At 37.7% G+C, this 54375-nt stretch carries 44 protein-coding genes and 3 tRNA genes; 27 read left to right on the forward strand and 20 right to left on the reverse strand.

Translation table 11 applies throughout. The features are described from left to right. The 3 genes from dnaX to lysS form a co-directional block, all read right to left on the reverse strand. Positions 1–1179: DNA polymerase III subunit gamma/tau (dnaX, locus tag ACZBKJ_RS08575; RefSeq protein ID WP_463200622.1), on the reverse strand; the 1179-nt coding region annotated here is incomplete at its 3' end. A 28-nt stretch (positions 1180–1207) separates the two neighbouring features. Further along, positions 1208–2695 carry a cation:proton antiporter gene (locus ACZBKJ_RS08580; protein ID WP_463200624.1) on the reverse strand — a complete coding sequence of 496 codons (1488 nt, stop codon included), beginning with the start codon at positions 2693–2695 and terminating at the stop codon, positions 1208–1210. A gap of 124 nt (positions 2696–2819) precedes the next feature. Beyond that, positions 2820–4337, reverse strand: coding sequence for a lysine--tRNA ligase (lysS, locus tag ACZBKJ_RS08585; RefSeq protein WP_463200625.1), 1518 nt, complete (start codon positions 4335–4337; stop codon positions 2820–2822). Between the two features lie 308 nt (positions 4338–4645). Between lysS and ACZBKJ_RS08590 the strand changes: the two genes are divergently transcribed. Beyond that, on the forward strand, positions 4646–5929 hold the full coding sequence (locus tag ACZBKJ_RS08590) for an NRAMP family divalent metal transporter (protein WP_463200627.1): 1284 nt from the start codon (positions 4646–4648) through the stop codon (positions 5927–5929). A 53-nt stretch (positions 5930–5982) separates the two neighbouring features. Here ACZBKJ_RS08590 and prfA read toward each other — a convergent pair whose 3' ends face one another. Next, positions 5983–7062: a peptide chain release factor 1 gene (prfA, locus tag ACZBKJ_RS08595; RefSeq protein WP_463200628.1), complete on the reverse strand. Its 1080-nt coding sequence runs from the start codon at positions 7060–7062 to the stop codon at positions 5983–5985. A gap of 304 nt (positions 7063–7366) precedes the next feature. Between prfA and pnuC the strand changes: the two genes are divergently transcribed. Next, positions 7367–8068 carry a nicotinamide riboside transporter PnuC gene (gene pnuC / locus ACZBKJ_RS08600; RefSeq protein ID WP_463200629.1) on the forward strand — a complete coding sequence of 234 codons (702 nt, stop codon included), beginning with the start codon at positions 7367–7369 and terminating at the stop codon, positions 8066–8068. Next, the gene (locus ACZBKJ_RS08605; RefSeq protein WP_463200631.1) at positions 8028–8579 is read left to right on the forward strand and encodes an AAA family ATPase; all 552 of its coding nucleotides are present in this window, start codon (positions 8028–8030) and stop codon (positions 8577–8579) included. Before pnuC ends, ACZBKJ_RS08605 begins: the two co-directional genes overlap by 41 nt. A gap of 104 nt (positions 8580–8683) precedes the next feature. Here the strand turns inward: ACZBKJ_RS08605 and ACZBKJ_RS08610 are convergent, their stop codons facing one another. Together ACZBKJ_RS08610 and hrpA are read right to left on the reverse strand one after the other, a co-directional pair. Next, positions 8684–9829, reverse strand: a complete 1146-nt coding sequence (locus ACZBKJ_RS08610) for a beta-ketoacyl-ACP synthase III (RefSeq protein ID WP_463200632.1) — start codon at positions 9827–9829, stop codon at positions 8684–8686. A 97-nt stretch (positions 9830–9926) separates the two neighbouring features. Beyond that, complete coding sequence (gene hrpA, locus ACZBKJ_RS08615; RefSeq protein ID WP_463200633.1) at positions 9927–14078, reverse strand: ATP-dependent RNA helicase HrpA; 4152 nt, start codon at positions 14076–14078, stop codon at positions 9927–9929. A gap of 276 nt (positions 14079–14354) precedes the next feature. On the opposite strand from hrpA, the gene tolQ reads away from it, so the two are divergent. The 5 genes from tolQ (at position 14355) to ACZBKJ_RS08640 (ending at position 18079) form a co-directional block, all read left to right on the forward strand. Next, positions 14355–15038, forward strand: a complete 684-nt coding sequence (gene tolQ / locus ACZBKJ_RS08620; protein ID WP_463200635.1) for a protein TolQ — start codon at positions 14355–14357, stop codon at positions 15036–15038. Beyond that, positions 15035–15490, forward strand: a complete 456-nt coding sequence (tolR, locus tag ACZBKJ_RS08625) for a protein TolR (protein ID WP_463200636.1) — start codon at positions 15035–15037, stop codon at positions 15488–15490. Before tolQ ends, tolR begins: the two co-directional genes overlap by 4 nt. A 13-nt stretch (positions 15491–15503) precedes the next feature. Next, positions 15504–16388 carry a cell envelope integrity TolA family protein gene (locus ACZBKJ_RS08630; RefSeq protein WP_463200637.1) on the forward strand — a complete coding sequence of 295 codons (885 nt, stop codon included), beginning with the start codon at positions 15504–15506 and terminating at the stop codon, positions 16386–16388. Positions 16389–16429: 41 nt separating this feature from the next. Further along, positions 16430–17725, forward strand: a complete 1296-nt coding sequence (locus ACZBKJ_RS08635; protein ID WP_463200639.1) for a translocation protein TolB — start codon at positions 16430–16432, stop codon at positions 17723–17725. A 102-nt stretch (positions 17726–17827) separates the two neighbouring features. Further along, positions 17828–18079 carry a hypothetical protein gene (locus ACZBKJ_RS08640; RefSeq protein WP_463200640.1) on the forward strand — a complete coding sequence of 84 codons (252 nt, stop codon included), beginning with the start codon at positions 17828–17830 and terminating at the stop codon, positions 18077–18079. Here the strand turns inward: ACZBKJ_RS08640 and ACZBKJ_RS08645 are convergent. After that, positions 18076–18642 (reverse strand): flavodoxin family protein, encoded by a 567-nt coding sequence (locus tag ACZBKJ_RS08645; RefSeq protein WP_463200641.1) that lies wholly within the window; start codon positions 18640–18642, stop codon positions 18076–18078. The two genes, ACZBKJ_RS08640 and ACZBKJ_RS08645, sit on opposite strands and share 4 nt — an antisense overlap. Before the next feature lie 95 nt (positions 18643–18737). Between ACZBKJ_RS08645 and leuS the strand changes: the two genes are divergently transcribed. The 11 genes from leuS to ACZBKJ_RS08700 all read left to right on the forward strand — a co-directional run bounded on the left by leuS (position 18738) and on the right by ACZBKJ_RS08700 (position 29458). Then, complete coding sequence (leuS, locus tag ACZBKJ_RS08650; RefSeq protein ID WP_463200642.1) at positions 18738–21353, forward strand: leucine--tRNA ligase; 2616 nt, start codon at positions 18738–18740, stop codon at positions 21351–21353. Then, on the forward strand, positions 21350–21856 hold the full coding sequence (locus ACZBKJ_RS08655) for an LPS-assembly lipoprotein LptE (protein WP_463200643.1): 507 nt from the start codon (positions 21350–21352) through the stop codon (positions 21854–21856). Before leuS ends, ACZBKJ_RS08655 begins: the two co-directional genes overlap by 4 nt. A gap of 5 nt (positions 21857–21861) precedes the next feature. Next, positions 21862–22881, forward strand: a complete 1020-nt coding sequence (gene holA, locus ACZBKJ_RS08660) for a DNA polymerase III subunit delta (protein WP_463200645.1) — start codon at positions 21862–21864, stop codon at positions 22879–22881. A 146-nt stretch (positions 22882–23027) separates the two neighbouring features. Continuing rightward, on the forward strand, positions 23028–24332 hold the full coding sequence (locus tag ACZBKJ_RS08665; protein WP_463200646.1) for an efflux RND transporter periplasmic adaptor subunit: 1305 nt from the start codon (positions 23028–23030) through the stop codon (positions 24330–24332). A gap of 77 nt (positions 24333–24409) precedes the next feature. Further along, positions 24410–26422: a MacB family efflux pump subunit gene (locus ACZBKJ_RS08670; RefSeq protein ID WP_463200647.1), complete on the forward strand. Its 2013-nt coding sequence runs from the start codon at positions 24410–24412 to the stop codon at positions 26420–26422. A gap of 80 nt (positions 26423–26502) precedes the next feature. Next, positions 26503–26578, forward strand: a tRNA-Lys gene (locus ACZBKJ_RS08675). A 29-nt stretch (positions 26579–26607) separates the two neighbouring features. After that, positions 26608–26683: transfer RNA gene (locus ACZBKJ_RS08680), tRNA-Lys, on the forward strand. A gap of 4 nt (positions 26684–26687) precedes the next feature. Further along, positions 26688–26763, forward strand: a tRNA-Asn gene (locus ACZBKJ_RS08685). A 244-nt stretch (positions 26764–27007) separates the two neighbouring features. Beyond that, the gene (locus ACZBKJ_RS08690; protein WP_463200649.1) at positions 27008–27154 is read left to right on the forward strand and encodes a hypothetical protein; all 147 of its coding nucleotides are present in this window, start codon (positions 27008–27010) and stop codon (positions 27152–27154) included. 102 nt (positions 27155–27256) lie between these two features. Further along, positions 27257–28045: a thiazole synthase gene (locus ACZBKJ_RS08695; protein WP_463200650.1), complete on the forward strand. Its 789-nt coding sequence runs from the start codon at positions 27257–27259 to the stop codon at positions 28043–28045. A gap of 18 nt (positions 28046–28063) precedes the next feature. After that, complete coding sequence (locus ACZBKJ_RS08700) at positions 28064–29458, forward strand: WS/DGAT/MGAT family O-acyltransferase (protein WP_463200651.1); 1395 nt, start codon at positions 28064–28066, stop codon at positions 29456–29458. 2 nt (positions 29459–29460) lie between these two features. On the opposite strand, the gene ACZBKJ_RS08705 is transcribed toward ACZBKJ_RS08700, so the two are convergent. Further along, positions 29461–29757, reverse strand: coding sequence for a DUF6881 domain-containing protein (locus ACZBKJ_RS08705; RefSeq protein ID WP_463200653.1), 297 nt, complete (start codon positions 29755–29757; stop codon positions 29461–29463). 16 nt (positions 29758–29773) lie between these two features. On the opposite strand from ACZBKJ_RS08705, the gene ACZBKJ_RS08710 reads away from it, so the two are divergent. Continuing rightward, the gene (locus ACZBKJ_RS08710) at positions 29774–30097 is read left to right on the forward strand and encodes a TfoX/Sxy family protein (protein ID WP_463200654.1); all 324 of its coding nucleotides are present in this window, start codon (positions 29774–29776) and stop codon (positions 30095–30097) included. Positions 30098–30165: 68 nt separating this feature from the next. Here the strand turns inward: ACZBKJ_RS08710 and purU are convergent, their stop codons facing one another. The 7 genes from purU to dxs all read right to left on the reverse strand — a co-directional run bounded on the left by purU (position 30166) and on the right by dxs (position 38735). Then, on the reverse strand, positions 30166–31029 hold the full coding sequence (gene purU, locus ACZBKJ_RS08715) for a formyltetrahydrofolate deformylase (protein WP_463200656.1): 864 nt from the start codon (positions 31027–31029) through the stop codon (positions 30166–30168). 28 nt (positions 31030–31057) lie between these two features. After that, on the reverse strand, positions 31058–31852 hold the full coding sequence (locus ACZBKJ_RS08720; protein WP_463200658.1) for an ABC transporter ATP-binding protein: 795 nt from the start codon (positions 31850–31852) through the stop codon (positions 31058–31060). Positions 31853–31855: 3 nt separating this feature from the next. Beyond that, the gene (locus ACZBKJ_RS08725; RefSeq protein ID WP_463200660.1) at positions 31856–32758 is read right to left on the reverse strand and encodes an ABC transporter permease; all 903 of its coding nucleotides are present in this window, start codon (positions 32756–32758) and stop codon (positions 31856–31858) included. Between the two features lie 78 nt (positions 32759–32836). After that, positions 32837–33859, reverse strand: coding sequence for an ABC transporter substrate-binding protein (locus ACZBKJ_RS08730; RefSeq protein ID WP_463200661.1), 1023 nt, complete (start codon positions 33857–33859; stop codon positions 32837–32839). Between the two features lie 100 nt (positions 33860–33959). Next, positions 33960–35639 carry a D-lactate dehydrogenase gene (gene dld / locus ACZBKJ_RS08735; protein WP_463200663.1) on the reverse strand — a complete coding sequence of 560 codons (1680 nt, stop codon included), beginning with the start codon at positions 35637–35639 and terminating at the stop codon, positions 33960–33962. A 19-nt stretch (positions 35640–35658) separates the two neighbouring features. Further along, positions 35659–36492: an inositol monophosphatase family protein gene (locus ACZBKJ_RS08740; RefSeq protein ID WP_463200664.1), complete on the reverse strand. Its 834-nt coding sequence runs from the start codon at positions 36490–36492 to the stop codon at positions 35659–35661. 128 nt (positions 36493–36620) lie between these two features. Continuing rightward, entirely contained in the window at positions 36621–38735 is a 2115-nt protein-coding gene (gene dxs / locus ACZBKJ_RS08745) for a 1-deoxy-D-xylulose-5-phosphate synthase (protein ID WP_463200681.1), read from the reverse strand. A gap of 185 nt (positions 38736–38920) precedes the next feature. On the opposite strand from dxs, the gene ribA reads away from it, so the two are divergent. From ribA to accC, 7 genes are all read left to right on the forward strand, one after another. Beyond that, positions 38921–39556, forward strand: a complete 636-nt coding sequence (gene ribA, locus ACZBKJ_RS08750; RefSeq protein WP_463200665.1) for a GTP cyclohydrolase II — start codon at positions 38921–38923, stop codon at positions 39554–39556. 86 nt (positions 39557–39642) lie between these two features. After that, positions 39643–41268, forward strand: a complete 1626-nt coding sequence (gene lnt / locus ACZBKJ_RS08755; protein ID WP_463200667.1) for an apolipoprotein N-acyltransferase — start codon at positions 39643–39645, stop codon at positions 41266–41268. A 143-nt stretch (positions 41269–41411) separates the two neighbouring features. Continuing rightward, positions 41412–41873, forward strand: coding sequence for a hypothetical protein (locus ACZBKJ_RS08760; RefSeq protein WP_463200668.1), 462 nt, complete (start codon positions 41412–41414; stop codon positions 41871–41873). A 213-nt stretch (positions 41874–42086) separates the two neighbouring features. Then, on the forward strand, positions 42087–43412 hold the full coding sequence (locus ACZBKJ_RS08765; RefSeq protein WP_463200670.1) for an MATE family efflux transporter: 1326 nt from the start codon (positions 42087–42089) through the stop codon (positions 43410–43412). A 79-nt stretch (positions 43413–43491) separates the two neighbouring features. Next, positions 43492–44109, forward strand: coding sequence for an LOG family protein (locus ACZBKJ_RS08770; protein ID WP_463200671.1), 618 nt, complete (start codon positions 43492–43494; stop codon positions 44107–44109). 113 nt (positions 44110–44222) lie between these two features. Continuing rightward, complete coding sequence (accB, locus tag ACZBKJ_RS08775; RefSeq protein WP_463200682.1) at positions 44223–44651, forward strand: acetyl-CoA carboxylase biotin carboxyl carrier protein; 429 nt, start codon at positions 44223–44225, stop codon at positions 44649–44651. Positions 44652–44659: 8 nt separating this feature from the next. Beyond that, positions 44660–46000 carry an acetyl-CoA carboxylase biotin carboxylase subunit gene (gene accC / locus ACZBKJ_RS08780; RefSeq protein ID WP_463200672.1) on the forward strand — a complete coding sequence of 447 codons (1341 nt, stop codon included), beginning with the start codon at positions 44660–44662 and terminating at the stop codon, positions 45998–46000. A gap of 57 nt (positions 46001–46057) precedes the next feature. Here the strand turns inward: accC and ACZBKJ_RS08785 are convergent, their stop codons facing one another. From ACZBKJ_RS08785 to ACZBKJ_RS08805, 5 genes are all read right to left on the reverse strand, one after another. Further along, positions 46058–47830, reverse strand: coding sequence for a hypothetical protein (locus tag ACZBKJ_RS08785; RefSeq protein ID WP_463200673.1), 1773 nt, complete (start codon positions 47828–47830; stop codon positions 46058–46060). Between the two features lie 62 nt (positions 47831–47892). Then, entirely contained in the window at positions 47893–50355 is a 2463-nt protein-coding gene (locus ACZBKJ_RS08790) for a hypothetical protein (RefSeq protein ID WP_463200674.1), read from the reverse strand. 159 nt (positions 50356–50514) lie between these two features. Further along, positions 50515–52041 (reverse strand): acetyl-CoA hydrolase/transferase family protein, encoded by a 1527-nt coding sequence (locus ACZBKJ_RS08795; RefSeq protein ID WP_463200676.1) that lies wholly within the window; start codon positions 52039–52041, stop codon positions 50515–50517. 132 nt (positions 52042–52173) lie between these two features. After that, entirely contained in the window at positions 52174–53577 is a 1404-nt protein-coding gene (locus tag ACZBKJ_RS08800) for a surface lipoprotein assembly modifier (RefSeq protein WP_463200678.1), read from the reverse strand. A gap of 81 nt (positions 53578–53658) precedes the next feature. Beyond that, a partial coding sequence (locus tag ACZBKJ_RS08805; protein ID WP_463200679.1) for a transferrin-binding protein-like solute binding protein occupies positions 53659–54375 on the reverse strand: 717 nt, incomplete at its 5' end.

Genomic DNA, 54375 nt, shown 5'->3' on the forward strand with positions numbered 1-54375 from the left:
CGCTAAATTTTCATTCGCTAAATTTTCATTCGCTAAATTTTCATTCGCTAAATTTTCATTCGAAGAAGTCTGCGGCATTTGATTTGAAGTAACATAATCAAAAGCAATCATGCGGATGATGGTCATTTCCAACGCTTGCATTGGTGTTGTTGCCAATTGTGCTTCTTCGCGGCTTTTATTGACTAGCGTATAAAAAAGTTGTAATTGGGTTGGAGAAACTTGTTTTGCTAACGCCAAAAGTGATTCTGCCTGATTAGTGCTCATATCCAGCGGTATATCAGGCAAAGTTTGAATCATCGCTAAATCATGTAGGGTATCAGCGATATCATCTAAAATTGCAATGGCATCTACCATCTGCTGGCGCATTTTTAAAATAGTTTTGGTAAGATTTGGGCGATTATCTGTAAAAATATCCTCAATCAATGCCACAATATCTAAACTATCCACCAATCCAAGCATTTGAGTAACGGTATCTTCTGTTAAAACCCCACCACCAAAAGCAATTGCTTGGTCAGTTAAAGACAATGCATCACGCACTGAGCCCTTGGCAGATTTTGCCAATTGCCATAAAGCTTTATCACAAAATCCAACCTGTTCTTGATTTAAAATATACATCAAATGCTGATAAAGCATCTCTTGAGGTAAAGGGCGCAGCACAAATTGCAAACAGCGAGAAATAATAGTTACAGGAAGTTTTTGCGGGTCAGTAGTTGCTAAAATAAATTTGGTATGTTCAGGTGGCTCTTCCAAAGTTTTTAATAACGCATTAAAACTATGTGTAGACAGCATATGCACTTCGTCAATCAAATATACCTTATAACGCCCTTGTGTTGGTGCGTAAGGTACATTTTCCAGCAAATCTCGAGTGTCTTCCACCTTGGTACGGCTAGCCGCATCAATCTCAATTAAATCAATAAAACGTCCATCATCAACGCTGATACAAACATCACAAACACCACAAGGAGTACTGGTAATGCCTGTTTCACAATTTAGACATTTTGCTAAAATTCGAGCAATGGTTGTCTTGCCGACTCCGCGCGTTCCTGTAAACAAATAAGCATGATGCAGTCTTTGCGTGTCAATAGCATTGGCTAAAGCTTGACAGACATGATTTTGCCCAATCAATTCATAGAAATTTTTCGGACGATATTTACGAGCAAGAACTTGATAATTGGACATAACAATACAACATCGTAATATTAAATATTTAAAATCTATCTGGATTATTCAGTGAAGCAGGCGTTTCATTTGCTACATCATTGTATTCTGGCAGCGCTTTTAATTCTTCTTGATTGGGTTCATACAATGAAATGGTTTGATTGCCAAACTTATCTTCACTCAATACATAAAGTCTATCTGAACGATTCATAATTTTATGCATCATTCTTTGATACCAACCCATAAACCCAGTTTTAGGTTCATCAGCATTATAATAAAAGGTATTGATAACTGCAGGTAGTCCCAAACCGCAAACCACACCTGATAGCAATACCACAATAAAAGTATAGCCAATTAAAATATTGTTATAAGGTTTTAATTGTGGAATATGCGAAACCGCCAAAATCAGCGCTAAAGAAATACCGCCACGCACCCCACCCCAAGATAATATCTCAAGACTGCCTTTATAAGAACTCTTTTTCAAACTTGGAAAAAAAGCAAAAGAAGTGAAATTTGCAATAAAGCGCGCCAAATGCAACAAAGTAAATGCGACAATACCACCAATCACAATTTCTACAGTTAAGTCCAAAATAAATAATTCAAGGCCAATTAGAGTAAATAAAAATGAATTAATAATACCTTCAATGGTATGCCAAAAATGATTAATTTCACAAATATCGTGTTCTGCTAAAATTTCTTGCCAGCGATTACCCACCATCAAACCTGCTATGACACAGGCTATTGGAGCTGATGCATGAGCATACAGCGCCACCAAATAAGAACCAGCTGCCAAAACTGCTGTAGTTAAAATCAAAGATTCAGTTTCATTTTTACCTTTTAAAATATAAAGTGCCATTCTACCAAAAGCAATGCCAATAACCACGGCAACTAAAATTTCATAACATAAATGCCGAATGACAGATAATAAATTAAAATCCGCTCCTTGTATGACTTTTAAAATTGTCATAAACACCGCAATACACATGGCATCATTAAATAATGATTCACCTTCTAGCTTTATCATCAAATGTTCAGGCGCCTTAATAGAACTTAATACGCCCTTGATGCCAATTGGGTCGGTCGCTCCCAATGCACTGCCCAATAACAACAAAACAATTAAAGGAACCTCTTTGCCAATAATAAATTGGTAACCATATAAGAAAAATCCAAAAACAATCGCACAAAGCAACAACGAAATACTGGCTAAAATACTAATCGGCTTCCAATATGATTTTAAATCGGAAACTTTAAATTTTAATGCTGATGCAGTTAAAATAAAACAAATAACGCCATTAATTAAAAAATCATAAAATTGTATTTTGGCAACCGTATCTTCAATTGCTTTAATGTTGATAGAAATAAATTGATTGCCATGCAACAAAGTTGCCATCCATTGTAATAAAAAAACCAATAGTGCTGAAACAATTGGCACACCAATCGCTTGAGGAAGATTTAAAAATCGTTTATTAAATAACGTTGTAATGATAGAAATTAAACATACCACTACAAAAATTTCCAAAAAAATAAAATTACCCATTATCCCATCATAACTTTTAATAAATTAAAAAATAAAGGCGTGTTTTAAATAGAAACACGCCCCATTATGATTTAATTAATTGTTTATTTTAATTCAGTATTGAATTAAATGCAAAATAAAACCATCAATCTTTGCGACGCATATGCGGAAATAAAATTACATCACGAATACTTGGTGCATTGGCAAATAACATCACCAAACGATCAATACCAATGCCCTGACCCGCTGTTGGCGGCAACCCATACTCTAACGCCTCAATAAAATCTGCATCGTAATGCATTGCCTCATCATCGCCTGCATCTTTTTCAGCAACTTGCTGCATAAAACGCTCAGCCTGGTCAATTGGGTCATTTAATTCGCTAAAACCATTAGCAAGCTCACGCCCTCCAATAAACATTTCAAAACGATCAGTTACATGTGGGTTATTGTCATTGCGGCGTGCTAATGGCGAAGTTTCAGCTGGATAAGCCGTAATGAATGTTGGCTGGCGCAATTTGGTTTCTACCGTTTCTTCAAAAACGATGGTTTGTAATTTACCCAAGCCAAAAGAAGGTTTAACCTCTTCTTTTAGTGTGTTTTTTACAAAATCTGCCAAAAATTCAGAGTCATTAACATTGTCAGGCGTAAACTGTGGATTGTGTTTTAAAATAGCATCAAACATGGTCATTTTTTCAAAAGGACCTTTAAAACTAAACATCTCTTCGCCATAAACTACATCGGTTGTTCCTAAAATATGCAGCGCTAGTTTTTCCAACATTTGTTCAGTCAGTGCCATCAGATCCTGATAGTCAGCATAAGCCTGATAAAACTCAATCATTGTAAATTCAGGGTTATGACGCGTTGATACGCCTTCATTACGAAAATTACGGTTAATCTCAAACACACGTTCAAAACCGCCAACAACTAATCTTTTTAGATAAAGTTCGGGAGCAATGCGCAAATAAAGCTGCATATCCAAAGCATTATGATGGGTAACAAAAGGTTTAGCAGAAGCACCGCCAGGAATCACATGCATCATCGGCGTTTCTACTTCCATAAAACGCTCACCCTTTAAAAAGTTACGCACCCCTTCAACAACTTTGGTACGAATTTCAAATACACGGCGCGTTTCTTCATTGACCATCAAATCCAAATAACGCTGACGGTAACGGGTTTCAGTATCATGAAGCCCATGAAATTTATCAGGTAGCGGACGTAGTGATTTGGTTAAAAGTTCAAAACTTTGCAAATGCACATATAAATCACCTTTACCAGAGCGCCCAATATAACCTTTAGCGCCCACAATATCCCCCAAATCCAATGATTTAATCAATACTAGGGTTTCTTCAGATAATCCTTTTCTGTCCACATACAGCTGAATGCGCCCTGTCATATCTGCAATCACAATAAACGAACCACGATTAAGCATCACACGCCCTGCAACACTTACAAATGTTTTTTCAGTATTTTCAATGGTTTGTTTATCCAAATCTGCAAATTTATCCTGCAAATCTTGGCAATAATCACTGCGTCTAAAAGTATTGGGATATGCAGTTTTACCCTGCTGATTTGCCTGTTGTTTTAGAGTTTGTAACTTGGCGTGACGCTGAGCGATAATGTCGTTTTCATTTTGAATATCTTGATTAGATGACTGCTGCGTCATGATGACTCCTTAAACAATTGTTTACATTTAACGTAATTTTGTATTAAATAATTAATAAAAGTGTTCCATTATAGCAAATAATCCATTGAGTTTAAATGCTAAATACCCAATCACCGCCAAAGTTTAACTGTTTTTTAATTTTAAACCGTCCTTAATAATTAAACCGTTATAGTAATTTTTGTAAAATTATGTTATTTTTAGTTGCTATTTTTTTATTTTAATCTAAATTAATGACTTATTTGCTGTTACTACAAATATTTTAGTCATTTATTTTTTTAATCATTCATTGAAATTTAAGCGCATTTATCATGACTGATAACCATATCTCTCAAGATTTCTCTGACCCCAAAGCTAATATTGGCACCAGCCAAAAGCTATCCTTAAAATCTTTTGGCCCGGGTATTTTAATGGCATCTGCCGCGATTGGTGGTTCCCATTTAGTTGCCTCAACCCAAGCTGGGGCATTGTATGGTTGGCAACTGGCGATTATGATTGTCCTTGCCAACGTTTTTAAATATCCTTTTTATCGTTTTGCTACCGAATACACCTACAGCACTGGCGAAAGTTTAGTTGCAGGTTATGCCAAAAAATCGCCTGCTTATTTATGGGCATTTTTTATTTTATGCATTGTCTCAGGCATTATTAGCACAGGCGCAGTATCTATTTTATGTGCGGTGATTTTGGGCTATATGTTACCTTTTGAATTAAACACGCTTGCCCTGTCCGCCATCATCATGGCATCATCATGGCTACTATTATTTGCAGGGCATTACAAATTGCTGGACAGTTTGACCAAATGGATTATTATCTCTTTAACCGCTGCTACCATCGCTGCTGTTTTTATCGCCGCTGGCAAACCATCTGCTATTGACCCAAATTTTATTCCCGCTTCGCCTTGGAATTTAGCAGCATTAGGATTTATTATCGCTTTAATGGGCTGGATGCCTGCCCCTTTAGAATTTTCAGCAATTACATCGGTTTGGACTGCCAAAAAAATCCGTACCGACCACACCAGCCGTTTTCAGGGCATGGTGGATTTTAATGTTGGATTTTTAACATCAGCAATTTTAGCGTTATTTTTCTTGGCAATGGGGGTGTTTGTACAATACGGCACAGGACAAGAAATCATCATGCAAGGTGGCGGCTATGTTGGGCAATTAATACAAATGTACACACAAACCATTGGTAGCTGGTCTAAAATGTTTGTTGCCTTTATTGCGTTTTTATGTATGTATGGCACAGTAATTACCTGCGCTGATGGTTATGGGCGTGCTAACGCTGAAAGTTTATCACTTATTACCACCAAAACCACTCAAGCGACCGAAAAATATGTCATGTTATGGACAACACTGACCGTAATTGGCGGCTATATTTTAATTGCATTTTTTTCAGGACAAATGGCAGCGTTGTTAAAGTTTGCCATGATTACTGCATTTGTCACCGCACCAATTTTTGCTTATTTAAATTACACACTGGCAAAAAGTGAAGGGACGTTAAGTCGTGGTATGAATATTTACGCCTTGGCTGGCATTGTATTTTTATCTGGGTTTACCGTTTTATTTTTATTACAATTTTTTAAAATTATTGGTTAAACCAAACACAATAAAAGGGTGAAACCACCCTTTTATTGCTGCTATCAATCAAATTACTCTTCAGAAACACTCGCCATCAAATCGGCTTGATGTTCACGCAATAAACTGTCTAAAATCTCACCCAAATCACCTTCCATAATTGCATCCAACTTATACAATGTTAAATTGATGCGATGATCAGTCATGCGTCCTTGTGGAAAATTATAAGTACGAATGCGTTCACTGCGATCACCGCCGCCCACCAAATTTCGTCTCATAGTGCTGTTAGCATCCACTTGTTTTTGCACTTTATCTTGGACAATTTTGGCAACCAACATCTTCATGGCTTTATCTTTGTTAGCATGTTGACTGCGTTCTTGCTGGCATTCCACCACAGTTCCTGTAGGAATGTGGGTGATTCGCACAGCACTGTCTGTTTTATTGACGTGCTGACCGCCCGCACCACTAGCTCGATAGGTATCAATGCGCAAATCGCTTGGATTGATTTCTACACTGTCATCAATCTCAATTTCAGGCATAACCGCAACTGTACAAGCTGATGTATGAACGCGTCCTTGGCTTTCAGTTTCAGGAACGCGCTGGACGCGATGGGCTCCACTCTCGAATTTTAAGCGACCATAAACATTAATACCAGAAACACGGCTGATGATTTCTTTGTAGCCGCCATGCTCACCTTCATTTGCAGATAATACTTCTACTTGCCAGCCTTGCGATTGAGCAAAACGTTCATACATACGAAATAAATCACCTGCAAAAATCGCTGCTTCGTCGCCGCCCGTACCTGCTCGAATCTCCAAAAATGCCGGCACTTTGTCATTAGGGTCTTTGGGCAGCATCATAATATTAAGAGTATCTGCTAACTGGCTGATTTTAGCTTTTGCTGCCAGAATTTCTTCTTCAGCAAGTTCTTTCATGTCAGAATCATCAAGCATTTCTTCAGCAGTATTTAGGTTTTCCTCAGCTTGTAAATAATCTTGCCAAGTTTGAGCAATCTCTGATAAATCACTGTGCTCAACAGATAAAGCACGAAATTTTTTGTTATCATTAATTATCTCAGGCTCAGACAATAAAGCGGTAACTTCTTCAAATCGTTCTACCATCTGGTCTAATCGAAAACGCAAAGATTCTTTCATAAGTAACTTATAATTAATTAAAAAGCTGCTTATTTTGCCATATTTTGTAAAATTTTGCTATAATAAACAAAATTATTTTGATAAAAAACAAAGTAATGAGTGGTAGTTTATTTGCTTCTTATTCCATTTCATAATAGATGAATTAATTTTTTTATATGAATCAATAATTAACTCAATTTCTTTATTTTTATCAATTATTTTAAACTGCATACCTCAATTTAAAAATCATCATACATGAATTAATTTATAAATTTCTTTGTTGGTTTTTTAATTTATTATTGATTTTAATTATTAATTTTTATTTATGGATAGTTTTTTTCATTTTATTTTTTCTCAATATCAAGATTATTCACCATTCTTGATTTTTCTTGAATTAATTGCATCAATCTTTGGGCTTATTAGCGTGCTTTTGGCTCGCCGAGGTAGTGTTTGGGCTTTTGGTGTTGGGCTGATTAGTACAGGGCTTTATGTTTATTTATTATGGCAATGGCAACTATTTGGCGATATGTTGATTAATGGTTATTACAGCATTATGGGAATTTATGGCTGGATTAACTGGTCAAAAAACAAATCCGTTGAACAAAATACAATTGAAATTCAAAAAACCACTTTAAAAGAATGGATGCTTCTAAGCGTATTAGCTTTAATTAGTTTTATTTTTGTTACTACAATTTATTATTTTAAACCTTGGATTAATAATAATTTTAATTTTAATCATATTACACTTGGATTTTCTCAATTTATTTGGACAGATTATTTTGATATTTTAACTACAGGTTTGTTTTTAGTTGCCATGTTACTAATGGCAAAACGTAAAATCGAGCATTGGATTATTTGGATTATCGCCGATATGATTAGTGTACCATTGTATTTTTACAAAGGTATGATTTTTACCTCTTTGCAATATATTTTATTTACTATTATTGCTTTTATGGGTTTATATAGCTGGAGAAAATTAGTTCATCATGACAATTACCTTGCCAACACCAAAATCCACACCAATTAAAAAAGTGCTTATTTTAGGAGCCGAATGCACAGGAAAAAGCACTTTATCACAAGATTTAGCTAATCATTTTAATACTGTTTTTGTAAGCGAATATATGCGAACCTATTTGCAAACAAAACCAGATGGTTATATTTGTCAATATAGCGATTTATTGCCAATCGCACAAGGTCAAATCTTAAACGAAAATCAACAATTACTATTTGCTCATGATTATCTATTTTGTGATACAGGACTTTTTGAATTAATGGTTTATGCTAATTGGTATTTTGACCATTGCCCTATTTTTATCATCGAACACATTAAAAAATATCCTTATGATTATATTTTATTAACAGATGATAAAGGTGTTGACTGGCAAGCTGATGGAATGCGTGATATGCCTTATGGGCGAGCAACCATTAAAGAAAAATTTATGTTAGCATTAAAGGATTTTGGGTTTAACTATTTAGAAATTTATGGCAATAGAAAAGAACGGGTTATGCAAGTTGAAAATTTACTTAAATCATCCTAAACACTAGTATGCTCGATTTGTCAAAATATCTGTACCAATAAAAACATAAAAACCCTTATCTAAAAAAACCAATAAGGGTTTTGCATAAACAATTTAATTTTGATTTAAACTTTACGCACAATGACCGAACCGACCGAGTAACCTGCGCCAAACGCACAAATCACCCCAATATCGCCACTTTGTACGCCATCTTGACAATCATGAAATGCCACAATTGGACTGGCAGAACTGGTATTTCCATACTCACTGATGGCAATGGGCGCAATCGCTTTATCGGCATTTTTCCCCATTACCGTACGTAAAATTAAATCAATCATATTAACATTAGCTTGATGCAGCCATAAACGTTTGACCTGTTGCGGTTCAAGTTGATTTTTTGCTAAATGTGTTGTGATGATTTGTGACACCTTAGGACAAACTTCCCGAAAAACTTTACGTCCTTCTTGGGTAAACAACTTATCAGTTGCAGGCTCATTTAAATCGCTATACATCTGCATATCATCTGCCAAAAATTCACTGCGATTTAAATAACCAAACTCATTTTTAATATTGGCTGAAAATTCAGTGAACAAATAGCTGTCCAGAATTTCATAACCTTTGGGGGCATCAAGTTCCTCTACGATGGTTGCAGCGGCAATATCTCCAAAAATAAAATGGCTGTCGCGATTTCTCCAATTTAAATGAGCAGAAAATACTTCAACATTTACAATGGCTATTTTTTTAGCAAGTCCTGATTTGATGCTACCAACCGCTTGCGAGATGGCGAATGTTGCTGCACTACACGCCACATTCATATCATAAGCAAAACCATGACTCATACCAACGGCGTGTTGAATCTCAATAGCGATGGCAGGATAAGCCCGCTGAAAATTTGAGCAGGCGCAAATAATTCCATCCAAATCATCTGCTTTTAGCCCTGCTCTATCTAACGCATTTTGCAGTGCTTTTGCACCCATTTCAGCCATTACTGATAATTCTTCGCCCAATTTTCTACTAGGAATTTTAGGTGCCATGATATCAGGATTTAAAATACTTTTTTTATCAAAGACATAACGCGATTTAATGCCTGACGCTTTTTCAATAAATTCTACGGTAGAGTATTGCAAAGCGGTTTTTTCGCCATTTTCAATCGCCTTTTCATGGGTTTTATTATACTTATCCACATAAGTGTTAAATGCAGTTACTAATTCTTCATTGGTGATTTTATCAGCTGGAACATAAAGCCCTGTAGCAGTCAAATAAATACCCATTTATTGTTTCCTATTTGGTTTATATATTAAAATACGGTTGTTTAGTTTAACACAAATCATTACGATTTATCTAATAGCATATCAGCGTATTTATCGGCTATTTTGTAGTTAATTCTTGCCATAATTTTTCAAGACGCTTAGCAGAAACTGGCACAAGTGTTTTCATTGGTTGGGCAAATAAATTAATACGGTACTCTTCTAAAAACCAGCGATAACGGCTAAATTTAGCATCGTGTAGATGTTTTGATATTTGATTCATTGGCTCGTCTAACAAATATATTGCATCCAAATCGGCATCTAGATTGTGTGGCAAACGCTCAAGACGAGTATGCAGTGCCTTTAAGTAACGTGGATACTGCTGCCAAACATTAAAATCTTCTTGATAAACAAAATCAGCCAAACATAAATTATCCAATTGGTCTTCTATATCAGCAATGTTTTCTTTAAAAATATTTGTGTCAAGCATTAGCATTTGTCCGCGAACACTTTGCCAAGTTGTATAAATTTGTTTTAAAGTTGCCAAAACCGATTGCCCTTGGGGCAAAAACTGCTCATGAAGGCGTTTTTGAGTTTGATAAAACTCCTCTTCATTGAGTGGTAAAATAGATAGCAAGGGGTATAATGTGTTATCAAAAGTTAATAAATTCTGACGGATACGATTGGTTTGAGAGTTTGAATTATTTTTAATAAAATCAATTCCTTGCTCAAATAATACTGCTTGTAACGTAGCATCAACTAACAATTTTTTTAATTTTTCTAAATCGCCAAGTGGTGCAAATGCCAATTTAAACGTCTTATCAATCTGTCCTGTTAGCTGTTTTTGTTTTGCCCCTAACGTACTGCGAATTAACGTCAAAACACCCATTTTATGGGTGGTTAATGCTTTTTTAACATCACTAAATTGATGAATAACCACTTGACCTATGTTGGCTGTTCCGGCATCTGCCAGCGCTGAAAATTCTTGGATAACCACGCCTGCACGGTGTTTATTTTGGGCAAACACAAAATGGCTAGGAAAGTGGTCATAACCCACATCATTAGTTAAAACCACTGCTTGAGTTTGTTTTTGATATTTTTGCTGAAGCGTATGAATATCACGGCTTTTATCCATCACACGATTATTGTCATCCACCACACAAATCAAAGGTTGTAAATATTTATCAATTGCTGACAATTTAAAATCTTTAGTCTCAACTTGTATACCCAATCTTTGTAAAGACTGGCATAATTGGTCTAACAGTCCAAAATTTTTATTGCTGTCCAATTGAGCAAAAATCTTATGAGCAGTATCAGGAATGGGTACAATGTGGCGACGAATTTCTTTAGGTAGAGATTTTAATAACTGCACAACCAATTCAAATCGCCAACCTGCAATCCCCCACAACAAATCCACGCTATTTAACTGCGACAGTGCGCTGACAGGCACTTTAACACTCACACCATCATCATCACAACTGGGGTCAAAAATATACGATAAAGGAAGTTTAAGCGCCCCAGCTTGCCAAACCGTTGGAAAATCTTGACCAGCTTTGGCATTTTCGTTCATAATATCTTCATCACGAAAATACAGCCGTTTATCGCCAGCACCAAAGAGCCAATCTTCAAATGATTTAGCTGATGCAATATTTTTGGGGATTTTTTGGTCATAAAACTGATACAAATCTTCTTCAGATACCAATAAATCACGCCGTCTTAGTTTATCTTCAGTTGATAGTGCCTGCTGAATTTTTTGGCGATTATGCACCAAAAATGGTAATGATTTTGGATAATTATCCGCTACCAGTGCATCACGAATAAAAATCTCCCTAGATGCTGGCAAGTCAATCTGTTCAAAATTAACCACTTGTTTTTGAACAATAATCAAACCAAATAAACTAATTTGAGCATAGGCTCGCACTTTGGCAGATTTTTTTGACCAATGTGGTTCAAAATAATGATATTTTAGTAGGTCTTTTGCTGCCGATAAAATCCAGTCTGGCTCAATCTTAGCCACGCACCGCATAAATACCTGGGAAGTTTCTACCACTTCAAACGCTAAGAGCCATTCTTTGCCTTTTTTATATAATGAACTGGATGGGAAAATTTGAGCTTTTTGATTTTTAGTCATCAAATACTCACCTGCCACATCCGTTTTGTGCGCCACAAATGATAATAAAGCAGTCAGCAATGCTCGATGAATGTTATCATAATGGATTTTTTGCAATGATTTATGTTCATCTGGCGAAAAACTGACATTATGTTTATGTTTTGAGTTTTCTTTAATGGGTTGTTGGGTTTTTGTGTGGCTGGATTTTTCCAATAAAGCTTGTTTTTCTATACAAAAACCTAATTCTGCCATCATTTGTGTCAATTGTTCATGTGTTTTTTGCCATTCTTTAATGCGCGGAAAACTCAAATAGTACTTTTTAGCAAAACTTTTGCGGCTATTGGCTGATAATTTATGATTGGGTGCATCTTGATGCATGGGATGGTTATCAAACAGCACTTTAAATAACTCTATATAAAATAAGAAATCTGAATCTTCTTTTCTAAACAAAGCGTGTTTTTGGTCAGCTTGGGCTTTTTTTTCAAATGGACGTTCACGCACATCTTGTACTGCCAGCGCCGACACAATGACCAACATATCTGATAAACAATCAAACTCATCTCCAGCAATTAACATTCTTGCCAGACGTGGGTCGATGGGCATTTTTGCCATCTGTTTGCCAATTTTGGTTAGAATGGTTGGTTTGTTTCTTTGCTTTTTACGGTCAGTTTTAGTGGGTTTATCATGAATGGCTGACAATTCATGCAGTAGTTTTTTAGCATCATTAATTAAACGAAAATCAGGCGGGGTAATAAAATCAAACTCTTCAGCCTGACCCAGACCCAAATGCTGCATCTGTAAAACCACACTTGCCAAATTAGTGCGCAAAATTTCAGGCTCGGTAAATAAAGGGCGGGCATGAAAGTCTTCTTCACTGTACAAACGAATGCACACCCCATCACCAATACGACCGCAACGACCTTTGCGTTGATTGGCGGCAGCTTGACTCACCGCTTCAATTGGCAATCTTTGAATGCGTGAACGATAGTTATAACGACTGATGCGCGCAAACCCCAAATCAATCACATAACGAATATTGGGTACAGTTAAAGCGGTTTCAGCAACGTTAGTAGCGATAATAATTCGCCTACCTTGGCTGCTAGGACTAAAGATTTTTTGCTGTTCACCAAAACTTTGTCTGGCAAATAAAGGTAGAATTTGAGTGTGAGGAAAATTTTTTAAGGTTAAAACTTCTTCTAGTTCTCTAATTTGTGCTTCGGTCGCTGCAAATATCAAAATATCAGCTTGATTTGGATGCCCTTTTTGACTGGCGTCCAAAAAACACTCTTCTACTGCACTAATAAGTGTTTTTGGTAAATTATCTTCAGCTTCATCAAACGCATCATCATCATAACTTTGAATAATATCTGCACTAATGGGACGATAACGCACCTCTATAGGATAGCTTCTACCTTCTACATTAATAATGGGTATTTTTTTACCCAAACTTTCAAAATATTCAGCAAAACGCTGAGTATCCAATGTGGCAGATGTAATGATGACTTTTAAGTCAGGGCGTTTTGGTAAGAGCCGTTTTAGATAACCTAAAATAAAATCAATGTTTAAACTGCGTTCGTGAGCTTCATCAATGATAATCGTATCGTAACGAGTCAAAAACTTATCATAGGCCATTTCTGATAGCAAAATACCGTCAGTCATCAGTTTTACAATACTATGACGGGTGCCTTCTTCAGTAAAACGTACTTTAAAACTGACAGTTTTTCCCAGTTCTTCACCAAGCTCTTCACTGATACGTGTTGCCACAGAACGAGCCGCAAGGCGTCTGGGCTGAGTATGCCCAATTTGTCCTGTAATGCCACGCCCTGCTAGCATAGCCAGTTTTGGGAGCTGAGTGGTTTTACCTGAACCCGTCTCACCTGCAACAATAATCACTTGATTGTGTGTAATGGCGTCTATCAAAGTTTGAGCTTGCTTACTAACTGGTAAATCATCGTTAAGATTTTGCATCAAATTAGCAGGAATGCTGTTTTTTCGTGCCAAAACTGCTTTGGCAGAACGCTCAATCACGCTTTGCAATTTGGCTTGCTTTTGTTGTTTTTCAGGCTGATTGTCTGGTAGTGTTTTTAGCTGTTTTTTTAACTGTTGAATATAATGATAATCTTTAGCTAAAACCTGAGGAATTGTTTGGGTCAAGTCATTCATTTTTATTATTATCACAAAAGAAGTTTATTATTCTAGCGATTTTTAACCAAATGTACAATACAGACAAGACAGCAATTGCATCAACCAATAACTGTGTCAATGTTTAACAAAATACAACCAAATAACTTTTTTATAAATTTGTTTTTTATAAATTTGTTTTTTATAAATTTGTTTTTTATAAATTTGTTAAAGCAAGCAAGCTAAACAGACAAACGGCATGGCGTTTTTTGATGTTACATTATATAATGGGCTGTTTTTGATATAAATTATTATCTTATGAATGAACTCAATATATTGGATTTAATTCTTGACGCCAGTTTTGTTGTACAGCTAATTATGGGAATTTTACTTGCCTTATCCTTACTTGGTTGGGCAATTATTGTGCGTTTATTTAGCAAATTAAGCGGGGCAGAACGCTTTGATGATGAATTTCGCGCATGGTTTTTTAGCAGCAACAACCTGACCAAACAATATCAAGCCGTTGCCAAAGAACCTGAACGAACAGGGCTTGAACAAGTTTTTTATGTTGGCTATGATGAATTTGTTAAAAATCAGCAGGCGGGTGCTAAACACGAACACTTGCTTGATGCCATAGAACGTAAATTTCGCGTCGCATTAGGTCATCAGCAAGGCAGTTTGGAACAAGGTCTTCCCATGCTTGCCAGTATCGGCTCAGTATCCCCTTATATTGGGCTTTTTGGCACAGTTTGGGGGATTATGAATGCATTTATTGGTCTATCAGGCGCTCAAAGTGTCAGTTTAAATACCGTTGCTCCTGGAATTGCTGAAGCTCTGATTGCAACCGCCATTGGCTTATTTGCTGCCATTCCTGCATCATTAGCATTTAACTATTTTACCGCTAAAGCCAATCGCATTTATGAAAATCGTTCTTTATTCTGTGAAGAACTCAGCAATATTTTTGCCTATCAAAACACCTTAAAGCAAGGCAATCATTCATGAAAAATCGCTACACTCGCAACAAATCCGCTCTAAAATCTGACATGAATGTTGTGCCCTATATTGATGTCATGTTGGTGCTTTTGGTGATTTTTATGGTTACTGCTCCCATGCTAACCACGGGTGTTGAGGTAAATTTGCCCAGTGAAAAAACCAGCAACATTGCTAAAAACGAATTAACTCCAGTCATCGTTTCATTGCAAAAAAATGGACAACTATTTATCAGTTATGAACATGCCATTGATAAAAAAGTCAGTGAACAAGAGCTTGCCGATATTTTAAGCGAATTAAGTCGTCAGCACAGCAATGAAAATAGCAATCAAGTGCAAGTGATGATTAACGCTGATAAAGACAACCAATACAGCAAAATCATGCATTTGATGGCAATCATCCAAAAAACAGGAATAGTTAAAGTTGGTTTGTTAAGTGAAGGACAAACACCACCCAAAAAATAATCTAAAGATAATCATGCAAAATTTTACTGATACCAACAGCACCACATTTTCATCTTGGATTGTAAGCGCTCTTATTCATGCGCTTATTGTTGGGGGAATTTTTTTTATTGCACAAACCAAACCGTTGCCTGAAGTAGAACTTATGGAGGCTAGTCTTGCCACAGGTTCGGACTTGTCAGGCATGAAAGCCCAAATTGCATCGATGTATGCCAAAAATCAGGCTGCTCAAAAACAGGCAACCACCAGTCAAGAAGTTACCTCTCAAGCTGTTGTTAGTGAAGAATTGCAATCTTATAATGACGATTTAGCCCAAAGACAACAAGAATATGAAGCCCAAATGCAAGCATACGCCAAAGCCTTGGATGAGGAAATCGCATCAGAGATGTATGCTCAAAAACAAGCTCAAAAAGCTGAGGATGAAGAGCGTCAGCGACAGGTAAACGAACTTAAGAGTAACGAACGCAGTAACAGCGAAATCGCTCAACAAAATAGTAAAGAATTAAGTAAATCCAAGGAATCTCAAAAACAAACCACCGGTCAAAGTTCACAAGCTCATGATAACGATGGCACAGATGATACACCCAAAACTCCAACTGTTGGACAAGGCGGCGTAGCAAAAGGTGGTAACGGCTCTGGCACGGGTGGTTCTAGCAAAAATGAAATCATCAGTGCCCTACAAGCCCATATCAAAAAATATTGGACGCCCACAGGCAGTAACCAAACTCTTCAAGTCAGCCTGCAAGTTGATGGACAAGGCAATGTATTAAGTGTACAGGTGAGCGGCGGCACCGATGTGCTACGTTCTGCCTTAGAAGATACCATTCGACGTGCTAGCCCTTTAACGCCGATTGAAGGTACCAGTTATCGTAATCTAAGTTTTAATTTTAGAATCAATTAAGAATGAATTTATCACCAAGTTTATCACCCAAGGAGTCTGATATGACCAAAAATCCCACTCTAAAAAAATTAGCATTTGCCTTAATGATTGGTTTATTTAATATTGGGGTACACGCTAATGATACAGACTTAAATTTTGAAATTGATGTGCAAGGCGTACAAAATCCTTATCAGGTGGCTTTTGTGCCATTTTATGGAAACAGCACCATTAGCAACACTATTATTGGGGATTTGCAACACACCGAACTTAAAACCACCAGTAACAATCTACCTGCTCAAGCTCATTCATCCGCCCAAATTAGCCAAAATCTAAGTCAATGGCAAGCTACAGGTTTTCAGTATGTGGTTATTGGCAGTGTCAATTCAGCAGCAATGGGCAAACTGATGATTAATTATGAGGTTATTGAACTGGCCACAGGTCGGGTAATGATGGGTAGACAAACCCAGATGGCAGATAATAACCCCAGTGCAATTCGTCACGCCAGTCATGTTGTCAGTGATAAAATTTATGAAATTATTACAGGCGAGCCGGGTGATTTTACAGGAAAGATTGCCTACATCGAGGAGACAGGCGACCCCCGACGCAAGCAATCAAGTTTAAAAGTTATGGATGCCGACGGTCAAAATATGCGCACTATTTTTAGTGTACAAGGTTCAATTTTTAGCCCAACTTGGTCGCCAGACGGCACGCAAATCGCTTATGCGGTACAAAAACCCAATGGTTTTCCTGTCATCTATGTGCAAAGTGTTATGGGCGGCGCAGGACGTGTCGTCACCCCATTTAAGGGCAATAATTTAGGCCCATCTTTTTCACCTGACGGCAGTAGCTTATTGTTTTCAGGAAGTCATGAAAATAACGACCCCGCCATTTATGAACTGCATATCGCATCCGGGCAAGTTCGCAAATTAACTCAAATGAATGGAGCAGAAAACTCACCCAGTTATACCCCCGATGGTCGCTCATTCGTCTTTACTGCCGATAATGGTTCGCGTACGCCTAGATTGTATCGTTATGATTTAGGCTCACGCCAAATCAGTCCGATTGGCGGTGCTGCTGCCAACCCTCGCGTTAGCCCTGATGGCAAAAAAATTGCTTATGTAACGGGTCGAAGTCTTGTTGTTGCCGGCGTCTCTGGAGGCTCAACCAACATTGGAGCAACGGGCATTGACGAATCGGCAAGTTTTTCACCCAATTCCAATCGTATTATTTATTCATCATACAGTGGCGGGCGCGGTCAAATGACCATTCGCTCTTTAAAAACAGGGCAAGCCTTCACGTTAACCACTCAAGGCACGGTTAGAGAGCCAACTTGGTCGAGAGGCGGATTGTCTTACTAATTTTTATAAGTAAGAAAGTGGCGCATAAACACAGTTTTGTGTGCCATTTTAATAAAAGTGATGTCTTTATAAAATCAAAACACCATCCAAAAGGTTAAGTTAATGATTAAAGCAAATTTGGCAAACATAAAAGGTTGTGTTTTTGTTATTTGGTTTATCGTTTTAACCGGCTGTCAGCATATTCAAACGGCTCGTCAGCCACTGCCTTTTAGGGTTGATAAGGCAGCAACCACTCACAAAACGTTTGAAGAAAAAACAATCCCAGCCCAATCTGATTATCACAAAAAAGAAAAATCTACTGATAACAAAACCTTAATTGATGAACCTTTTTTTATCTTAGAGGATTGGTTTTAGCAGTTAAATTTTAATATTGTTTTGGCTAAATGCTCACCAAAAAATACTGCTGTTTGTATATCGCCTACACACGGAGTAATGTCAGGCGGCGCATCTAAAGATTGAGTCATTAATCCCAAAAAACTGGATAGGCGATTGATATCATGTTCGGCACTGCCTGTCGGCAAAATTGGCAACCCCACCCAATTCATGCCATGCTGCATGGAAAAAAGGCATAACGCCTGCAAAACGGCAAGTTTGTCACCACTTAATCCACCAGAATTGGCAAATCCTGCTGCCATTTTTCCTTGCCAAGTTCGTTTAAGCCAACGTTTAGACGTGCTATCCATAAATTTTTTAAAATCTGCCGTTACTCCACCTAAATACACCGCGCTACCAAAAACCAGCATATCTGCACTGTCTAAATATTGCCAATCATCCTCCATGAGTTTTTGTACATCAAAAATTTGGCAAAACACTTTAGGGCTTAGTTTAAGCACTCCATCTTGTATAGCATAAGCTACGCGGCGAGTATGTCCATAATTAGAATGAAATAAAATGGCGATGGTTTTGGGAGTTGTCATTTGAGTTCTCTTAAAAATTTACCAACAAATTATAACAAAAATTGGTTATAATGACAGGTTTTACCAATCTTAAGTTTGTGAAATTAGAGTTTTTTATGACCAACCCCAATCATTATGATTTTGTTACACTAGAAAAAACCCAACAAGCCAAATGGCAAGCTGATAAACGCTATTACACCACCAATGAACCAACGGACAAACCCACCCGTTATATGTTGTCAATGTTCCCCTATCCTAGCGGAAAACTGCATATGGGACATGTACGCAATTACGCTATTACAGATGTTTTAAGCCGTTATTATCGTCAAAAAGGCTATGAAGTGATGCAACCAATGGGTTGGGATGCCTTTGGATTGCCCGCTGAAAATGCTGCCATTGCCAACGGTGTTGCTCCTGCTAAATGGACGTTTGCCAATATCGATAATATGCGCAGCCAGCTGCAATCGCTTGGTTTGTCTATTGACTGGTCGCGTGAATTTGCGACATGCACTCCTGAATATTATCGCTGGGAACAATGGCTATTTTTACAGCTTTACAAAAAAGATTTAATTTATAAAAAATTATCCACGGTTAATTGGGACCCTGTAGATAATACTGTACTTGCCAACGAACAAGTTGTTGATGGTCGTGGCTGGCGAAGTGGGGCAATCGTTGAAAAACGTGATATTCCTATGTATTATTTTAAAATCACTGATTATGCTGATGAGTTACTAACAGAACTTAAAAACTTAGAAGGTCATTGGCCAAAACAAGTGTTATCCATGCAACAAAACTGGATTGGTAAAAGCCATGGTATGGAGCTGGATTTTACCTACGAGCTTGATGGTAATCGCGACGCCATACGTGTCTTTACCACTCGCCCTGATACGATTATGGGGGTTAGCTATTTAGCGGTTGCTGCTGAACATCCTGTGGCTCAATATGCAGCGCGTCATAACCCAGCCATTGCTGAATTTTGTCATCTGTGTAAACAAGGTTCGGTTGCTGAAGCGGATTTAGCAAAAGCTGAAAAAATTGGTATGGCTACAGGATTATTTGCCAGCCACCCAATCACGGGTGAAAAAGTAGCCATTTGGGTTGCCAATTATGTTTTAATGAGCTACGGTTCAGGCGCAGTAATGGGTGTACCCGCCCACGATGAACGCGATTTTGAATTTGCAAACAAATACAATTTACCAATCAAACAAGTGATTGATTTTAACGATAATAAAAATACATACGATGATAAAGTTTGGCACGATTGGTATGGTGAAAAAGACGGTGGTTTTTGCGTCAATTCTGGCATTTTAGACGGTTTAAATATCGCTGATGCCACTGACAAAATCAGTCAAATTGTTCAAGAAAAAGGGTTGGGCGAAAAAACCACACAATACCGACTGCGCGACTGGGGTGTAAGCCGACAACGCTATTGGGGCTGCCCAATTCCAATGATTAACTGTGAATACTGTGGCACTGTACCTGTTGATGAAGCCGATTTGCCTGTGGTGTTACCAACCGATGTTGTGCCTGATGGACGTGGCAACCCTTTAAAAAACATTGCAGAATTTGTCAATTGCACCTGTCCAAAATGTGGACAGCCTGCCGAACGTGAAACTGATACATTTGACACTTTTGTTGAATCCAGTTGGTATGCTCAGCGATTTACCAGTCCAAATGACGACACTCAAATGGTTAATAAGCAAGCTGCAGACAAATGGCTGGCTGTTGACCAATATGTAGGTGGCGTAGAACATGCGGTTTTGCATTTATTGTATGCTCGTTTCTTTCATAAAGTAATGCGTGATGAAGGCTTAGTTAGTGGCAATGAGCCATTTGCCAACCTTTTGGCTCAAGGTATGGTATTGGCTGGCACCTATTATCGTGAACATGATGATGGCAGCAAAACCTATTATTTCCCGCACGAAGTTTGTGTTGATGGTGATACCGCAACGCTGATTGCCGACGGCAAGCCCGTTGTAATTGGTAAGATTGAAAAAATGTCTAAATCCAAAAATAATGGCGTTGACCCTGCTGAAATCATCAGTCAATATGGAGCAGATACTGTACGATTATACACCTTATTTACCGCCCCTGCCGACCAAACCTTAGAATGGTCAGACAGTGGTTTAAAAGGTCCGCATAATTTTGTGAAGAAGGTTTGGCGACTTGCGTTTGAGCATTTACAAAACATCAAGGATAAAACCCCAAACATTGATAACATTGATAAAACCAAATTAGGCAAAGCCGCCAAAGATTTACGTCGTAAAACTCACGAGACCATCGGTAAAATTGACACCTGTTTGGGTGAAAACTTAGCCTTAAATACTCCTGTGTCATTTTTGATGGAATTGGCTAATGAAATTGGGGTTTTTGATATAAAAAACGATGAAGACCTTGCTGTCTTGCACGAGGCAATGATTGCACTTTTAACTTTATTGGCGTTATACGCTCCACACGTTGGCGAGTATTTACTTGAGCAAATGGGTATTGATAGCAAAACCTTAACATTCCCTACTTTGGATAAATCTGCCCTAACCTTAGATACCATTACCATGGTGGTGCAAGTTAATGGTAAGATTCGCGGGAAAATGGATGTGGAGATTGGGTTAGATAACCAAACCTTAATTGAAAAAGCCAAACAACTCAATGGCGTATCAAGGTTTTTAACAGGCGAAATTAAAAAACAAATCGTTGTTCCTAATAAATTAGTCAGTTTTGTGGTGGCATCATGACTTTAACAAAAAACCTTGTGGCTGCTTTTTTAATCGTCAGTACTTTATCCATCACGGCGTGCGGATTTACCCTTCGGGGTACATCACAGGCCATGCAAATTCCAGCACCTTATGCCGCTGTCTTTATAAATATACGAGATACGCCTGCTCTGCACGCATTAAAACAACCATTAATTCAAGAACTTAAATTAATTGGCGTCACCAACACCCAAAATAGCAATCAGCAAATTGAAATAAAAAACTTGCGTTTTCAGCGTTATGAACTGGTTGGAACATTAACTGAAATTCGTTTGGTTTTAACCGCTGATGTGATTTTTACAGCAAATGACGGCAGAAAACTAAGTGATAGTGTTCAAGTAGAACACAGTTATCAATACAATGAAGCCAGCGTTACACCCCAAGACCAACAAGGTGAACAGGTCAAACCATGGTTGTATGACGAACTTGCTAAACGCATCACTCAAAAATACCATGCGTTTGCACTAGAAGCCAAAAGCCAGTAAATCAAATGTTGGAGCGATTTTTACCATTATGGACACGTTTGATTGATGAAAAAAATTTAACAAACATCAATGGGGTTTGGCTCATTCATTCAGATGAGCCACTCATTCATCAGTGGTTGATTGACGCTTTAAACCCTCATTATCAAACCCATCATCAACAAATTAAACGTATGGAGCTGATAAGCGCAAAAAGCTGGAGTGATGTTCTTAGGGAACTTAATTCGCTGGATTTATTCGCTGAAAACAGTGCTTTAATTGTAACAGGAAAGCACAAACCAGACGTAAAAATGTTGGAAAAATTTCAGCAATTTATTCAAGACAGTCAAAACGGACAAAACTCAAACCACCTATTGTGGTGCTTACCAAAACAAGATAAAAAATCGTTATCCACCAAAGTGATGAAATTTTTTGAGCAATCTGTATTGGTAATTGACGGTAATATACACAACGAAGAGATGCGTGCCACGTTATTGGCAAAAAAAGCCGAGCAATTTCAGCTAAATTTTGAGACTGATGCTTGGCAATTTTTAATCAGTCATACTCAACAAAATCTTTTGGCAGCCTACCAAATCCTATCACAACTATCGCTTTCTTGGGAAAACCAGACGATACACTTATCGATTTTAAATCAAATCCTACAAGACAGTTCTCAATTTGATGTATTTGAATTGTCTGATGCCATGCTTTTAGGGAATCTAAAAAAATCAATGCAGATTTTATATTACCTACAAAACAGTGATATTGCCCCAAGCATTGTACTTTGGACTCTCAGCAAAGATGTACAGCTCATTTTACAATTACAAGCAGGTAAAAATCCCTACGAGCTTGGTATTTGGAAAAATAAAATTGCCAGCTATCAAACTGCCGCCCATAGAACCCAAGCCATTAGTCAAAACTGGATTCATCAGCTTTATCAAATTGACAGTGCCATCAAAGGCATCACCAAACAAAATCCTTGGCAACTGATAAAATTGCTGATTGCCAGCTTTTGTCATCCACCCGCTCCGTCTTCCATCAAGCGTTAGAAAATAGTCAATAAATCACAACTAATCTGCAAATAAGCCAGATTACTTGTTCTTGTATTGGGTGAAATGATTATTATATAATGAGACCATTTTATGCTAAATTTATATTAAAATCAGGTTAGTACATATTCGGTTTGGAAAAAATTATGCCTTCCTTTATAAAATCAATTAAGCCTTCTAGTTACATTAAATGGGGTGTTGCCGCTTTGATTATTGGGGCGATTGCTTTTTTTGGTTATCAACACCTTAACCCCCAACCCAAACCACCTGAATATCTAACCGCTGAAGCAAAAATGGGCGATATTGAAAGCACGGTTTTAGCTTCAGGAAAAATTGAAGCTGTAGAAAGTGTCAATGTTGGTGCGCAGGTTTCAGGAAAAATCACCAAACTTTATGTTAGAGTGGGCGATGAAGTTAAAAAAGGCGATTTAATTGCTCAAATCAGTGAAGTTGAGCAAAAAAACACGGTTTCCAACGCTCAAGCAACCCTCAACCAAGCTAAAGCTAGCCTAACCCAAGCAGAAGCAACTCTAAAAACCAATGAAGGGAATATCAATTCAGCTGTCAGTACCCGAAAAGTTCGGCAAGCCGAATTTGCTAAAGCCCAAAAGTCTTTTGCTCGCATGGAACAATTAATCAAAATAGATGCGGTTAGTCGCCAAGAATATGATGACGCCAAGGCTAATTTGGACGTGGCTAAAGCGAATTTGGATGCTGCTGTCATCGCCATTGAAAATGCTAAAAACGATGTCGCGAATGCTCGTGCAAACATCTTGAGCCAAAAAGCCGCTATTGTAAAAGCAGAAAATGATTTAAATACCGCTACTGAAGGCTTGGGCTATACCACCATTACCGCACCTATGGATGGCACCATTATTTCTGTTAGCCAAGAACAGGGTACTACCGTAAATGCTTTACAATCAGCGCCTACTATCGTAACCATGGCAAATTTAAACCAGGTACGCATTAAAGTACAAATCTCTGAAGCCGATGTGGTTCATGTTCAAAAGGGCATGAAAACACGCTTTAATATTATTGGCGACCCTGATGTTAGTTATGATGCCATACTGTCTGGCATTGAACCTGCAGCAACAACCAGCAGTTCAAGCAGTGGCGAATCTGCAGTTTATTACATTGGTTATTTTGATGTAGATAATGTGGAACGAAAATTTCGCCTGAATATGACCACACAAGCAAATATTGTCATTAACTCTGTTAAAAATGTTTTAACCATACCATCAGCCGCTCTCAAGCAAAATGGTAAAACTTACACCGTTCAAGTTGTTGGACAAGATGGCTTTGCAAAACCTGTAGAAGTCAGTGTTGGACTAAACAATCGTATTAATGCGCAAATCACTCAAGGACTTAATGTTGGTGATAAAGTTGTTATCAGCGACAGTACTCAAGCAGAAAATAACAAATCAAAACGCGCTGAAGGCCCTATGATGTGATAATAAATACCACAAACATTGATTAATACATAAATTGATCTTTGTGTGGCTGGATTGTTTAATTTAAGGTTTGATACATGAGCATTCATGACCCCCAAAAAATTCCTTTAATTGAAGTAAAAGATTTGGTGCGTGAGTTTCCTGTTGGTGATTCTAGCATTCGCATCTTACACAATATTAACCTAACGCTTTATCAAAAAGAGATGGTTGCCATTATTGGACAATCGGGTTCAGGAAAATCCACACTCATGAATATTTTAGGTTGTCTGGATAAAGCCACATCGGGTAGTTATCGCGTTTTTGGAAAAGCGGTTGATGAGATGGATAATGAAGATTTAGCCAAATTACGTCGTGAGCATTTTGGCTTTATCTTTCAAAGATATCATCTTTTAGGTGACATCAGCGCTGAAGATAATGTAATGGTGCCTGCGGTTTATGCAGGTACACAAAATGCTCAACGAAAAACGCGCGCTCAAATGTTGTTAAGCCAGCTTGGGCTTGCTGATAAACTAAAAAATCGCCCAAATCAGTTGTCTGGTGGACAGCAGCAAAGGGTTTCTATTGCAAGAGCTTTGATGAATGGCGGTGATGTTATTTTAGCAGATGAACCCACAGGTGCTCTTGATAGTGCCTCTGGTAAAGAAGTGATGAATATTTTATTTGATTTGCGCAACCAAGGTCATACCATCATTATGGTAACGCACGACCCTAATTTAGCTGCCCAAGCTCAACGAGTAATTGAACTAAAAGACGGTCATATCATTGCAGATTATTACACCGATTCAGTTAATGATGAAATCAAAAATAACTCTAATAATGGTGAAAATTTACCCAATAATCCAATAAATGAATATAAAATCATCAAAAAAAATGGGTTTGCCAGTTTCTTTGACCGTCTAAAAGAAGCGTTTAAAATGTCCATATATGCCATGACCGCCCATAAAATGCGAACCTTATTGACCATGCTTGGTATTATTATTGGTATTGCTTCTGTAGTATCTATTGTTGGGCTTGGGCGTGGCTCACAAGCCAAAATTTTAGAAGATATCAATACCCTAGGCACCAACACCATCACAGTGATTGATGGTTATCCCTTTGGTGATGTTCGACGCAAATTTGGCTACAATAATTTAACGGTTTCGGACGCAGATGCCGTCGCCGCTCAACCTTATGCCAAATCCGTCAGCCCGCAAGTAGATACCAATGCTACTGTACGATATCGCAATATAGAAACTACCAGCAACATCAATGGCGTTGGCAAAGAATATTTACTTGTTACAGGCGAAAAACTTGCTATGGGACAAGGTTTTACTCAAGACAGCATTCGCCATTATGCTCAAGATATCATCATTGACCAAAACGCTTATAAAAGCTTTTTTAACGGTCAGGGCAACCCGATTGGTGAGATTTTACTCATTGGCAAGGTACCCGGACGAATCATTGGTTTGATTGATGACAAACAATCTGCATTTGGGCACACATCAAATACACCCAATATTTATATGCCCTACACCACTGTTATGTATCGCATGCTTGGTAAAAATTATCTAGACCGATTTGTGGTATTGGTTGATGATAGCACATCATCAGACGTCGCTGAAGCAGCAATCAGTGAGTTAATTACTCAGCGACATGGCACAGATGATTTCAACATTATGAATATCAATTCCATCAAGGAAACTGTAGAATCCACCACCACTGCTTTAACATTATTAATCTCATCCATTGCTATTATTTCATTAATTGTTGGCGGGATTGGGGTGATGAACATCATGTTAGTGTCTGTAACCGAACGAACCGCTGAGATTGGTGTGCGTATGGCAGTTGGCGCAAGACAAAGTGATATCATGCAACAATTTTTAATAGAAGCAGTTTTGGTATGTGTCTTGGGCGGATTTTTAGGTGTGTTATTTGCCTTTGGAGTTGGTGGTTTGATAAACCGTTTTGGTGGAGAAAATTTTAGTGTGATTTATTCTCCATTATCCATTATTGCTGCTTTTATTTGCTCAACACTAATTGGTGTTGTATTTGGGTTTTTACCCGCTAGGAATGCTGCACGTTTAAATCCTGTAGATGCGCTTAGTCATTAATAAAAATTTTTTTTAAATTTTTAAAAAAATACTTGCATTGAAAAATAAGTCGTGTATAATACGCACCACATTAGTGATAAGGGTCGTTAGCTCAGTTGGTAGAGCAGTTGACTTTTAATCAATTGGTCGCAGGTTCGAATCCTGCACGACCCACCATTATCCTAATTATTTACCGTTTGGTGAACGGGTCGTTAGCTCAGTTGGTAGAGCAGTTGACTTTTAATCAATTGGTCGCAGGTTCGAATCCTGCACGACCCACCATTATTCCCCAATAGCTCAGTCGGTAGAGCATCGGACTGTTAATCCGTGTGTCCCTGGTTCGAGCCCAGGTTGGGGAGCCATATTAAAAAGCCTTTCATTTATTTGAAAGGTTTTTTGTTTTATATTTAATTTTTTAATACTCAACATTTTATGATGAGAATTATTAAAGATAAGCATTTATAAATAAAAACTTTTTATAATTAAATCACCCATAAAATGTAATATTTATTTACAACTTCTTGATTAAAATCACTTGTGTACGTTTGTATTATTAGATAGAATAAACAGCAACTAGCCACCTATCTAAAATTACAGGTAATAGCCATGAAAGCACAAAACACAGAAAAATTTGAAATGAATCTTCTAACTAATGGACAAGAAACTCCTATTACCAGCGACATGATTAAAGCCACTTTGCAAAAATTATCTAACTCAAATAAAGCAAAAACCATGCCATTGAAAGCTGCTTAAATTTTTGGCTTATTCTCTTGATTGATTTGGCAATTTAAGCAGAATATATCATTTCCTAAAAAATCTGTTATAATATCACCCTATTTTAAATAGGGGATAACAATGACAGACACCGATATTTTGACCATTGGCACGCGTCGTTTTTCTTCGCGATTATTGGTAGGTACAGGTAAATATCAAGATTTAAACCAAACTGCCGATGCGATTGCTGCCAGTGGTAGCCAAATTATTACTGTCGCTATTCGTCGCACCAATATTGGTCAACATAAAGACCAGCCAAACCTATTGGATGTTATCTCCCCCCAAAATTATACCATTTTGCCCAATACTGCTGGCTGTTTTGATGCTGACAGTGCCATTCGCACCTGCCAACTTGCTCGAGAATTGCTAGATGGTCATAATTTAGTCAAACTTGAAGTTTTAGGCGATGACAAAACCTTATATCCCAACGTAACTGAAACTCTAAAAGCCGCCAAAATTCTCATTGATGATGGTTTTGATGTAATGGTTTATACATCAGATGACCCTATCATTGCTAAAGAACTGCAAGATATGGGCTGTGTAGCAGTTATGCCTCTAGGAAGTTTGATTGGTTCAGGTTTGGGTCTATTAAATCGCCACACACTTAGCCTTATCATTGAAAATGCCACCGTACCAATTTTGGTTGATGCTGGCGTTGGTACCGCATCAGATGCAGCCATTGCCATGGAACTTGGTTGTGATGGTGTTTTGATGAATTCTGCAATTGCTTATGCTAAAGACCCAATTTTAATGGCACAAGCGATGAAAAATGCTGTTATTAGTGGTCGTTTGGCATTTTTAGCAGGTCGCATGCCCATGCAAAAAATGGCAACAGCTAGCTCTCCTCAAACAGGCTATTTTTTCCAATAACGGCATTGATTAAAGACCATGCAGTTAGTAAATAATATCCGACCATTGTCGGCGATTGATTATCTATTTTTGTTTTTGGAAAATCGTAAACAACCAATGCATGTTGCTGGATTGTGTGTTTTTGAGTTGCCAAGTGATAATGAGGATTTTTTTGCTCAATTGGTTTGTCATATACGTAGCAAAAATTTTCAGCCAACCTCCCCTTTTGGTCAAGTTTTATATAAACATTTTTTTTGGTGTGATGATAAAGAATTTGATATTGAATACCATTTTCATCATATCGCCCTACCAAAATACAATCACGTGAGTGGAACCAAAGAGCTGTTTGCCTATCTTTCTCATGAACACAGCCGTACAATGGATAAAGACCGACCGCTTTGGGAGTTCCACCTTATAGAAGGCATTGCACCTGTCTGCGAGGGGGCTCCAGAGCGGTTCGCTATTTGGTTGAAAATTCACCATTCTGTAGCCGATGGTATTGCTGCAATTCGCCTCCTGCAACGTTCTCTATCTACTGATAAAAATGCACTTCTAACAACGCCTTTTTGGGCATTCACCCCCGAAAGACACAAACAACTTGATGGGATTTTACCTACCTATAAATCAAAATGGCAACTTCTCAAGGAACAAGTTTCTACCATCAAGCCTGTTGGCACTGAGTTATTATCAAGCCTAAAGAATAAACTAAATCAACATTCCTATTTTGTCAGCACTTTTGACGCTCCAAAGTCTATTTTAAATCAAAAAATTACCAGTACGCGTCATTTATCAGTGCAATCATTTGCCAAAAAACGATTTTTGAATATTGCTAAATATTTTAATACAACTACCAATGATGTGATTTTAGCGATTTGTTCAGGCGCACTCAGACGATATTTACTCACTCAAAATGCACTTCCAGATAAGCCTTTAATTGCTTTTGTACCCATTTCTTTGCGTAAAGATGATAGTACAAATGGCAATCAAATTTCTTTTTTATTAGCAAATCTTGGCACACATTTTGGCAACGCCATCGCCAGATTGACTGCCATCAAGCAGAGTGTTTCTGACGGCAAAGCTCGGTTTTCACGAATGAGTCAAAGTCAAATTATCAACTACAGCGCTACTGTTTACGCTTGGGCAATGCTTAATTTGGCGACGGGAGCATTTCCATCTCGTCAAGCATTTAATTTGATTATCTCAAATGTACCTGCTGACAGCACGCCTTTGTACTTACATGGGGCAAAATTAACTGGAATTTATCCGGCATCTGTATTATTTGATGGTCAGGCACTTAACATCACCATCATCAATCACCAAGATGCATTGGATTTTGGTATTACCGCTTGCGCAACCGCACTGCCACAAATCGAAAACATTACGGATTTTGTAGCAGATGAATTGAGGGCGTTTGAAAATTTACTGAAAAATTAATCTTATTTTAAGTACTTAGGATTATCCGCTTTTTGCCAATATTCATTAAACTCTTGTTCACTAATTTCTATAGAAAATAATTCAGCTTTCGGGTCATCAAACATTAAAACTTCTTGTAGAGTAATGCCATATATATAGCAATCATCGTCGGGTGTGTTGGTTTGGTCGGCGTATAACTGCCTACCATCAGCAAAAACTTCCACACGATAAATTTCTTGATTGGTAATATCAAACGCCGAAATATATAAAATTGGATTTTGTTTTTCTTGGTGTCGCCAGTAAGTTTTTGTATATCTCATTTATAAGGTGAAATCCATGATTGATGATGAATTTGTGGATTATTTATTAGATCAATTACCTAATTATTCGCTTCATAAATATAAAATGTTTGGGGTGTCTTGTTTATTGTATCAACAAAAAATTATTGCCATCATTGATGATGAGAATAATGTTTTTATTAAAACTTCTACGCAAACTTTACCAACTTTTATTCGCTATCAAGGCAAACAATTTATTTATAACACCAAAAAAGGTAAACGAACAATGAATTTTTGGTCTATTTCTGAGTTGGATATTGATAACAGTCAGCAGTTAAGGCAGTGGATTGATTTAGGTATTCAGGCGCTACAGACAAAATAAGGTTAATTAACCAATGACTGATTATTAACCTTATTTTAAAAATATTTTTAGCAAAAAAACTTTATCAGTTAGTCAAAAACAACCGTTTTATGACCATCTAAAATAATACGATCTTCCAAATGCCATTTAACGGCTCGCGCCAACACTTCCCGTTCAATTTTTCTACCAAGTTCTCTTAATTCATCAACATCAAAACGATGACTAACACGTTCTACGCTTTGCTCAATAATCGGACCCTCGTCAAGTTCAGATGTTACATAATGAGCAGTTGCGCCAATCAATTTTACACCTTTATCAAAAGCTTGTTTATAAGGATTTGCACCCACAAACGCTGGTAAAAACGAATGATGGATATTAATGATTTTATTTTCCCAATTGGCAACAAACTTTGGACTTAAAATCTGCATGTAGCGCGCTAAAACCAACAGGTCATTTTCTGCTAAAAGTTCATTAATTTTATCATAAGCGCTTTCTTTATCGTTTTTATCCACAGGAACATGAACAAACTCAATACCAAAACGTTCAACAGAATCTTGCAAATCAGCGTGATTAGAGACTACTTTGGTGATTTGGCAAGGTAACGCACCACGGCTATAAAGCCAAAGTAGCTCAAGCAGCGCATGGTCTTCTTTAGAAACCAAAAGTCCAACTTTTTTTAATTCGCTGGCAACAGATAACCTCCAATTCATTTGGTATTTTTGCGCAACATTGAGCTCAAATGTACTGAGTAAATTTTCCTTTTTTGCAATCAAATCCGCTAAATGAAACTCCACACGCATAAAATACTTGCCACCATAGGCTTCTGTGGTATGCTGATCTAAAGAAACAATGTTGGCTCCGTGATGATATAAAAACCCTGAAACTGCCTGAACAATTCCGGATTGATCCTCACAAGTTACTAATAAACGTGCTATATTTTCATTGTTATGCATAATTTACCAACTTTTTAATCTTTTGTATTTAACCCAAAATCAAACTATCATCTTCTACTTTTTCACCACGTGTTTTTTCAAACATTTGCAGCAAATCATTAACTGTCATACCTTTTCGGTCATTGCCAGATACATCAAGTACCACTTGACCTCGATGTAACATGACGGTTCTGGTACCATGTGATAATGCTTGCTGCATAGAGTGGGTTACCATCATGGTTGTTAGTTTACCTTCGTTTACAATAGTATCTGTCAATTCCAATACAAAGGCTGCTGTTTTTGGGTCAAGCGCTGCTGTATGTTCGTCTAACAACAAAATTTTTGAAGGCTGAAGACTTGCCATTAATAGACTGACCGCCTGACGCTGACCGCCTGACAACAAACCCATTCGGTCAGTTAAACGATTTTCCAAACCTAATTTTAAAATCGCCAGTTTTTCACGAAATAGCTCACGATTGTTGTGGTTTAAAGCGCTTTTTAAACTGCGTGTGTCACCACGCTTAAAGGCCAGCGCCATATTTTCTTCAATAGTTAAAGCCTCACAAGTACCTGCCATTGGGTCTTGAAAAACACGCGCCACCCAGTGACTGCGCTGATGCGTTGGTTTTTTTGTTACATCAGTTCCATTAATAACAATAGAGCCACTATCCACACGTACTGCGCCACTAATAGCATTTAAAAATGTAGATTTTCCAGCGCCATTAGTGCCAATGACCGTAACAAACTCACCATCAGCAATATTTAGGCTTACACCTTGTAGGGCGGGGTTTTCAATTGGCGTGCCTTTATTAAACGTCAGGCGCAAATCTTGGGCTTTCATCATAAGTTATTTCCCCCTTTTTATCGCGTGAAATAATTTGGCACGAACCTTTGGCAAAAGCAATGCACTAGCAACCAAAAGCGCGGTAACTAAATTTAAATCTTGTGGACCAAAACCAATGTTACGAAGGGTTTGACTAGATAAGGCAACTTGAACCAATAATTTATAAATCACCGCACCAACCACAGTAGCCAAAGTGATTAAAAACATCTTTTTGGCATTTAATACCGTTTCACCAATAATCACTGCTGCCAAACCAATCACAATGGTACCAATACCCACAGAAACATCTGCACCACCTTGCGTTTGTACAAATAATGCACCTGATAGTGCAATCAAACCATTACTAATTGCCATGCCCAAAATTACCATCAACGGCGTATTGATACCTTGGGCTTGCGCCATTTTAACGTTAGAGCCAGTTGCGCGCATAGCAAGTCCAGATTCGGTGCTAAAAAACCAGTCCAAAAGTAATTTAACTACCATGACAACTGCTGCAGCGACAACAGCACGCTCCCAATCGCCATTACCATCGATGATAAAGGGGCTAAAGACTGTTGACTCTCCCAGTAATGATAAATTTGGAGCCCCCATGATGCGTAAATTAATGGCATACAACGCTGTCATGACCAAAATACCTGCCAATAGATGTAAAATACCCATTTTAACATTTAGCCAAGCAGTAACAACGCCTGCCATCGCTCCAGCAAGCATACCAAAACCACACGCTAGCCAAGGATTCACCCCCGAAGTAATCGCAACAGCTGCCACCGCACCACCTAAAGGAAAACTACCGTCAGCAGTTAAATCGGGAAAATCTAAAATGCGAAAGGAAATGAGCACACCCAGTGCCATCAAAGCGTAAATAAATCCACTTTCTAACGCCCCAAAAAAGGCAATCCAAGACATAACAACCCCAAATATAAATAAAACACACGCCTAAACCCAATTTAAGCGTGTATTTTGTTAAAATCTCATAAATCGTGCTTACTCTACCACTTTTTTGGCTTTTTCTAATATTGATTGTGGTATCGTAATACCTTGCTCACTCGCACTTTTTTTATTAACCATTAGGTCTAATTCTTTGGCATGATAAACTGGAATTTGACCTGGTTTTTCACCTTTTAAAATCTTAGCGGTAATTTTACCTGTTTCTGTACCAAGTTGATGATAATTAACCCCCAAAACAACGGCTGCTCCACGCTCAACCACACTAGGGTCAGATGAAATTAAAGGAATTTTTGCTTCTTTGGCAACTTTAGCAAGTGCCTCATAAGCATTAATGACATTATTGTCTGTTGATGTATAAATTACATCCACTTTTCCCACCAAACTATGGGCTGCCATCGCAATATCGCCTGATTTTTGGGCGGGCGCCTCAATAATATTCAGTCCCATTGCGGTTGCTTTTTCTTTTAAAAGTTTCAGTATCACGGTTGAGTTAACCTCGCCGGGGCTATAAACAAAACCAATATTTTTTACTGATGGAATGGTCTCTTTAATCAACTCAAGCTGCGGCTCAAGTGGTAATGCATCGGATGCGCCAGTTACGTTTGTGCCAGAACCGTCTAATTTTGGCACAAGTTTTGCTTCTAAAGGGTCAGTAATTGCTGAAAATACAACAGGAATGGTATTGGTATTGGATACGATAGCTTGAGCTGATGGCGTAGCAATAGCGATAATCACATCGGGATTTTCAGCAACAAACTGTTTGGCAATTTGAGCGGTAGTTGCCATATTGCCCTGTGCTGACTGAAAGTTGATAGTTAAATTTTGACCTTCTTTAAACCCTTCATCTGCCAACGCCTCTAAAGCGCCCTTACGTACTGCATCTAAAGACGGATGTTCAACAATAGCAGTAATGGCAATTTTTTTAGCATCTGCTGACGTACTGGCGTTTTGAGCTTTATCTGCTGGTGATTTATCACCTGTACACGCAAATAAACCCATGCACAACAACCCCACGCTAAGCAATTTGGAAAATTGAAACGATTTTACTGCTATGGTCATAAAAAACCCTTATTGAAAATTCAAACAGTCTAAATAGGCAATCAAAACGATAATTATAAATCACAAAACTACTGATTGACAAGCAATTTCATCGCCACAATTAACAGCAGCCCCAATTTTTCTCTTTACTGGTTTTACCAATACCAATATTAAAAGTATTGGTTGGGTCTAATGATTGATAAAAATCCGCCAACGGTTTCTCAGCGGTATACAAATGCCCAACGTTATGTTCAGCAGGATATTTTGCACCACGTTTAGCAAGCAATTGTAAAATTTCATGCTCAACTTCTAACCAGTTATGACCTTTTTTGACGATATAATCTTGGTGGAAGACGTGGCAAAAAAAGTGTCCATAATATAATTTGTGTAAAATTTTGGCATCAAGTTCATCAGGCAAAACTTCAAACCAATCATCATCGTTTCTACGAAGTGCCACATCAATAGCAGCAATGTCTTCGACCGTATCTGTATGTACCGCTCGATAACGCACTGCAGCACTAGCAACTGCAAAGCGGTGCAACATAGCAGCATTAGCCTCTTTTGAAGAACATTCAAAATAATCACTTTGACTGTCTTTGAATACATCTGTTAAATAGCTAATAGTTTGCTGAATGCTGTTTTTAGATACTTTTAAAATCAAATGATGGTCAAATTTTTGACGAAAATCCAAGATTCTTTGGGGTAAATGATTGCCGCCAAATTTGGATAAACACTGCATGACATTATCAGTAAAATGCTGTCCTAAGAAAGGAATATTTTTAGCAAAATTATCAGTCTTGGCTTTTAAGGAGAATAATTTAGGCAAATTTTTTGTACCAAAACGCTCAATGGCCAAAAATGTATCCTTACCATAGACACACGCCATATCAAAAGCATCTTTATGAATGTATTCGCCAGAAATGGGTAGATGCTCAAACTGACTTAAAATATCTTTGCGGAGTTTGGCAAGTTTTTTGGTGCCATTTGTACCAATATAAAAAACCTTCGCACCTTCTTCTTTTACAAATGTGTCCAAGCGTACTGCAAAAACTGCTAATTTTCCTGCTGAACCTGATGCCTCAAAATGGCGATGGCTATCTGCGTTAAAGCGAGCAGGAGTATCCTCACCAACGTCTCTTACGTGATTTTGATAGGTATTATCATGACCGCGTTTGCCATTTTTAATACTGGTAGGTTGATAATTGGCATTTTGTAAATTAATTAAAATTTCTTCAGGTGTATTGCCCAACTCAATATCCAAGTGATTAATCAGTTGTAATTTACCGTCTTTATCCACCTGAGCAAACAATGCCATTTCTGTAAAAGCAGGTCCTCTCTGAACCAGTGCGCCACCTGAATTATTACACACCCCACCGATGACCGAAGCTCCAATACAAGATGACCCAATCACTGAATGCGGCTCACGCCCATGTGGTGATAACAAACTTTCTAATTCATTGAGCGTGGAAGCTGGCAAACAAATAACTTGGGTGGCGTTATTAATCAGCTGTATCCCTTTGATTTTCATAACATTAATTACAACTGTGTCACGAGAGGTGTCGGTGGGTGTCGAGCCGCCTGTTAAACCTGTATTTGCCGCCTGAGAAATCATAACTACGTCGTGTTTTACACAAACTTGGAGTACTTGCCAATATTGTAGTAGTGTTGTTGGCATGACCACACAAACCGCTTTACCCTGACCAAAACGATAACCATGAATAAATCGTTGCATTTGCCCAGATTTGGTTAAAACGTTATGTTTGCCAACAATATTTGCGAGCGAATCGGTCAAAGTAGTCATACAGTTGCCTATTTTTGATTTAAGAATTAAATACACCTTGCCAAGTTGGAATCACAAGCTGCATCAAAGGTTTTAGTAATTTTGGGTTGCACGCAAAAATAGAACCTAAAGAGATGGCGTTATTTTCACCTGTGCGACTTACTACTGTACCATGTGCTTCATTAACAATCAGTTCGCCCGCTGCAATATCCCAAGGCTTAATGGACATCTCAAAATATCCATCAAAACGCCCAGCCGCCACATAACACAAATCCAACGCTGCCGAACCCAAACGACGAACTTGACCGCCATTTTCACAAATCACTTGCAAACTTTGAAAGTGCTGGCTAGCAAAGCTGACCTTTTTACCATCTATGATGCGCTCATAAGGATGACCAGTAGTAAAAAGACCGCCAGCAATGGTTGTGCGTTCAGATACTTGAAGACGACGCTGATTAAATCTAGCGCCCTGTCCACGACTTGCAGTAAAAAGTTCATCACGCACTGGGTCGTAAACCACACCATGTTCAGTAATGCCGTTTTTTTGCACTGCAATGGATACACAAAAATGCGGAACGCCATGCACAAAATTTTGCGTGCCATCTAATGGGTCAATAATCCAACACCAATCTTTATCATTTCCCTTGCCTTCTTGCAAACCAAATTCTTCGCCAAGATATGAATGGTTTGGATAACTTTCTTTTAATAATTTGATGGTAAGTTCTTCAGCATAACGGTCAATTTGTGTAACCAAGCCATCAAGCCCTTTGGATTCCACCATCAATTCAATACGATGACGGTTTTGATGAGCTCGTAAAATTTCATAGCCCACTTTTTGAGCAACTTGTGATGCTATGATAACCATAGGTTCCATAATTTCCCCTTAGATACTGAAAAATGTTAAGTTTTGTTAAATGTTAAGTTTTGTTAATAATCGCCAATTTTAGCCACAAGTTCTCATTGTATCATGCTGACAGATTTTATACTAGCATGCAAATCAATTCAAAACACATGCACAAATTCATTGATTGCTTGATAAATGCCCGTTTTGTCTAAACCACACGCCTGCAATTGCTCAGCATGACTTGCATGAGCCACATAAACATCCGCAATGGCTAAATTTTTAACATATACAGTATAATTTTTAGCAAGTAGATATTCATTCACCGCGCTACCCGCTCCGCCCATTAATTGATGTTCTTCTACAGTCATAATATGTGTAGTACCATTTTGAATTAATGCGTCTAATAAATCACCATCCAAAGGTTTTACCCAACGCATATCAACAACTGTAATGCCTGTATCGGTGTTTTTTTGTAAAAAATCCTCACTTGCCGCAAGTGCATCATGCAGTCTCGTACCAAACACCAAAACTGCCAATTTTTTGGTTGAATTGTGGGTAGTTTGCAGCACAATATTTGCCTTACCAATACAAAAATCATCACCACCTTGACCAATTTCACGTCCCACACCCGCACCTCTAGGGTAGCGAACCGCTGATGTGCCTTGATAGTCATAACAAACCTTTAATAAGTGATAGCACTCGTGTTCATCACTTGGTGTGGCAATAATCACATTGGGCAAGCAGCGCATGAATGCTAAATCAAACACGCCTGCGTGTGTAGCGCCATCCTCACCAACTAGTCCCGCCCTATCTATTGCAAACGTCACATCCAGATTTTGCAGCGCTACATCGTGAACCAACTGGTCATAACCACGCTGTAAAAAGGTGGAATAAATTGCCACTACAGGTTTAATACCCATGGTTGCCATGCCTGATGCTAGCGTTACTGCGTGCTGTTCGGCAATAGCAACATCAAAAAATCTTTGAGGATACATCTTAGCAAATTCGACCATTCCCGAACCTTCGCACATTGCAGGCGTGATGGCAACTAAATTTTGGTCTATTTTTGCTGTATCACACAACCATTGCCCAAAAATCTGAGAGTATTTTTTGGGTTGGGTTTTGGGTATTGAAATGGTTTGTGATTTTGGTAATTTGCCAATCGCATGATAGCCAATTGGGTCTTGTTCTGCTGGTAAAAATCCTTTACCCTTGATTGTATGCACATGAATCAAAACCGCACCCGATAGCTTTTTGGCACGCTCAAACACAGTGATGAGTTTTTCCAAATCATGACCATCAAAAGGTCCTAAATAAGTAAATCCAATGGCTTTAAATAAATTATCTGCAAAGACATGCTCAGATAGTTTTTCGGCAATTTTATCAGGTAAAGGAACAGCTGGCGTATTTTTTCCCAAAAAACCGCCAATGGTTTCACCAATACGCTCTGTAATTTTTGTTGGTAGTTTATCAGATAAATTTTCAAGAGCATCATTTGCCATATGTAAATAATGACGAACTCTCCTATCATCGGCACTGATGGCGCGTTTGGTCATTAAAATATTACCGTGTTTATCAATATCCATTGCCAAACCATGTTGCCACAGTTTTGCTAAATGCCGTGAAAATCCACCAATCGCCTGAGATATCGACATGTCATTATCATTTAAGATAACTGTTAAATTGGCATTTTGCTGAACAGCATCATTCATTGCCTCAAACGCCATGCCACCTGTCATTGCTCCATCGCCTATTACACAAACCACCTTATCTTGTTTATTAAGTAAGCGGTTAGCAAGGCTGATACCAAGACCTGCTGAGATTGATGTTGATGAATGACCCACCCCAAAAACATCAAACACGCTTTCATGGCGTTCTGGAAACGCTGTCAAGCCATCTTTAGCGCGAATGCTAGCAAGCCTATTTTTTCTGCCTGTCAAGAGTTTATGCGTGTAAGCTTGATGACCCACATCCCAAATAATTTTATCATTAGGAGCATTTAATACCCGATGCAAAGCAATGGTTAATTCAACTACGCCCAAATTTGCGCCAAAATGCCCACCACTGATTCCTACACAATACAACAAATAAGCACGCACTTCATCAGCGAGTTGATCTAATTCATCAATAGATAATGATTTTAAATCGCAAGGAAAATCCACCTTATCTAAAATTGGTGTATCTGGTTTTGTGGTTAAGATTTCACGAAAAACTTTAGCTTGGCGTTGTTTTTTGTCTGCTGTTTTTGTGCTACTGGCTGGCGTATTTGGCATGGCGGGCTTGTTTCCAAAATAATCAAACATAAGATAATTTTTTGATATTTTACAAGATAGCCTTTACTTTTGCTAGAAAAACGCCAAATATTGTGATATTTTTCACATATTTTTCATTTTAGCCTTTGACTTATCATTTGGTTATTTACTCATTTATTTTTTTTCTTCATTTGTTGGAGTATGTTTTGTATCAATTTATCAGCAGTGCCAAATTGCCCACTATACATGGTGAATTTACCATTAGTGCTTTTGAAAATGAACATGGACAAGAACACATCATGTTAAGCACAGGTCTGCCTTGTGATGACAAAATTCCTTTGATTCGCATCCACTCAGAATGTTTAACAGGCGATGCCTTTGGTTCGTTAAAATGCGACTGTGGTCCTCAACTTAATTATGCCATGAAAGCCATCATACAGCATGGCGCTGGGGCTATTTTGTATTTACGCCAAGAAGGGCGAGGCATTGGATTGGTTAATAAAATTCGAGCCTATGCCCTACAAGACCAAGGGCATGATACACTAGAAGCTAACTTACTTTTAGGCTTACCAGCTGATGCGCGTACCTATGAAATGTGTCAGGTTATGTTTGGCCATTTTAACATAAAAAAAATCGCTCTTTTGACCAATAATCCGAATAAAGTCAGTGAATTAGAAAGCATGGGTATTGAAATTGTCAAAAGACAACCTTTGATTGTTGGCGTCAATCCACACAATGAACAGTATCTACAAGTCAAAGCTGATAAAATGGGACATTTGATTTTTAACTTAGCTTCTCATCCATCACCTCACAATCATTGCATCAACACAAACAAAAAATAACAAATAAAGAGATAATTGTAATATTAAGCCAAATATTAGTAATGATTTCTTGCTAGAATATAGCGTTTTTTCATTTATTTTTTGCCATGATTAAGCTGTTTTCATCTTCACCAAAATCCAGATTCAGCACTCGACGTGCTGCACGTCAAAGACGCCATCAACCTAAGCCCATCCCACTAATTTATCCCATGATTTTGGCATTGATGGCAGGTTTAACCTTTGGTTTTGCTTTAGCGCCTTATCATCTGTGGGTTTTGGCTATCACTTCACCCATGATTTTATACATTATTTTAGTCAGTGAAGAAAACAGTCGCCGAGCATTTTGGGTGGGTGAAGCTTATGGTTTTGGCGTATGGATTTTTGGCGCTTTTTGGCTATATCATTCCATTTACCATTATGGCAACGTTCCATTTGCTTTAGCAATTTTAATGATAGTTGCAATGGCAATTATCATGGGATTGTTTCATGCATTTATGGCGTGGTCTTTTGTGAAATTTTTGGGTCGTCAGCCTTTAGCTTTTGCAGGCCTATGGATTATCCAAGAATCTGCCAAAACTTGGGTTTTAACAGGCTTTCCTTGGCTATTTGTAGGTTATGCATTTACCGAAGTGCCTTTAATGACAAGTTTTGCGCCCATTACAGGGGTTTTTGGAATCAGTTTTTTAGCGGTGCTGCTTGGTGCATCTTTAGTGGAGATATTTCGCAAAAAATACACTTATTTTGCTATCAGTAGTGTGCTATTGATGGTGGGTGCTGCATTATGGTTTATCAATCCATCTTGGACGACCAAAACTAAAGAAACGCTGAGCGTCTCTTTAGTCCAAGGTAACATTCCTCAAGATTTAAAATGGCAAGAACAATATCTTTTGGATACGTTGGCAATTTATGATGATTTATCACAAAATGAATGGGGACAAGACATCGTACTTTGGCCAGAAGCCGCCATCCCTTTATTTCAAGATGAAGCAAAAGACTACATTAACGCTTTAAAAAATAAAGCAAATCATGCTGGCAGTGCTTGGATATTTGGCATACTATATCGCGATACACAAAATTTTAACCCAAAAACCCAAGCCTACCCTAAAGCTTATAACAGCGTCATGGCAGAAGGTCAAGATGCAAACGGTCTGTATTTCAAACAAAATTTAGTGCCATTTGGAGAATACATTCCTTTTTCTGGGCTGCTAGATTTACTGCCAGATTTAGCGGGAGCAAATTTAGTCAGTCTTAGCAAAGGTGAAACCAAACAAGACCTTTTGACTGTAAAAAATAAAAAAATAGGGGCAGCAATTTGCTATGAAGTAGCTTATCCTGACACCACGCGCCGTAACGCCAAAGACAGTGGATTATTATTAACCATTTCTAATGATGCATGGTTTGGCACAACCAACGGCCCTCACCAACATCTGCAAATGGTGCAAATGCGCAGTTTGGAAACTGGACGCTGGTTTATTCGAGCTACCAACAACGGAATCACTGTACTGATTGACGAAAAAGGCAATATCATAAAACAAGCACCGCAATTTGAACGAACTGTATTACGCGGGACTGTACCAACATTTACTGGAAATACGCCGTTTATGTACGTGGGCAGTATGCCAATTTTGTTGATTTGCGCTATACTGATTTGGTTAAGTTATATTGCCAAAAAATACAGTGGTCAAAGCAGTGCCAATCAATTAATTTACACAGCTGATGGCGTGCAAGACTAAAAAATGATAAAACTCAATAAAATAGTCATCAAAACCACAAAGCCATTGTACAAAAATATAAAAATTGGTATATAATAGCGAAATGATACTTAATTTTTGAGTAACTTAATATTTAATAAACCCATCTTGATGACAGGTGATTTATGGCACATGATGCTTCAAATAACAACCCAGCAAAAGAGACTGTACATGCCCTTATTGGCATTGTTGTATTACTAACAATTATTTCAAGCATTGCAATATCTGCATGGTTTCGCCCTGCTGGTAATCATGAACTTGCAACCACGCCTGCCACCGTTCATGGCAAAGCACTAGAAGAAAAGTTACAAGCTATTGATGCGCCAAAAGCAGAAGAACCTAAGGCGCAAGAAGCGACAGCAGAAGCAGAAAAACCAGCTGAAGATAAAACTTCTGACAAAGCAGATGAGGCAAAACCAGCAGAAGCCGAATCAAACAATCAAGCTGAAGCAAAAGCTGATGATAAAGGCGCTGATAAAGCTGCAGAATCCAAAACTGACAGTGAAAACAATGCTGCATCAGATAAAACACCAACAGACAACCAAGCTGAAGCAAAAGCTGATGATAAAGGCGCTACCACAAAATAAGGTGGCGCACATAAATAATTATTAAATCATATAAATAATGATGAAAAACCATTCATTACGGCAATTTAAATTAAATTGCCGTTTTGATTGCGCTTTTTACGACCTCTCAATACTATTGGCGTTTTTATAAGTGCATGTATCTGCCCGCCTTTTTTGCATTTATCTTCATGCGACCATCTTTTTACCAGTTCACTGGTCTAAACCTACCTAAATATGCATATCATCAGCTATCAAAAAATATTTCAGATTGCTACATTTGCAATTTTGACTGGTTTTATCACACCCTTGCAAGGATTGATTGATATTGCTCTTATCGCTCAATCAGGCAATACCGCTGAACTTTCAGCGATTGGGCTGGCAACACAGCTTTTAGCAGTAGTATTTGTCAGTTTTAATTTTTTACAATACGCCACATCTGGACAAACCGCTCAAGCAATTGGGCAAAAAACAACTAGCGCCTCTATTCTTATTGCGATTTGGTGGCGCGCTTGCTTAATAGCATTGGTTTTTGGATTACTGCTGTTTGTGTCTCAAAAAGTCATCAGCAATTTAGGATTGTCATTGTTATCAGGAAGCTTTCAAGCCAAACTTGCTGCCCAAAACTATTTATCTGTACGTTTTTTGGGTGCACCCGCCCAACTGATTTATTTTAGCATTTCAGGATTTTTAATTGGTCTTGGTCAAACTCGATTACTATTTTTAGTACAAAGCAGTTTGACTTTAAGTAATATCATATTAAGTTTGGTGTTTGTCAAAATTTTTCATCTTGGTATCGTGGGCATTGCTTTGGGTACAACGATAGCATTTTGGATGGGCGTATTTTGGGGAATATGGCTTATCAAACGTCAATTAAGATTATCCATAAAAGAATTTTTCTCATTTAAAAAACAAGAATTTACCAAAAGTAAACTAAAACAGTTGCTGACGCTCAATAAAGATATTTTTATTCGCACACTGATTTTAACCTTATGTTTTGCATGGATAACCAAACTGGCTAGCTTGCATGGGGATGTTTTTTTGGCAAGTTATACTCTACTAATGCAAATTATGACTTTATCAGCATACGCCTTAGATGGCATTGCTCTTGCAACAGAAACCCTATGTGGTATGGCTATTGGCAAGCAAAAGCGATTGGTATTTTATCTTGCTGTTAAAAAAACTGGAATTATTATTGCAATTTTTGCTTGTATTTTGAGCATAATTTGGTTTTATGGCATTGATGTATATCTGCATCTACTTGCAAAAAATCCGTCTGTTTTTGCTGTTGCCAAACAACATAGTGGTTTTGTAATTATTTTACCAATCATTGGAGTTTGGGCATATTGGCTTGATGGTGTATACTTTGGAGCAACCGCAGGTCAGCAAATTCGTTGTGCTTACCTATTATCAGGCGCGCTATTTTTTATTGGCAGCGTCCTTTTATCCATATATTTTTCAACCATAGCGATTTATCTTAGTATTTATTTATTATTCATACTACGAGCTGGTTTTTTAGGTGTTTTTTTGCCCAAACTCATGGCAATCAAATTTTCCCAATAAGCTCAAATAAAGCAGATTACCCTTTAATTTTTATAAAATTACCCCCATCTATCTTCAATTTGATACATTGTGAAATAATATGAATTCAATGCAAAATATCACCGTTTATTGCGGTTCAAATCTAGGATTAACACCTGATTATTATTACGCTGCCAAACAAATGGGCAAAGCCATTGCAAAACGTGGTAGTCACTTGGTTTATGGTGGTGGTAGTGCAGGTTTAATGGGCGTTTTGGCAGACAGCGTTTTAGAGCATGGTGGACTGGCAACGGGTGTAATCCCACATTTTTTAGACGAAAAAGAAGTTGCACATAAAGGCTTAACCAAGCTGATTATGACAGAAACCATGTCGCAAAGAAAACTTAAAATGATTGAGTTGGCTGATGCCTATATTGCCATGGCGGGCGGGCTTGGCACATACGAAGAACTATTTGAGGTTTTATCCAATGCTCAATTAGAACTGGATAACAGCCCGATTGGCCTGCTAAACACCAATGGTTTTTTCAATCCTTTGTTGGATTTACTTAAAAATACCGCAGATTGTGGCTTTATGCCTGCTGATAATCTTAAATTAGTTTGCGTCAGCGATGACCCTGAAATACTTTTGAATCAAATGGCACATTATACACCAACTAAGACCATCAAATGGCAACATCCTGATTGGTATGATGAATTGATTAAAAATCCAAAAAATTAATGAACAATTGTACTAAATTTGTTAAAATAGGCAAAACTTACCATAAAACCTAGTCGGTTTTGCAAAAATTTGTTACAATAAAGGTTATTTTCGTTTTTACAAAGGTGGTCATGATGGACATCAATCAAATCCGTGAACTTATTGATTTAATGGAAGAAAAAGATTTAGCCAATCTTGAATATGGCAATGATGAAAGCTATATTCATCTGACACGTAATGTCGCCGTACAAACCGCCTTTGTCCCTCAAGCCGTCGCTCCAACCCCTACAGCTACGCCTGTTGCATCTGAAACTAAAGTTATAAACGGCAAAGTAGAAAACTCACCAATGGTTGGTGTATTTTATTCAGCACCAAGTCCTAATGACCCGCCATTTGTTAAAGTTGGTCAAGAAGTAGAAGCTGGCGACCAGTTAGGGATTATTGAAGCAATGAAAATCATGAATCCCTTAGAAGCTACACAAAGTGGCATCATTGAAGAGATTTTAGTATCTAATGGTGAGGTGGTACAATTTGGTCAGCCTGTGATTCGCTATAAAGCCTAAGGTGCATTATGATTAAAAAGTTATTAATTGCCAATCGTGGTGAAATAGCTCTACGAATTGTACGTGCTTGTAAACAGCTTGGCATTCAAACCGTGGGCGTTTATTCAACCGCTGATAAGGATTTGATGCACTTACGTTTTGTTGATGAAGCGGTTTGTATTGGCAATGCGCCTTCATCGCAAAGTTATTTAAACAGCAATGCCCTACTTGCAGCCGCTGACATTACAGGAGCGGATGCCATTCATCCAGGCTATGGTTTTTTATCTGAAAATGCTGACTTTGCCGAAAAGGTAGAGGAGGCAGGTTTAACCTTTGTTGGCCCACATCCTGACCACATTCGCTTAATGGGCAATAAAGTATCAGCCATTAACGCCATGAAAGAAGCTGGCGTACCCACCGTACCAGGTTCAGTTGGTGCAATCACCCTACACAATGCTGAAGAGCAAGCTCGTAATATTGGCTTTCCTTTGATTGTAAAAGCAGCGGCTGGTGGTGGTGGTCGCGGTATGCGTGTGGTAGAACGATTTGAAGAACTAATCCATCAAGTTCAAGCCGCAAAAGCTGAAGCCGAAAGTGCGTTTGGCGATGATACTGTTTATATGGAAAGATTTCTCAAAAATCCTCGCCATGTTGAAGTTCAGGTGTTAGGTGATGGTAATGGCAATGCCATTCATTTATTTGATAGAGATTGTTCATTACAACGTCGCCACCAAAAAGTACTTGAAGAAGCTCCGGCTCCAAGCATTGCTGATGACATCAAAGCGCCTATTTTAGAAGCCTGTGTACGTGCATGCAAACAAATTGGTTATCGTGGTGCTGGAACATTTGAATTTTTATACGAAAATGACCAGTTTTTCTTTATTGAAATGAATACCCGTGTTCAAGTAGAACATCCTGTTACTGAAATGATTACAGGCATTGATATTGTTGTTGAGCAGCTAAAAATTGCGGCAGGTTATGGACTATCCTACCATCAAGATGAAATTAACATCCGCGGACATGCTTTAGAATGCCGTATTAACGCTGAAGACCCTAAAAACTTTATGCCCTGCCCGGGCCGCATTGATACTTTATTTGCGCCAAGCGGTTCGGGGGTGCGTTTCGATTCGCATCTGTATCAAGGTTATACCATACCCAGTTATTATGATTCCTTGATTGGTAAATTAATTTGCCACGCACAAACTCGCAGACAAGCGGTTGCAAAAATGTTGCACGCCTTAGATGAACTGGTTATTGAAGGTATTAAAACCAACATTCCTTTGCATCGCGATGTGATTTTGCAAGATGAAGCCTTTACCGAAGAAGCTCAAAACATTCATTACCTAGAAAACCATTTATTAAAATCTTAAAATTAAACAAAAAATTAAAGCCCAATTTTATAACTGGGCTTTAATTTTAAATGACCATTATGGCTCTTGATTGTCTTTGTTATCACTATCATCATCCAATAAAGGCGTTTCATCAGATTGCTTATCAATCCCTTGGTTGCTATCCATATCCAATAATGCCAACAAGATTGACAAATATTTATCATCGCTATTTTTAATTTTTTGAACCAAATCATTTTTATAGTCTAAAATATTTACACTATTTTGCTCATTTGGTATTTGATGAATGCTTGGTAAGCGTGAAAATTTGCCAAGTTCTTTTTTATCTTGATGCAATTGAGTAAAATTATCTAAAAAAACTGCTTTGTCTTGTGTTACTGATGACAATTTAGCTGGCAAAGATTTATCCCAAGACAGTCTTTGATGTATCCAAGTTACCTTGCCATTTTCAATACCATAATGACTGATTGCAGGTGAGCTATTTTCCCCTTCTGTTAAATTAATAGCTTCCGTTACATAACGGTCTATTTCATCATTCACACGCTTTAATAACAAAACAGTTAAAGCCTTGCTGTTCATTTTGGAAAACAAAGCTTCTGCCATATTCTGATTTTTTGATTCATCTTGCTGAAGATTGCTGACATGAATTACACTTTCACCTTCGCGAATATAACGCTCAAAAAACCGATTGGTGTATATACCCAGCGCGTTTTCAAGCGTTAATTCAGGATATTTTTTAGTAATTTCATGATAAAAAGTATCTAAAAAGACGTAACGGCTATAAGCTTTATCTTTTTCAGTGATTTGGGTTCGAACGATATAAGGTGTATTATGAATGACCGTTTGGGCATTTTGGGGTAGATTTTGATAAATTAGGGGTGTTTTAGTTAGTTCTTGTTCATCAATTTTAGCAAAACTATGTTGTGGCAATGCCAAAAACGCTTCTGCTTTTGCCCGAATAAAAGCTTTTACCAATTCTTTAGTAAAATCTTTAGGGAGACTACCATCGTTAATAGAAAGATATAACCATTTATTTTGCCATTGGTCGCCTAACGTTTTATCCAAAAGACGGTTATTCGCCAGTGCTAAGTTATCCGCCCAAAAATAAATTCTACCCTCTTTTGCATCAACATAAATTGGCTGATTTACCATCGCATCAATGTTTTTTGCTTGATAGGTAAAAGTAGGTAAAGCAGTGATGGTACCTTTATACGGTTCATAACGTCCTGTAATTGTAACATGGCTAGGTTTAAGCAAATATTCCTCCAACAACTGAGAGGTTTTATCATCTTTGTCAAACGCTTTGGTAACTGCCTGTTCTTGGATGTGTTTATCACTTTGCTCTAAAAAAGCATTTGCTCGATTTTGAGGGCTTTGATCTTTTGTTTTTTCATAAAAATCTTTAAAGTCAAATGTTTGATATGTGTTTTCTTTGTCACGACACGCCTTATAATCCTGAAGCAACGCATCAGTTTTATCGTGATACTCTTCAAATTTAATATCTTTATTTTGCTGTTTCGCTTCTTTTGCTAATTTAATATAAGCTGTATCATGAATCGTTTCACAGTTATCATAAGCTTTATTATTTGTATCGTCTTCAATAAAATTTTTATCTTTAGAGTCTGCCTTGTTATTAAAAACGTAAACATCGGTTTGATATGAAAAAGCTGAACGTACTTGGGTTTGTAACGCCATTGCCAAAACATTTTTAGGGTCTAGTGGAGTGGGCAAAACAGGCATATCTGCATTTGTAGATACTGTTTTTGGCGTTTTGACTACCTTAGGAGTTGTTGTAGCACAAGCAGTTAAAACCACACTAACAGCCAAAGTCAATAGTTTGATTTTATTCATTATTTTTTTCCTTGATGAATAAGCTGGATTTTTATTTCAATGGTTATTTTGCAGGTTATAACCTATGGCTTCACGTCAGAAACATCACTGTCATCATCTAAACCAACATCATCATAGCCACTATCGTAATTACTATCATAATCGTCATCCATGCGCGCAAGTTCTGCTTGACTTTGGAATCGATGCTCATCTATTTTATTTTTCAGCCAAGTTGTACCATCAAATGTCGGTTTTGGGGCGGTTTTATCAAAAGCTTGTGCAAATTTACCCGCTAATGGATGAGTATCAAAAATCGCCTTATCAAAACGAATCTGATTAACCATCTGATGGCTAACATCTTGAATGTCATCATCTATCGCCATAAAAGTCTGTACTGCGATAAGTTTGCCTGTGTTGTCTAAATACAAATAACTGTTTTGCGTTAAAGAAAATGGAATCAATCCTTCTAACATCTGAAACAGTCCACCCACATCATTAGCACGATGTGCTGATGAAAATAATGCAAAATCATCAATGGCTTTTTTGATTTTATCAGTTTGCGTTTTTTGTTCTTGTGATTTTTGAGTTGGTTTTTTGTCAGTTTGTTTGGTTATATCAGGGTAAAAATCAGGATGATTGTCTACATACTGTTTTAAATTTATAGCTGTTTTTTTAGCAATCACATCTAAGATTTTACCTTGTTCTTTACTGCTTAAATTGATTTTAATAACCTGATTTGCTCCAATTTCTTTGGCATATTTATCTTTAGATAAATCCATTTTGGTGAAATCTTGAGGATTTAAATCTGCAATTGCTGCCAAAATACCTTCATTAATGGCCTCATAAATGACATCTGTGGGAATTTTTTGACTGAGTGTTGGCGGCAATGCAAAGGTCATTCGTCCATCAGCAACCTCGTTAGGTAGCGGTGCATTTTTTGGATTGATTAAAGCAACAACGGGTAGAAGTGCGGATACATCTGCGTTAATTGCCCCTTGTTTAAAATCAAATTCTATTGGCAACTGTATAGACTGTTTGGCAGTTGCAGATTCATAATCCAATGACACCAAACCAGTTGCCACTTTCGCCTTTGGATTATGATGCCAAAGTCCTGTTGTTACTGTATGATTGTTTTGATAAATGTTTTGGGCGTGAATTTGTTCAGGTGTCTTTTTAGCATGATTTAGCATACTTGAAATCACATTTTTTAGAAAACCATCATAAAGTTCATCTTTAGTAGTTTGTTTTTGTCCTTCACTCTCCTTCATCTCTTTGTACAAAGTAAGCCATCCTGACAGTCCGCGATATTTATAATAATCCTTTAAATAATCAACGCCTTCGCTACGAATATAAGCATCTACCTCATACAAACGTTCCCTCGCATCAGAAAAAGTTTCTAATGTTTGCTCTTCATTATCGATAGCTGTCCCTGCACATGTGGCATAATCAACATAACTTTGTAAAAATTCATCAGCATTATAAGTATAATTTTTACCCAATTTGCGTAAGGCTGCTTGTCTATCTATGGACGACTGAGAACATTGTTTAATTTTACTGGTAGTGTCCAAAAATTCTTTAGTATATCCATTTTTGGTGTAACTTGATGGTTCAAGAATTTGTGTAATATCAAATTGGTCTCTACATCTTACAAAGTTATAATGCACCGCATCATACTTTTCAAGTGATTCATCTTCCAGTGTTTTTGGTTGACGTCCTGGTTTCATAATATCTGCCAAACCTGTCTTATATTCAGCTAAACAACTGGTCAGATGATGAATATCATTCACCTGATAACCTTGGGCTTGTTTTAAAAGCTGATTGGCAGTTTTGGTCACAGCTTTTTGACACTGATTCAGTTCTTTTTGAGCTTGTTGGATTTTCTTATCTTTATTGTCAATATTTGGATTGCCTGACACAGCAGCGTCCACGCTGTAACTAGCATCATAAACACAAAAGCGAATGTCTGTATCTAAAGAGTTAATTTTTTCATTGATTTGAGCATAATCCTCCCCCATACCCACCTGTCTAGTCACCGTTTTGGGGCTGCGCTCCAACATTTCGTCATCATAGCGCAAATAAGGCAACTGACTTTTATCATGAGCAGACTCACTGGCTTCTTCCAATAAATCATCTTTATCTGATATTAAATTTTCAGTTGGCAAATAATCATCTTGGCTACGAAACCCTTTGCTATCAATGCTATTTTTGTTTCGGCGATATTCTCGCACTTTGATAACGCTTGTCCAGATGCTATCAGCATTTTTATCCACACTATCCTTGGTGTATAAAGATGACATTTGGTAATAGTAATTTGAAACAGCAAAACGCTCATTATGTAAATGTTCATCTAGCGCCTGTAGAACCGATGTTTTTGCAGAATCCGCTTGTTTATAATCAAAAAATAAATCTTTGGCGCTGTCTGGAATCACATTATCAGTATAATGATTGATTGCTATTTGTTCGTTTTTAATACTTTGACAGGCTGTCAGCATCAGCACAGCAATCATCATCACACCATATTTTAGGCTAAATTTTGAGACAAGCATAAGATTTCCTTGCAATTTTATTGGTGTTAAACTTTACAGATTATACACAAAAAGCCTATTAAAACCTAGTTTTTTAATCTGAATTTTTCAGGGTATCATCACAAATCTCTAAAAAAAACACCACCCAAATTTAGGGTGGTGTTTTTATCAAAAAAGCAATTATTTAATGCGCATATCGCCTGTTTCCACAAAACGCTGATGCCATGACAAGGCTTCAAGTAGTAGATGTGGGGTGTGGATACCGCCTGATTTTGTGCTTGCTTTTTCAGCACGCTCATAATAATCACGTAACATATCGCGATAATCAGGATGTGAGCAGTTTTCAATGATTAATTTAGCACGCTGACGTGGTGATTTGCCACGTAAGTCCGCCATACCCTGTTCAGTGATGATAAACATAACATCGTGTTCAGTATGGTCGTGGTGCGATACCATCGGTACGATGGCGGAAATTGCTCCATTTTTAGCAGTTGATGGGCTAACAAACATGGAGAAAAAACCATTACGTGTAAAATCGCCACTACCACCAATACCATTCATCATCTTAGTGCCCATGATATGTGTAGAATTGACGTTACCATAAATGTCTGCCTCAATCATGGCATTCATGCCAATAATACCCAAACGGCGAATCAGTTCTGGGCTGTTGGTAATTTCCATAGGGCGTAGGACAATCTTGTCACGTAAAAATTCAATATTGTCGTTAAAACGTTGTAAAGCATCTGGACTAAATGACAATGCTGTTGCTGAGGCTGACTTCATCTTACCTGCAATAATAAGGTCAAGCATTCCGTCTTGAAGTACTTCGGTATAGCCTGTCAAATCTTCAAACGGTGCATCTAATAAGCCCGCCAAAACAGCATTGGCAACATTACCAACACCTGATTGCAATGGCAATAGATTTTTTGGTAGACGACCTGCTTTTACTTCATGGCTAAAAAAGTCAATAATTTGAGCAGCAATGCGTTTTGATGTTTCATCTGGATCGGCAAATTTGCTATTGCGGTCGCTTGCATTTGTAAAGACGATTGCCACAATTTTATCCAAATCACATTCCAAATAAGGGCTACCAATACGGTCAAACGCTTGAGTGACTGGAATAGCCTTACGATGCGGAGGTGTGCCAACATCAAAATAAATATCATGCATGCCTTCTAAAAGTTCATTTTGGGCAGTATTCACCTCAATGATGACTTTTTTAGCAGCTTTTAAAATTTCATTATTATGACCAATACCCATGGATGGAATGATTTTGCCATCTTCGGTAATGCCTGTTGCCTCAATAATCGCCACATCCATATCGCCATAAAATCCTTGACGAATTTGCTGTTCAACGTGTGATAAATGCATGTCCTGATATGCGATATTACCCACATTGATGTTATTTCTTAAAGTTGGATCAGATTGAAAAGGCGAACGAAAACTCAAGGCTGAAGCCTCAGCCAATACACCATCACATTCGGGGGCGGTTGATGCACCTGTTACCATGCGAATGGCAAACTCTTTACCCTCTACGTGATGAGCTTTAGCACGGTTTGCAATCGCTGTTGGCAAAGCCTTTGGGTAACCTGCGCCTGTAAAACCACTAATTCCAACAAGCATGTCATGCCCAATAAATTCTGCCGCTTGCTCAGCAGTCATTACTTTTTCGCGAAGTCCTAGATGTTTGATACGTTCAATAGACATAATGATATTTCCTATATATTACACAGGGGTATGATACAGATTTATGACCAGCCAAAACAGTCAAAAATTTTTTTGATTGTATCATAACTTTTTGCAAAAAAATAATTAAATCGTAAAAATCTTAATCTGTAATTAAAACGATTTTTCAAAACTGATAAAAACTTGATTTTTTTGAGTGCTATACATTGAAGGAATATTACTGTTGGTTTTTTTGTATTGGTAATTGATACGTGGAGTCACACCAAAAAAATACCAATCGCGCTTCCAAAGCGCAATATTGAGTAAGAATTCATCATCTTTTCGCACGACATCCAAAGGGATAATACCACCAATCACGGCTTTATCTTGATATTGGCGTTTTCCAAAATTTACCCCAATACGACTGGAAACACCCTTCCCCCATTCCTGTCCTACCCCCATACGCATGGCTTGATAATGATAAGTCTGATTTTTTTCTTGTGTATTTTCTTGACTGACATCTGCTCCAAAATATACATAACGTTTGGCATTCACAAGCCATAAATAGGTTGCTGATAGTAAACGACTGTTGCCATTTAGCTGATGATAATCGTCATAGTTGTTTTTAGTATATTCTAAAGCTGTTGATAGCTGATGAGATGATGATAACCAGTGAGTATATTCACCTCGCACACCATACGATGATTTGTAGCTTTGATTGGCATAAGAACGTTTCTCATAAAATGGTAAGACCGCCCAACGGTTTTGGTCATTTTGATATAAATAACCTAATGAAGTACGATTAATAATGTCATTATAATCCTGATTATCCCAATAATATTTACTTATCAAATCATTTTCTGCGCGTACATAATGGTTACCCGATAAATTAAAATCTTTTTGAATATCCAATCCAAAAGAAACACCTGTTGCTGACTGCGGAAACATTTGTTGGCTTTTTTTAAAGGGTGTATCACCAATAAAAGGGGCGTGATTGGCGTTGTTAATATTATTATCATTCAAATAACTTAACGATAGGTTAATTTGAATTTGGCTTTGTTTTTGGATAGCATTTAGATATAAATCTGATAACTTTTGCACAAGCTCAGGCGGATTTTCACTTTTAACCTTTTCAAATTGACTTTTGGCAGCAATCATTTGTTTATCATCAAACAACACTTTGGCAAGCTCAAAGCGAATTGCATTAAGTGATGGGTTATCTGATAAAATTTTGCGATAAATTCTAATTGCCTGTTTTAACTGTAAACGCTTTTCATATAAAACTGCTTGTGCGTATTGCACCATAATTTTATCAGCATTAGGCAATTCTTGATATTGTGATAATAGCTGTTGAATAACTCTATCATCTTTTTGTAAAATTGCTTGACCCAAACGATGTTCAATATCATCATTACTTGTATCAATATGATTGTATATGTTGGTGATATTTTGGGTTTTAATGGATTGTTTAGGGGCAATTGGCAAAGCAATTTTAGTATTATCATCTAAATTTGGCAACGTATCTGCATAAGCGGATAGTAGTAAGGTGGGGTAGATTAGTAATAAAGCAGCTTTCATTGGGTATTCCGATGGTGTAGAACTGATAAAAACAAAACCCTTTTTAAGGGTTTTGTTTGGTTGTATTGTCCGATATCAAGATTATTCTACTTTTTTAGCACTAAAAACCGCACCCAAGTCTACTGATGCAACTGCTACTTGACCCGCAAGCTCTCTAGCACCTTGACCCATAAATTTACCATCATAAGTTCCTGCATAATCTCCAATAGCTGCCTTGCCATCAAATGCCAGTGCGCCATCAGCATTGCGAATACTGGTCTCAAGTAGACTAATCGTTGCTTGACCATTAGAGATATTGCCTGAGATTTTTTTGGTATCAAAATCAGCAGTCATATTCACTACTGCTTGCGATGGACCATCACCTCCATAGCGATTACTATTTCTATCGGCAACCATAAAACCTTGACCAACATATTCCGCTTGTCCTTTTAGTGTCTCCAGCTCATTAGCATTGGTAGCTTTACCACCATACGTATAAAGATAATCTGGTTTCCACCAACCCTCACTATCAACACTGATAAGAGCAATGGCAGAATTTGATAAATGATTGCTATAGATTTGATAAGTTAGGTCTTTCTTTTTAATTGAGTCGCTAACTTGCACCCCTGAGTTATCCATAACTAAAATAGAATACATTGGATCGCTGACTTGTCCTTTATCATCAGTGGTTTTAGCTAGTAAATCTTTAAAATTATTCGCAGCTGCTAACCGATTAGCAAAATAACTGTTATGATATGTGAAGTCTTTTGGCTGGATAAATTCAGCTTTTGCCTTAGCTTCAGCTTCTAAACGAGCTTT

It is taken from the genome of Moraxella sp. I5G, assembly GCF_055193055.1.

Excerpts from the sequence above, each read along its gene's own strand:
- ACZBKJ_RS08580 (WP_463200624.1), bottom strand. The coding sequence starts at position 2,695 with ATGGGTAATTTTATTTTTTTGGAAATTTTTGTAGTGGTATGTTTAATT.
- lysS (WP_463200625.1), bottom strand. The coding sequence starts at position 4,337 with ATGACGCAGCAGTCATCTAATCAAGATATTCAAAATGAAAACGACATT.
- ACZBKJ_RS08590 (WP_463200627.1), top strand. The coding sequence starts at position 4,646 with ATGACTGATAACCATATCTCTCAAGATTTCTCTGACCCCAAAGCTAAT.
- prfA (WP_463200628.1), bottom strand. The coding sequence starts at position 7,062 with ATGAAAGAATCTTTGCGTTTTCGATTAGACCAGATGGTAGAACGATTT.
- pnuC (WP_463200629.1), top strand. The coding sequence starts at position 7,367 with ATGGATAGTTTTTTTCATTTTATTTTTTCTCAATATCAAGATTATTCA.
- ACZBKJ_RS08605 (WP_463200631.1), top strand. The coding sequence starts at position 8,028 with ATGACAATTACCTTGCCAACACCAAAATCCACACCAATTAAAAAAGTG.
- ACZBKJ_RS08610 (WP_463200632.1), bottom strand. The coding sequence starts at position 9,829 with ATGGGTATTTATTTGACTGCTACAGGGCTTTATGTTCCAGCTGATAAA.
- hrpA (WP_463200633.1), bottom strand. The coding sequence starts at position 14,078 with ATGAATGACTTGACCCAAACAATTCCTCAGGTTTTAGCTAAAGATTAT.
- tolQ (WP_463200635.1), top strand. The coding sequence starts at position 14,355 with ATGAATGAACTCAATATATTGGATTTAATTCTTGACGCCAGTTTTGTT.
- tolR (WP_463200636.1), top strand. The coding sequence starts at position 15,035 with ATGAAAAATCGCTACACTCGCAACAAATCCGCTCTAAAATCTGACATG.
- ACZBKJ_RS08630 (WP_463200637.1), top strand. The coding sequence starts at position 15,504 with ATGCAAAATTTTACTGATACCAACAGCACCACATTTTCATCTTGGATT.
- ACZBKJ_RS08635 (WP_463200639.1), top strand. The coding sequence starts at position 16,430 with ATGACCAAAAATCCCACTCTAAAAAAATTAGCATTTGCCTTAATGATT.
- ACZBKJ_RS08640 (WP_463200640.1), top strand. The coding sequence starts at position 17,828 with ATGATTAAAGCAAATTTGGCAAACATAAAAGGTTGTGTTTTTGTTATT.
- ACZBKJ_RS08645 (WP_463200641.1), bottom strand. The coding sequence starts at position 18,642 with ATGACAACTCCCAAAACCATCGCCATTTTATTTCATTCTAATTATGGA.
- leuS (WP_463200642.1), top strand. The coding sequence starts at position 18,738 with ATGACCAACCCCAATCATTATGATTTTGTTACACTAGAAAAAACCCAA.
- ACZBKJ_RS08655 (WP_463200643.1), top strand. The coding sequence starts at position 21,350 with ATGACTTTAACAAAAAACCTTGTGGCTGCTTTTTTAATCGTCAGTACT.
- holA (WP_463200645.1), top strand. The coding sequence starts at position 21,862 with ATGTTGGAGCGATTTTTACCATTATGGACACGTTTGATTGATGAAAAA.
- ACZBKJ_RS08665 (WP_463200646.1), top strand. The coding sequence starts at position 23,028 with ATGCCTTCCTTTATAAAATCAATTAAGCCTTCTAGTTACATTAAATGG.
- ACZBKJ_RS08670 (WP_463200647.1), top strand. The coding sequence starts at position 24,410 with ATGAGCATTCATGACCCCCAAAAAATTCCTTTAATTGAAGTAAAAGAT.
- ACZBKJ_RS08690 (WP_463200649.1), top strand. The coding sequence starts at position 27,008 with ATGAAAGCACAAAACACAGAAAAATTTGAAATGAATCTTCTAACTAAT.
- ACZBKJ_RS08695 (WP_463200650.1), top strand. The coding sequence starts at position 27,257 with ATGACAGACACCGATATTTTGACCATTGGCACGCGTCGTTTTTCTTCG.
- ACZBKJ_RS08700 (WP_463200651.1), top strand. The coding sequence starts at position 28,064 with ATGCAGTTAGTAAATAATATCCGACCATTGTCGGCGATTGATTATCTA.
- ACZBKJ_RS08705 (WP_463200653.1), bottom strand. The coding sequence starts at position 29,757 with ATGAGATATACAAAAACTTACTGGCGACACCAAGAAAAACAAAATCCA.
- ACZBKJ_RS08710 (WP_463200654.1), top strand. The coding sequence starts at position 29,774 with ATGATTGATGATGAATTTGTGGATTATTTATTAGATCAATTACCTAAT.
- purU (WP_463200656.1), bottom strand. The coding sequence starts at position 31,029 with ATGCATAACAATGAAAATATAGCACGTTTATTAGTAACTTGTGAGGAT.
- ACZBKJ_RS08720 (WP_463200658.1), bottom strand. The coding sequence starts at position 31,852 with ATGATGAAAGCCCAAGATTTGCGCCTGACGTTTAATAAAGGCACGCCA.
- ACZBKJ_RS08725 (WP_463200660.1), bottom strand. The coding sequence starts at position 32,758 with ATGTCTTGGATTGCCTTTTTTGGGGCGTTAGAAAGTGGATTTATTTAC.
- ACZBKJ_RS08730 (WP_463200661.1), bottom strand. The coding sequence starts at position 33,859 with ATGACCATAGCAGTAAAATCGTTTCAATTTTCCAAATTGCTTAGCGTG.
- dld (WP_463200663.1), bottom strand. The coding sequence starts at position 35,639 with ATGACTACTTTGACCGATTCGCTCGCAAATATTGTTGGCAAACATAAC.
- ACZBKJ_RS08740 (WP_463200664.1), bottom strand. The coding sequence starts at position 36,492 with ATGGAACCTATGGTTATCATAGCATCACAAGTTGCTCAAAAAGTGGGC.
- dxs (WP_463200681.1), bottom strand. The coding sequence starts at position 38,735 with ATGCCAAATACGCCAGCCAGTAGCACAAAAACAGCAGACAAAAAACAA.
- lnt (WP_463200667.1), top strand. The coding sequence starts at position 39,643 with ATGATTAAGCTGTTTTCATCTTCACCAAAATCCAGATTCAGCACTCGA.
- ACZBKJ_RS08760 (WP_463200668.1), top strand. The coding sequence starts at position 41,412 with ATGGCACATGATGCTTCAAATAACAACCCAGCAAAAGAGACTGTACAT.
- ACZBKJ_RS08765 (WP_463200670.1), top strand. The coding sequence starts at position 42,087 with ATGCATATCATCAGCTATCAAAAAATATTTCAGATTGCTACATTTGCA.
- ACZBKJ_RS08770 (WP_463200671.1), top strand. The coding sequence starts at position 43,492 with ATGAATTCAATGCAAAATATCACCGTTTATTGCGGTTCAAATCTAGGA.
- accB (WP_463200682.1), top strand. The coding sequence starts at position 44,223 with ATGGACATCAATCAAATCCGTGAACTTATTGATTTAATGGAAGAAAAA.
- accC (WP_463200672.1), top strand. The coding sequence starts at position 44,660 with ATGATTAAAAAGTTATTAATTGCCAATCGTGGTGAAATAGCTCTACGA.
- ACZBKJ_RS08785 (WP_463200673.1), bottom strand. The coding sequence starts at position 47,830 with ATGAATAAAATCAAACTATTGACTTTGGCTGTTAGTGTGGTTTTAACT.
- ACZBKJ_RS08790 (WP_463200674.1), bottom strand. The coding sequence starts at position 50,355 with ATGCTTGTCTCAAAATTTAGCCTAAAATATGGTGTGATGATGATTGCT.
- ACZBKJ_RS08795 (WP_463200676.1), bottom strand. The coding sequence starts at position 52,041 with ATGTCTATTGAACGTATCAAACATCTAGGACTTCGCGAAAAAGTAATG.
- ACZBKJ_RS08800 (WP_463200678.1), bottom strand. The coding sequence starts at position 53,577 with ATGAAAGCTGCTTTATTACTAATCTACCCCACCTTACTACTATCCGCT.